The organism is Mycobacterium heckeshornense (assembly GCF_016592155.1).
Classification (GTDB): Bacteria; Actinomycetota; Actinomycetes; order Mycobacteriales; family Mycobacteriaceae; genus Mycobacterium; species Mycobacterium heckeshornense.
The window spans coordinates 3726000-3782413 of the sequence record NZ_AP024237.1 but is presented as its reverse complement, the minus strand read 5'-3'; the positions used below and the strand labels follow the sequence as shown (position 1 = coordinate 3782413).

50 protein-coding genes, 1 tRNA gene and 3 pseudogenes (1 of these 54 only partly in view) are annotated in these 56414 nt (G+C 67.2%); 32 read left to right on the top strand and 22 right to left on the bottom strand.

From position 1 onward, the window contains the following. Positions 1 to 3 precede the first annotated feature (3 nt). Positions 4 to 1503, top strand: coding sequence for a sensor histidine kinase (locus tag MHEC_RS18235; protein ID WP_048891229.1), 1500 nt, complete (start codon positions 4 to 6; stop codon positions 1501 to 1503). 59 nt (positions 1504 to 1562) lie between these two features. Here the strand turns inward: MHEC_RS18235 and whiB1 are convergent, their stop codons facing one another. Both whiB1 and MHEC_RS18225 read right to left on the bottom strand, forming a co-directional pair. Continuing rightward, positions 1563 to 1817 carry a transcriptional regulator WhiB1 gene (gene whiB1 / locus MHEC_RS18230; RefSeq protein WP_048891230.1) on the bottom strand — a complete coding sequence of 85 codons (255 nt, stop codon included), beginning with the start codon at positions 1815 to 1817 and terminating at the stop codon, positions 1563 to 1565. A 242-nt stretch (positions 1818 to 2059) separates the two neighbouring features. After that, positions 2060 to 3037, bottom strand: a complete 978-nt coding sequence (locus tag MHEC_RS18225) for a diacylglycerol/lipid kinase family protein (protein ID WP_048891231.1) — start codon at positions 3035 to 3037, stop codon at positions 2060 to 2062. A 35-nt stretch (positions 3038 to 3072) separates the two neighbouring features. On the opposite strand from MHEC_RS18225, the gene MHEC_RS18220 reads away from it, so the two are divergent. Continuing rightward, positions 3073 to 3501, top strand: a complete 429-nt coding sequence (locus tag MHEC_RS18220; RefSeq protein ID WP_048891232.1) for a hypothetical protein — start codon at positions 3073 to 3075, stop codon at positions 3499 to 3501. A gap of 61 nt (positions 3502 to 3562) precedes the next feature. Here the strand turns inward: MHEC_RS18220 and MHEC_RS18215 are convergent, their stop codons facing one another. Together MHEC_RS18215 and MHEC_RS18210 are read right to left on the bottom strand one after the other, a co-directional pair. Further along, the gene (locus MHEC_RS18215) at positions 3563 to 4660 is read right to left on the bottom strand and encodes an isochorismate synthase (protein WP_048891233.1); all 1098 of its coding nucleotides are present in this window, start codon (positions 4658 to 4660) and stop codon (positions 3563 to 3565) included. Positions 4661 to 4672: 12 nt separating this feature from the next. Further along, on the bottom strand, positions 4673 to 5251 hold the full coding sequence (locus tag MHEC_RS18210; protein WP_048891234.1) for an acid phosphatase: 579 nt from the start codon (positions 5249 to 5251) through the stop codon (positions 4673 to 4675). A gap of 73 nt (positions 5252 to 5324) precedes the next feature. Between MHEC_RS18210 and MHEC_RS18205 the strand changes: the two genes are divergently transcribed. Beyond that, positions 5325 to 6125, top strand: coding sequence for a ParA family protein (locus MHEC_RS18205; protein ID WP_048891235.1), 801 nt, complete (start codon positions 5325 to 5327; stop codon positions 6123 to 6125). A gap of 40 nt (positions 6126 to 6165) precedes the next feature. Here the strand turns inward: MHEC_RS18205 and MHEC_RS18200 are convergent, their stop codons facing one another. Beyond that, positions 6166 to 7389 carry an Rv3212 family protein gene (locus tag MHEC_RS18200; protein ID WP_048891236.1) on the bottom strand — a complete coding sequence of 408 codons (1224 nt, stop codon included), beginning with the start codon at positions 7387 to 7389 and terminating at the stop codon, positions 6166 to 6168. Positions 7390 to 7406: 17 nt separating this feature from the next. Continuing rightward, the gene (locus MHEC_RS18195; RefSeq protein ID WP_048891237.1) at positions 7407 to 8846 is read right to left on the bottom strand and encodes a DEAD/DEAH box helicase; all 1440 of its coding nucleotides are present in this window, start codon (positions 8844 to 8846) and stop codon (positions 7407 to 7409) included. Between the two features lie 247 nt (positions 8847 to 9093). Between MHEC_RS18195 and MHEC_RS18190 the strand changes: the two genes are divergently transcribed. Continuing rightward, positions 9094 to 9789, top strand: coding sequence for a ferritin-like fold-containing protein (locus MHEC_RS18190; protein WP_048891238.1), 696 nt, complete (start codon positions 9094 to 9096; stop codon positions 9787 to 9789). A gap of 100 nt (positions 9790 to 9889) precedes the next feature. On the opposite strand, the gene MHEC_RS18185 is transcribed toward MHEC_RS18190, so the two are convergent. Further along, positions 9890 to 10735 carry an MmpS family transport accessory protein gene (locus MHEC_RS18185; RefSeq protein WP_235434783.1) on the bottom strand — a complete coding sequence of 282 codons (846 nt, stop codon included), beginning with the start codon at positions 10733 to 10735 and terminating at the stop codon, positions 9890 to 9892. On the opposite strand from MHEC_RS18185, the gene MHEC_RS18180 reads away from it, so the two are divergent. Beyond that, on the top strand, positions 10725 to 10973 hold the full coding sequence (locus MHEC_RS18180) for a DUF3107 domain-containing protein (protein ID WP_048891239.1): 249 nt from the start codon (positions 10725 to 10727) through the stop codon (positions 10971 to 10973). The genes MHEC_RS18185 and MHEC_RS18180 overlap by 11 nt on opposite strands. Here the strand turns inward: MHEC_RS18180 and MHEC_RS18175 are convergent. After that, positions 10960 to 11643 (bottom strand): TetR/AcrR family transcriptional regulator, encoded by a 684-nt coding sequence (locus MHEC_RS18175; RefSeq protein WP_048891303.1) that lies wholly within the window; start codon positions 11641 to 11643, stop codon positions 10960 to 10962. The genes MHEC_RS18180 and MHEC_RS18175 overlap by 14 nt on opposite strands. 202 nt (positions 11644 to 11845) lie before the next feature. Between MHEC_RS18175 and MHEC_RS18170 the strand changes: the two genes are divergently transcribed. From MHEC_RS18170 to MHEC_RS18160, 3 genes and pseudogenes are all read left to right on the top strand, one after another. Then, the gene (locus tag MHEC_RS18170; protein WP_048891304.1) at positions 11846 to 12871 is read left to right on the top strand and encodes a DUF3152 domain-containing protein; all 1026 of its coding nucleotides are present in this window, start codon (positions 11846 to 11848) and stop codon (positions 12869 to 12871) included. Positions 12872 to 12992: 121 nt separating this feature from the next. After that, on the top strand, positions 12993 to 14171 hold the full coding sequence (gene moeZ, locus MHEC_RS18165) for an adenylyltransferase/sulfurtransferase MoeZ (RefSeq protein ID WP_048891240.1): 1179 nt from the start codon (positions 12993 to 12995) through the stop codon (positions 14169 to 14171). A gap of 36 nt (positions 14172 to 14207) precedes the next feature. Beyond that, positions 14208 to 15064, top strand: a pseudogene (locus tag MHEC_RS18160) (TIGR02569 family protein). Here the strand turns inward: MHEC_RS18160 and MHEC_RS18155 are convergent. Further along, entirely contained in the window at positions 15061 to 15357 is a 297-nt protein-coding gene (locus MHEC_RS18155) for an MGMT family protein (protein WP_048891242.1), read from the bottom strand. The pseudogene MHEC_RS18160 and the gene MHEC_RS18155 overlap by 4 nt on opposite strands. Further along, a complete protein-coding gene (locus MHEC_RS18150; protein WP_048891243.1) occupies positions 15354 to 16142 on the bottom strand; it encodes an alpha/beta fold hydrolase in 789 nt (262 codons plus the stop codon). The genes MHEC_RS18155 and MHEC_RS18150 overlap by 4 nt, the downstream gene beginning before the upstream one ends. A 173-nt stretch (positions 16143 to 16315) precedes the next feature. Here MHEC_RS18150 and MHEC_RS18145 point away from each other — a divergent pair, with 173 nt between their 5' ends. Further along, positions 16316 to 16636, top strand: coding sequence for an ANTAR domain-containing protein (locus MHEC_RS18145; RefSeq protein WP_048891244.1), 321 nt, complete (start codon positions 16316 to 16318; stop codon positions 16634 to 16636). A gap of 16 nt (positions 16637 to 16652) precedes the next feature. Here the strand turns inward: MHEC_RS18145 and MHEC_RS18140 are convergent, their stop codons facing one another. Beyond that, positions 16653 to 16862 (bottom strand): hypothetical protein, encoded by a 210-nt coding sequence (locus tag MHEC_RS18140; RefSeq protein ID WP_048891245.1) that lies wholly within the window; start codon positions 16860 to 16862, stop codon positions 16653 to 16655. After that, positions 16819 to 17229, bottom strand: a complete 411-nt coding sequence (locus tag MHEC_RS18135; RefSeq protein WP_071700053.1) for a MerR family transcriptional regulator — start codon at positions 17227 to 17229, stop codon at positions 16819 to 16821. The genes MHEC_RS18140 and MHEC_RS18135 overlap by 44 nt, the downstream gene beginning before the upstream one ends. A gap of 114 nt (positions 17230 to 17343) precedes the next feature. Between MHEC_RS18135 and MHEC_RS18130 the strand changes: the two genes are divergently transcribed. The 6 genes and pseudogenes from MHEC_RS18130 (at position 17344) to nudC (ending at position 26789) form a co-directional block, all read left to right on the top strand. After that, the gene (locus MHEC_RS18130; RefSeq protein WP_048891246.1) at positions 17344 to 17766 is read left to right on the top strand and encodes an Hsp20/alpha crystallin family protein; all 423 of its coding nucleotides are present in this window, start codon (positions 17344 to 17346) and stop codon (positions 17764 to 17766) included. A gap of 168 nt (positions 17767 to 17934) precedes the next feature. Further along, entirely contained in the window at positions 17935 to 18297 is a 363-nt protein-coding gene (locus tag MHEC_RS18125) for a J domain-containing protein (protein ID WP_048891247.1), read from the top strand. Between the two features lie 58 nt (positions 18298 to 18355). Then, entirely contained in the window at positions 18356 to 21490 is a 3135-nt protein-coding gene (locus tag MHEC_RS18120) for an ATP-dependent helicase (RefSeq protein ID WP_099869279.1), read from the top strand. Continuing rightward, positions 21487 to 24755 (top strand): annotated as a pseudogene (locus MHEC_RS18115) (ATP-dependent helicase). The gene MHEC_RS18120 and the pseudogene MHEC_RS18115 overlap by 4 nt, the downstream one beginning before the upstream one ends. Positions 24756 to 24795: 40 nt before the next feature. Continuing rightward, positions 24796 to 25863: a potassium channel family protein gene (locus MHEC_RS18110; protein ID WP_048891248.1), complete on the top strand. Its 1068-nt coding sequence runs from the start codon at positions 24796 to 24798 to the stop codon at positions 25861 to 25863. After that, positions 25863 to 26789, top strand: a complete 927-nt coding sequence (nudC, locus tag MHEC_RS18105; RefSeq protein WP_048891249.1) for an NAD(+) diphosphatase — start codon at positions 25863 to 25865, stop codon at positions 26787 to 26789. The genes MHEC_RS18110 and nudC overlap by 1 nt, the downstream gene beginning before the upstream one ends. Before the next feature lie 12 nt (positions 26790 to 26801). Here nudC and mrx1 read toward each other — a convergent pair whose 3' ends face one another. Next, a complete protein-coding gene (gene mrx1, locus MHEC_RS18100) occupies positions 26802 to 27065 on the bottom strand; it encodes a mycoredoxin Mrx1 (protein WP_048891250.1) in 264 nt (87 codons plus the stop codon). 101 nt (positions 27066 to 27166) lie between these two features. On the opposite strand from mrx1, the gene MHEC_RS18095 reads away from it, so the two are divergent. Further along, entirely contained in the window at positions 27167 to 29269 is a 2103-nt protein-coding gene (locus MHEC_RS18095) for an ATP-dependent DNA helicase UvrD2 (RefSeq protein ID WP_162490221.1), read from the top strand. A gap of 379 nt (positions 29270 to 29648) precedes the next feature. Beyond that, complete coding sequence (locus tag MHEC_RS18090) at positions 29649 to 29915, top strand: WhiB family transcriptional regulator (protein ID WP_048891251.1); 267 nt, start codon at positions 29649 to 29651, stop codon at positions 29913 to 29915. Between the two features lie 20 nt (positions 29916 to 29935). Here MHEC_RS18090 and MHEC_RS18085 read toward each other — a convergent pair whose 3' ends face one another. Genes MHEC_RS18085 through MHEC_RS18075 form a run of 3 tightly spaced genes read right to left on the bottom strand, consistent with a single transcriptional unit; the run spans position 29936 to position 33612 of the window. Then, positions 29936 to 31279: a macrolide-binding ATPase MABP-1 gene (locus MHEC_RS18085; RefSeq protein WP_048891252.1), complete on the bottom strand. Its 1344-nt coding sequence runs from the start codon at positions 31277 to 31279 to the stop codon at positions 29936 to 29938. 43 nt (positions 31280 to 31322) lie between these two features. Further along, a complete protein-coding gene (locus MHEC_RS18080) occupies positions 31323 to 32189 on the bottom strand; it encodes a cyclodehydratase (RefSeq protein ID WP_372507333.1) in 867 nt (288 codons plus the stop codon). A gap of 37 nt (positions 32190 to 32226) precedes the next feature. Beyond that, entirely contained in the window at positions 32227 to 33612 is a 1386-nt protein-coding gene (locus MHEC_RS18075; protein WP_071700044.1) for a zinc-dependent metalloprotease, read from the bottom strand. An 86-nt stretch (positions 33613 to 33698) separates the two neighbouring features. Between MHEC_RS18075 and MHEC_RS18070 the strand changes: the two genes are divergently transcribed. The 4 genes from MHEC_RS18070 (at position 33699) to MHEC_RS18055 (ending at position 39688) form a co-directional block, all read left to right on the top strand. Further along, the gene (locus tag MHEC_RS18070; protein WP_048891308.1) at positions 33699 to 34724 is read left to right on the top strand and encodes a YlbL family protein; all 1026 of its coding nucleotides are present in this window, start codon (positions 33699 to 33701) and stop codon (positions 34722 to 34724) included. A 68-nt stretch (positions 34725 to 34792) separates the two neighbouring features. Further along, positions 34793 to 37783, top strand: a complete 2991-nt coding sequence (locus MHEC_RS18065; RefSeq protein WP_048891255.1) for a UPF0182 family protein — start codon at positions 34793 to 34795, stop codon at positions 37781 to 37783. A 132-nt stretch (positions 37784 to 37915) separates the two neighbouring features. Beyond that, positions 37916 to 37989: transfer RNA gene (locus tag MHEC_RS18060), tRNA-Met, on the top strand. 727 nt (positions 37990 to 38716) lie between these two features. Further along, positions 38717 to 39688, top strand: coding sequence for an alpha/beta fold hydrolase (locus MHEC_RS18055; RefSeq protein ID WP_048891256.1), 972 nt, complete (start codon positions 38717 to 38719; stop codon positions 39686 to 39688). On the opposite strand, the gene MHEC_RS18050 is transcribed toward MHEC_RS18055, so the two are convergent. After that, complete coding sequence (locus MHEC_RS18050; protein ID WP_048891257.1) at positions 39683 to 41023, bottom strand: flavin monoamine oxidase family protein; 1341 nt, start codon at positions 41021 to 41023, stop codon at positions 39683 to 39685. The two genes, MHEC_RS18055 and MHEC_RS18050, sit on opposite strands and share 6 nt — an antisense overlap. Positions 41024 to 41052: 29 nt before the next feature. Continuing rightward, a complete protein-coding gene (locus tag MHEC_RS18045; RefSeq protein WP_048891258.1) occupies positions 41053 to 42027 on the bottom strand; it encodes an NADPH:quinone oxidoreductase family protein in 975 nt (324 codons plus the stop codon). A 68-nt stretch (positions 42028 to 42095) separates the two neighbouring features. On the opposite strand from MHEC_RS18045, the gene MHEC_RS18040 reads away from it, so the two are divergent. Beyond that, entirely contained in the window at positions 42096 to 43583 is a 1488-nt protein-coding gene (locus MHEC_RS18040; protein WP_048891259.1) for a flavin-containing monooxygenase, read from the top strand. 119 nt (positions 43584 to 43702) lie between these two features. Here the strand turns inward: MHEC_RS18040 and MHEC_RS18035 are convergent, their stop codons facing one another. Both MHEC_RS18035 and MHEC_RS18030 read right to left on the bottom strand, forming a co-directional pair. Continuing rightward, positions 43703 to 44818 carry a hypothetical protein gene (locus tag MHEC_RS18035; protein ID WP_048891260.1) on the bottom strand — a complete coding sequence of 372 codons (1116 nt, stop codon included), beginning with the start codon at positions 44816 to 44818 and terminating at the stop codon, positions 43703 to 43705. Further along, entirely contained in the window at positions 44818 to 45954 is a 1137-nt protein-coding gene (locus MHEC_RS18030) for a phosphotransferase family protein (protein WP_048891261.1), read from the bottom strand. Before MHEC_RS18030 ends, MHEC_RS18035 begins: the two co-directional genes overlap by 1 nt. A gap of 44 nt (positions 45955 to 45998) precedes the next feature. Here MHEC_RS18030 and MHEC_RS18025 point away from each other — a divergent pair, with 44 nt between their 5' ends. Both MHEC_RS18025 and MHEC_RS18020 read left to right on the top strand, forming a co-directional pair. Continuing rightward, complete coding sequence (locus MHEC_RS18025; RefSeq protein ID WP_048891262.1) at positions 45999 to 46613, top strand: TetR/AcrR family transcriptional regulator; 615 nt, start codon at positions 45999 to 46001, stop codon at positions 46611 to 46613. Beyond that, complete coding sequence (locus MHEC_RS18020) at positions 46610 to 47548, top strand: SDR family NAD(P)-dependent oxidoreductase (protein ID WP_082169847.1); 939 nt, start codon at positions 46610 to 46612, stop codon at positions 47546 to 47548. The genes MHEC_RS18025 and MHEC_RS18020 overlap by 4 nt, the downstream gene beginning before the upstream one ends. Here the strand turns inward: MHEC_RS18020 and MHEC_RS18015 are convergent. After that, complete coding sequence (locus MHEC_RS18015; protein WP_048891263.1) at positions 47481 to 48860, bottom strand: HNH endonuclease signature motif containing protein; 1380 nt, start codon at positions 48858 to 48860, stop codon at positions 47481 to 47483. The two genes, MHEC_RS18020 and MHEC_RS18015, sit on opposite strands and share 68 nt — an antisense overlap. Before the next feature lie 141 nt (positions 48861 to 49001). On the opposite strand from MHEC_RS18015, the pseudogene MHEC_RS18010 reads away from it, so the two are divergent. The 6 genes and pseudogenes from MHEC_RS18010 to MHEC_RS17985 all read left to right on the top strand — a co-directional run. Next, a pseudogene (locus MHEC_RS18010) lies at positions 49002 to 49238 on the top strand (SRPBCC family protein); the annotation flags it as partial. 336 nt (positions 49239 to 49574) lie between these two features. Further along, complete coding sequence (locus tag MHEC_RS18005; protein ID WP_048891264.1) at positions 49575 to 50513, top strand: DUF4129 domain-containing protein; 939 nt, start codon at positions 49575 to 49577, stop codon at positions 50511 to 50513. Then, positions 50510 to 50995 (top strand): hypothetical protein, encoded by a 486-nt coding sequence (locus MHEC_RS18000; protein ID WP_048891265.1) that lies wholly within the window; start codon positions 50510 to 50512, stop codon positions 50993 to 50995. Before MHEC_RS18005 ends, MHEC_RS18000 begins: the two co-directional genes overlap by 4 nt. After that, complete coding sequence (locus MHEC_RS17995; protein ID WP_048891266.1) at positions 50992 to 51960, top strand: AAA family ATPase; 969 nt, start codon at positions 50992 to 50994, stop codon at positions 51958 to 51960. The genes MHEC_RS18000 and MHEC_RS17995 overlap by 4 nt, the downstream gene beginning before the upstream one ends. Beyond that, the gene (locus MHEC_RS17990; protein WP_048891267.1) at positions 51957 to 53219 is read left to right on the top strand and encodes a DUF58 domain-containing protein; all 1263 of its coding nucleotides are present in this window, start codon (positions 51957 to 51959) and stop codon (positions 53217 to 53219) included. The genes MHEC_RS17995 and MHEC_RS17990 overlap by 4 nt, the downstream gene beginning before the upstream one ends. A 5-nt stretch (positions 53220 to 53224) precedes the next feature. Further along, complete coding sequence (locus MHEC_RS17985; RefSeq protein ID WP_236591538.1) at positions 53225 to 53656, top strand: hypothetical protein; 432 nt, start codon at positions 53225 to 53227, stop codon at positions 53654 to 53656. Positions 53657 to 53680: 24 nt separating this feature from the next. Here the strand turns inward: MHEC_RS17985 and MHEC_RS17980 are convergent, their stop codons facing one another. Further along, a complete protein-coding gene (locus MHEC_RS17980; protein ID WP_048891269.1) occupies positions 53681 to 54784 on the bottom strand; it encodes an NAD(P)H-dependent amine dehydrogenase family protein in 1104 nt (367 codons plus the stop codon). A gap of 202 nt (positions 54785 to 54986) precedes the next feature. On the opposite strand from MHEC_RS17980, the gene MHEC_RS17975 reads away from it, so the two are divergent. Beyond that, positions 54987 to 55967 (top strand): LLM class flavin-dependent oxidoreductase, encoded by a 981-nt coding sequence (locus MHEC_RS17975; protein WP_048891270.1) that lies wholly within the window; start codon positions 54987 to 54989, stop codon positions 55965 to 55967. Positions 55968 to 55994: 27 nt separating this feature from the next. Further along, positions 55995 to 56414 carry the beginning of an NAD(P)H-dependent amine dehydrogenase family protein gene (locus MHEC_RS17970; protein WP_048891271.1) on the top strand. The gene runs 663 nt beyond the window's last position, so the window shows 420 of its 1083 coding nt (coding positions 1-420); it begins with the start codon at positions 55995 to 55997; its stop codon lies off the right edge, out of view.

The window sequence follows — 56414 nt, the reverse complement described above, 5'->3', positions numbered from 1 at the left end:
TCGATGTCGACTCTCGGTGACCTGCTTGCCGAACACACCGTCCTGCCGGGCAGCGCTGTCGACCACCTGCACGCGGTAGTGGGCGAGTGGCAGCTGCTGGCCGACCTGTCGTTTGCCGACTACTTGATGTGGGTGCGTCGTGATGACGGCGCGCTGGTGTGCGTCGCGCAATGTCGGCCCAACACCGCACCGACGGTCTTGCTGGCCGACGCGGTAGGCACGGTGGTTTCCGCCGACCAGTTGCCGTTGGTTGCCGCGGCGTTCACGTCCGGCACCATCGGACGGGAACGCGATGCGGGACAACATTTTTCGTGGCAGCAGCGGGGCTTAAACATTGAAGCTGTGCCGGTGCGGTACGGCGAGAAAGTGGTGGCGGTGCTCACGCACCAAACAGCTCTGGCGGCCAACCGCCAGTCCAGCCCGCTGGAAACCGCGTACTTAGACTGCGCCGCTCATCTCGTCCACATGCTGTCGGAGGGCACATTTCCCAACGTGGGCGACGTCGCGATGGCGCGCTCGAGCCCGCGAGCCGGTGACGGCTTCATCCGTCTCGACAACGACGGCGTCGTCTCCTATGCCAGCCCCAACGCGTTGTCGGCCTACCACCGGATGGGGTTGACGTCAGAGTTGGAGGGCCACAACCTCATCGAGATCACCCGCCCCCTGATTTCCGATCCGTTCGAGGCGCACGAATTGGCCGAGCATGTGCGTGATTCGTTGGCCGGCGGTGCGAGCATGCGGATTGAGGTCGACGCCGGCGGCGCCACTGTGCTGCTGCGGACCCTGCCGCTGGTGGTGCACGGCTCGGCCGCCGGCGCCGTGGTGCTGATCCGCGACGTCACCGAGGTCAAGCGCCGCGACCGCGCGCTGATGTCCAAGGACGCCACGATCCGCGAGATCCACCACCGGGTCAAGAACAACCTGCAAACCGTGGCCGCACTGCTGCGGCTGCAGGCACGCCGCACCACCAACCCGGAGGGCCGCGAAGCGCTGCTCGAGTCGGTGCGGCGGGTCTCGTCGATCGCGCTGGTGCACGACGCGCTGTCGATGTCGGTCGACGAGCAGGTCAACCTCGACGAGGTGATCGACCGGATACTGCCCATCATCAACGATGTTGCCAGCGTCGACATCCCGATCCGGGTCAACCGGGTGGGCACACTGGGGGTGCTGGATTCTGATCGTGCCACCGCGCTGATCATGGTCATCACCGAACTGGTGCAAAACGCGATCGAGCACGCCTTCGATCCCGAGGCCGCTCAGGGATGTGTGACGATCCATGCCGAACGTTCGGCGCGCTGGCTGGACGTGGTGGTCCACGACAACGGCCGGGGCCTGCCGGATGGGTTCACCCCGGAGGCGTCGGATCGGCTGGGCCTGCAGATTGTGCGGACGCTGGTGTCGGCGGAGCTCGACGGCTCACTGCACATGCAGGCCGCGGCATCCGGCGGCACCGAGGTGGTCTTGCGGGTTCCGGTCGGTCGGCGCGCCCGGCCTGCGCAGTAAATCCGCACGCAGTATTGCGGCCCCGACAAAACGTCGAGGCCGCAATACCGGAAACTCCCTCAGACTCCGGTGCGTGCTTTCGTCCGGGCGTTGCGGCGCTTGAGTGCGCGCCGCTCGTCTTCACTCATTCCGCCCCACACGCCAGAGTCCTGGCCGGTTTCCAGCGCCCAGGTGAGGCACTCTGTGGTCACCGGGCACCGGTTACAGACCAGTTTCGCGTCAGCGATCTGCGCGAGTGCCGGTCCGCTGTTCCCCACCGGAAAGAACAGCTCCGGATCCTCGTCGCGACAGACCGCCTTGTGGCGCCAATCCATACGTTGTTACTCCTCACTATGTGCGCAGCACTGCGCACAGGTGTTTTTCTTCGGCTGTTAACGCGGGCACAAGAATGTTTCCGTACCGTTGCACGCGATCGTTTGATCGTTTCATAGGCTCAACAGATGTCAATAGTGCACGTCAGCACGTGGGCAATCTCACTTTGGCGATCTGCTAGCCCAAGTCACACCCATTTGTACTACACTACCGCCGCATTTGCGCCTTCCGTCCGTCCGCCAGCTTATTTCCGCAGCTCAGAGTGGATTTTGGCGGGTGGGGCGACAACCGCCAGCGCGTCGGGGACGGAACGGAATGTCATGTGCTCCCGCAACCCGAGGTAGTCCCCGTCGAACTGGCTGGCGATCGGGGCGCCGGTGCAGGTGACCTCCAGGCATGGGGCGTCGTCGTCGCGGATGAGCTGTTTGGCCTGCAACTTCGGTTGTTTCGACAGCATCTGACGCAGGAGTCGTAGCGTGGGGATCACCTTCATGCTGGTGAGGCCGAAAACCCCGAGGCCGGATTCGAAGGTGCAGCCCGGGTTGGTCCACAGCGGGCGGTTGTTGCTATAGGTCCACGGATTGGTGTTGGTGACCCAGACGAAGTGCACGCCGGAAATGGGGTCACGGCCGGGTAACCGCAGCGTCAGGGTCGGCTCACGCCGCGCGTAAGCGATCGTGGTCGGCACCGCCACGCGCCAATACCGCAGCGGTGTGACCTTGACCCCCTTTTCGCGTTGGGCCTCCACCGCGGCCACCACCTCGGCGTCGACGCCCATCCCGGCGTTGAGCACGGCCCACCGCTCGCCGCAGTCGATTACCCCGATCCGGCGCCAGCTTTGCTGGTGTTCATACTCGTCGAGGAGCCCGATGAGCTGGTTGGTGGCAGTGATCGGGTCCGGTGAAATTCCCAGTGACCGGGCCGCCACGTTCGCCGACCCGCCCGGAACCACCGCCAGCGCCGGGACGTGGCCGGTCGGCAACCGGCCCGGGCGGCCGAGCAAGCCGTTGACCACGTTGCTCACCGTTCCGTCACCACCGTGCACCACCACCACATCGACCCCGGCTTCGGCGGCGGCCTGCGCGAGCTCGCCGCCATGACCGCGGTGAGTGGTGTGCTCGATGGTCAACTGAAGACGGCTCCGCAGCGCGTGCGCCAGTAAGTCACGCCCCGCAGGGGTGGTCGAGGTGGCCGTCGGATTGACTATCAGCACCGCGCGCATGGGGAGTCAGCCTACTGGCTGGCTACGCTGACGCTGTGACACCACGCACCCCGCGCCCCGTGCGTGGCGCGGGCCTGATCGCCGCCCTACAAGGCGCCGCGGGCGTGGCCGTGGCTGCGGTTTTGGTGGTGCGGGCCCTCGCCGGAGCAGACCAGCACGTCGTCAACGGTGTTGGCACCGCGGCGTGGTTCCTTCTCCTTGGTGGTGGCGTACTGGCCGCAGGATGGGCGCTGCTGCGCGGCAAGCGTTGGGGCCGCGGCTTCACGGTGTTCATTCAGCTGTTGCTCCTGCCGGTTGCCTGGTATGTCGGGGTGGGCTCGCACCGGCCACTGTTCGGCATCCCGGTCGCGGTCATCGCGGTGACGGCGTTGGTGTTGTTGTTCAGCCCTGCCGCGCTGCGGTGGGCCAGCGGCAGTCGGCGTGGTTTGGCCGACACCGCGGACTCCGGGCCTGGCGCGCGGTAGCGGAGGGTATCGATGGGCGCGGGATCGTGGCGGCGGTGTCGTCTGCTGCCGGGTCGGCGGGTCAATGCTGGACGCCCAGCGCGGCCAATATAGTCGCGAATTTCGTTGTGGTTTCGTCGACTTCGTCGTCGGGGTCGGATTCGGCGACGATGCCTCCGCCGGCGTGGGCGAGGGCGCTGCGCCGATCGGCGGACAGCTGCGCGCCGCGAATCGACACTACCCAGCGCCCGTCGCCGCGGGCGTCACACCAGCCCACGGCGCCGGCATAGAAACCGCGGTCTCCCTCCAGCGCCGTGATCAGCTCGCATGCCTGCGTGGTCGGCACCCCGCCGACCGCAGGCGTGGGATGCAATGCCAACGCCAAATCTATTGCGGTGGTTGATCTATCGCGCAACCGTCCACTGATCGGGGTACTCAGATGCCATACCGTCGGGGTGCGCCGAAGCTGAGGGGACTGCGCGATTGTCAGGTCGTCGCACAACGGGTGCAGCGCGGCGCGCATGGCCTCGACCACCAGCTGGTGTTCGTGACGGTTCTTGGCCGAGTTGGCTAACGCGGTGCCGACTGCTTCATCCAGCCGGGGATCGGCGGCCCGCGGTGCGGATCCCGCGAACGGGCAGCAGGTTATCCGCTCGCCGTCACGGGCGACCAGCAATTCCGGGCTGGCACCCACGATCGTCGCACCCGAATATCGACCGCCGGCCGGTGTCAGGTCCACCAGGTAGCCGAAGGTGGCCGGGTCGGCAGCGACCAGCCGGCGCAGGATCGCCCGGGCATCCAGCGGCGCGTCGGCGGCCAGTTGCAACGCGCGCGCCAGCACCACCTTGCTCAGGGTGCTGTCCGGTGCGGTGATCCGGCTTCGCGCCTGCTGCACGCGGACGCGGTGCTGCTCGGGGGACGGGATGGCGGCGGCGACGCGTACCGCCGGCAGCGGACCGCTCGGCCAGTCGGGCAGCATCTCGGTGTGCCGCACCGCCCGGGGCACTATCAACGCGGCCGGCTGGCTGATGTCAAATGGCAACGCGCCCAGCATTATTGGTGCGTGGCCGGCGTGCAGTGCGGCCTGTGCGGCCGACACCTCCGAGAAGCGGCGTTCGATCCCGTCGGCGATGAGCACTCCGCTCGGCCCGCTCAGCACGAACGGCGGTTGGCTGTCCATCCGGGTTGCTGCTCAGCCCAAGCGCGCCAGCTGGCGCGCTCCGTGTTCGAAACCGCACACCGCGACGGAGCCGGCGGCCATGGCAAATCGGAGGCCCTCACCCACCGGCAGCTCGAGCCATCGGGCGATCACCGCGCGTGAGAAGTGGCCGTGGCCGACGAACACCACATCTCGAGATGCCATGTGCCGCAACGCTAATGCGACGGCCTCATCAGCTCGGTCGCTGACCTGTGCGACGCTTTCGCCGTCTTGCGCGCCATGTGTCCAGATTAGCCAGTCGGGATGCGACGTCCGGATCTGCGCCGTCGTCAGACCCTCGTAGGCGCCGTAGTCCCATTCGGCGAGCAATTCGGTCGTGTGGTCGACCGTCAGACCGGCCAACTCGGCGGTGACCAGGGCGCGCCGGCGTGGGCTGCTGAAAACCATCGCGTCGTCGAGGCCAAGGTGGCCCAGGGTCTCGCTAAGGGTCTGCGCCCGTTTGCGGCCGGCGTCGGTCAGCTCGAGGTCGGTGCGGCCGGTGTGCTGGCCGGACTTCGACCATTCGGTCTCGCCGTGACGCATTAGCACCAGTCGATGGTCCTCGACGCCCATGCAGACCGATTGTGCCTGAGAGTCGTTGCGATCGCCGCGCGGGCATGGCGGGGAAGGTGCCAGGATGGCGGCTATGACTGACACCCGGGTGCTAGCGGTCGCGAATCAGAAGGGCGGGGTTGCCAAGACGACGACGGTGGCCTCGCTGGGGGCCGCGATGGTCGACGAAGACCGGCGAGTGCTTCTCGTCGATCTCGATCCCCAGGGCTGCCTGACGTTTTCGCTTGGCCACGATCCCGACAAGTTGCCGGTATCCGTGCATGAGGTGCTGCTCGGCGAGGTGGAGCCCGAAGCGGTGCTGGTGAGCACCGCGGAGGGAATGACGTTGTTGCCGTCCAATATCGACCTCGCCGGCGCCGAGGCGATGCTGCTAATGCGGGCTGGCCGGGAGTATGCCCTGAAACGCGCGCTGGACAAGCTCAGCGGGCGCTTCGACGTGGTCATCGTCGACTGCCCGCCGTCGCTGGGCGTGCTCACGCTCAACGGCCTCACCGCGGCCGACGAGGCGATCGTGCCGCTGCAGTGCGAGACGCTGGCGCATCGCGGTGTCGGGCAGTTTCTGCGTACCGTTGCCGACGTCCAACAGATCACGAATCCCCGGCTGCGTCTGCTGGGGGTGTTGCCGACGCTGTATGACTCGCGCACCACCCACACCCGCGACGTGCTGCTCGACGTCGCCGACCGCTACGACCTGCCGGTGCTGGCTCCGCCGATCCCGCGAACAGTGCGCTTCGCCGAGGCCAGCGCCTCGGGGTCATCGGTGATGGCCGCCCGCAAGAATAAAGGGGCGTCGGCCTACCGGGAGTTGGCCCATGCCCTGCTCAAGCACTGGAAGTCCGGCAAACCGTTGCCGACGTTTGCCCCGGAGCCGTAGCGCGAGCAGCCGAAATCGGATCAGGGCTTTGTGCGTCTGCTCAGCTGGCCGGGCCCAGCGCTGCGACGGTGTCGCCGCGTTGCTCGATTACCTGCGACCCGCAGACGGCCGGCATCACCGCCGACGTGCCCGCAGGCCGGTTCACCGGCAGGTAGCGCTCGTTGGCACCGGTAAGCGGATCATAGACGCCGATGCCGCCGGTCACCGGGACGAGTAGCCGGCCGGCCATCATTGTCGCCGGTCCCAGCGGAACCGCTTGGCCGACAGCGGGAATGGTGTAGCGGTAGGTGAGATCCGCCGCATCGAAAACCATGACGGCATCGCCCGTCCACCAGGTCACCAGGTTGCCTGGCCGCGACACCGCATTCGACCGCGACGGCGGCCCGGACAGCAGCGTGCTCGCCACCGTGACGCCGGTTTCGTCGACGACCTCAACCCTGGGTTGCGGTGACGGCAGATACACCGCCGTGCTGGTGTCCGACAGCGTCAGCACCCGCGCACCGGAGTCCGGGCCGATGCCGGGCTCGGGCACGTAGCGCTGCTCAGGCTCGTCCTCCTCCTTGGCCGGGCGCAGCAGGGTAAGCCGCAGGTCGGCGGCATTGGGGCAGGCCTCGAGCACCGACACCGCCGACGAGCTGGCCGCCGCCGACGTCAGCGTGCATCCGGTGTGCAGCCCATGCGACGACGGTTTCACGCGGGCGTCGATCTCACCGTAGGAGAGCATCCGGACCATGTCGGAGCGCCACAGCTCCAGCCGGGTGTTGCCGACCGACAGCACGGTTGTCCCATCGGAGGTGACGGTGACGTGCTTGTCGGCGTAGCTGCTGCGGGCCGGCCCGCGCCGACCGGTGGACCCGTCGATGGTGCTGACCTGCCCGCAGCCGCGATCGTCGCGGTAGACCGCCACGGCGTAGCGGTAGACCCACGACACCGCGCACAGATCGCTGCCGCGCGAGTAGCTCCAGCGTGACTCGCCGGTGGCCGGGTCACGCCCGTGCACCGTGCGCTTGTCGCCGGTTACGACGGTGCCGCCGACCACGACGGGCCGCCCGGTGGCGGCGCTGGCCGCGGTCCAGAGCTCGCGCAGCGCGGCCGGGACCGCACGGGCAGGCGTCGGGGTGGGCGCCGGCACCACGGCGGGACGGCTGAGGGTGGCCCGGGCGTCGCTGGTCCACCAGATCAGCGCCACAGCGACGGCGACGACCACCGCGATGGCCGCGGCAGCCGCCATGTCGGCCCTGGTGCGGCGTTCGGGTCGGACCATCGCCCGGCGAGGGCCGCTCAGTTGACGGGCACGGCGACGCTGGCCGCCCTGCGGGGCCGGCGACGGCGGCCGCTGTGTGTGCCGTCACCACCGGGCAGTTCGGTCGCCGACTCCGCGTTGGTGCTCGGGTGGCCGCTCACCGGCTTGCCGGCGCGGGTGCGCCGTCGTGACCTGGGGGTGTTGCGTTGCGCGGACCGGTCACGTTTGGCCCGCGCGGTGCGGGGCGCGCCGACCGTGCCGCTGGCCTCGGGCGGGATGCCCAGCTCGGTGTAGAGGTGCGACGAGCTGGAGTAGGTCTCCGGCGGTTCCGGGCACCCCAGCCCCAGCGCCTTATCGATCATCGCCCAGCGGGGCAGCTCATCCCAGTCCACCAGTGTGACAGCGACGCCGGTGCGCCCAGCGCGGCCGGTGCGCCCGATGCGATGCACGTAGGTCTTTTCGTCCTCGGGGCACTGGTAGTTGATGACGTGGGTGACGTCGTCGATGTCGATACCGCGGGCAGCCACGTCGGTGGCCACCAGCACGTCGATCTCGCCGCTGCGGAAGGCTTTGAGCGCCTTTTCCCGCGCGACCTGGCCCAGGTCGCCGTGCACGGCGCCGACCGCAAAGCCGCGCTCGGCCAGCTCATCGGCCACCTTCTGGGCCGTGCGCTTGGTGCGCGTGAAGATCATGGTGGCGCCACGGTCGCGGGCCTGCAGCACCCGACTGACCAGCTCCACCTTGTCGAGCGCGTGTGCGCGGTAGACGAACTGGTCGGTGGCGTCGTGTACCGCCGACGCGTGCGGCGCCTCGGCCCGGATGTGGGTGGGTTGGTGCATGAAGGTGCGGGCCAGCCGGATGATGGGGGTCGGCATGGTCGCCGAGAACAACATCGATTGACGGTCGTCGGGGATCTGGCGCAAGATGCGTTCGACGTCGGGCAGGAAACCCAAGTCGAGCATTTCGTCGGCCTCATCGAGCACCAGCACCGACAGCCCGCCCAGCCGCAGGTGCCCCTGCTGGGCCAGGTCGAGCAGCCGGCCGGGCGTGCCGACGACCACGTCGGCGCCGGCGCGCAGCGCTTGGACCTGCGGCTCGTAGGGGCGTCCACCGTAGATGGACACCACCGACAGCCCCCGCCCGCGATCAGCGGTCAGATACCTGGCCGCCGCGGCCAAGTCCTCGGAGACCTGCAGGCACAATTCGCGGGTGGGCACCACGACCAGTGCCCGCGGCGTGCCGCTGAGTCGGGCCTCGGTGGCGATGCGCTGCAGCAGTGGCACGCCGAACGCCAGCGTCTTGCCCATGCCGGTGCGGGCCTGGCCGATGACGTCTTCGCCGGCCAGGGCCAGCGGCAGGGTGAGTTCTTGGATGGCGAAAGGGCGTTCGATGCCCTGATCGGTCAGGGCTCGGACGATTTCGTCGCGAACCCCCAATTTGGCAAAAGTTAAGGGCGATGCGGTGACAAGGGGAGTCATGCGGGGGCGATAAGCCTTTCGGTGTCGGATTCGGTCAATCTCGTCGCGTGTCGTCGGGTTTCGGGCGCGCACGAGGGTCTGACTTCGAATACGTTGCCGATTCGCGGGCCCTGCGCTGCACAAGGCGGGCCGACTGCGTGCACGCACATAATCGTTCGATAGCCGTACAGCTGCTATCGGCTTCCATCATAGCTGGCCTGCGGCCGGACCCACCGGGAGCAGTCGCGCCGACGACTAGAGTGTTGCCATGGCTTCGCTTTCGCGCGCCGACCACGAGGCCGGTGCGGCTTCGCCGCGGCTGCCCGCGGATCATCCCGGCGTCAACAAGCTCTTCGCTGTGCTCGCCTACGGCGAGATCGCCGCGTTCTATCGGCTTGCCGAAGAGGCCAAGATGGCACCGGACTTGCGCGGCCGTATTTCGATGGCGAGCATGGCAGCCGCGGAAATGGGGCATTACGAGCTGCTGCGTGACGCGTTGGAAGGTCGCGGCGTCGACGTCGTCGCGGCGATGGCCGAGTTCGCCTCGGCCCTCGATAACTATCACCGGCTGACCACGCCCAGCACGTGGCTGGAGGCGCTGGTGAAAACGTATGTCGGCGATGCGCTGGCAGCCGATTTCTACCTGGAAATCGCTGACGGGCTGCCCGATGAGGTCGCCGATGTGGTGCGCGCGGCGCTGGCCGAAACGGAACACTCGCAATTCGTGGTCGCCGAGGTGCGCGCCGCGGTGACGCGCAGCAGCAAACAACGCAGCCGGCTCGCGCTGTGGTCTCGCCGCCTGCTCGGCGAAGCGATCACCCAGGCCCAATACGTACTCGCCGAGCATGACGAGCTGGTCGACCTGGTGGTGTCCGGCACCGACGGTCTGACCCAGCTCACCGGGTTCTTCGACCGCGTCCAGCGCACCCACGACAAGCGGATGCGCGAACTGGGCCTGATCTAGCCCGGCCGGGATGCGGCCCTGAGCGTCCGAGCAGCCGGCCAACCCCGACCGGCCTCCCGCAGCCGGGCGATACCTCGAGCGGCGCCGCATTGTCGGGACGCTAACGTGCGCAGGTCGCGATGATCGTGTTGGTTGCCGACGCGGCGACCAACTGGCCGTCGGCGGTGGTGATTGTGCAGTTGAGACGGCCGGCCAGGCTGGTGGCGATGACGGACTTGGTCTGGACGCCCGGGTTCAGCACGATGGTCTTGCTCCACGGCAACGACACGTTGAAATCGGTCTGCGGCAGCCCCTGTGCATCGGTGTAGATGACGCTGACGACGTCGAAGACCTGCTTTGTCCCGGTCACCGAATAGACCACGGTCCGCGGATCCACCGCCGGCGGCGGGGTAGGTTCCGGCGACGGGCCGGGTTCTGCGGTGGGACTCAACGACGCCGTCGTGGTCGGCGCGGCGGGTGGCGTCAACGTCGTCACCGTCTCCGGCGGCAGCGGCGCTGCCGTCGGGGTGCCCGGCCGTGGCGTGGCGATCACACGCCGCGTCGGAGGCGGCTCCACCGTGGCCGTGGTCGACGCGCTCTCCCCCCCGTAGACGATCAGCGCGGTGGCGATCACGGCCAGTATCAGCACCGCGGCGGCGATCGCGGCGACCGGACGCCACCGATGGTCTACCGCGCCGGCGTCGCGGTCGTCGACGTACGTCTCCTCGTCCGGGTAATCGTGGACGGCGGTATCAGAGTGATTGATGATGCTAATGATGCTGATCGTATCGGTGTGGACTCGGGCGATGGCGCTGCCCTGCGGGTGTGTCGGGTGAGATTGCCGCAGCTGGACGCGTGCCCGCTGAACGGCCAGTGGCTGGTGCGCACGGCCGCCGCCGAGTCCACTAGCCTGCTTGCGGGAACGCTTGTGAGTGACTGCGAAACGGAGGGCCGACGTGGAGGTCAAGATCGGTATCACGGACAGCCCGCGCGAGCTGGTCTTCACCAGTGCGCAGACGCCCGACGAAGTCCAGGAATTGGTCACCGCGGCACTGAGCAAGCAATCCGACGTATTGAGCCTGAGTGACGAGCGAGGCCGTCGGTTCGTGATCAACACCGCCAAGATCGCCTACGTCGAGATCGGCGTCGCCGAGGCGCGGCGTGTCGGTTTCGGGATCGGGCTGGAGTCGGCTACGAGCGGGTGAGCGGAACGTGCGACAGCCCGCCCCAGGCGAACTGTACGGTGCCTTCCACGGCGTCTTCTTTGGAGATCGGGCGGTCGGCGCCAAGCCAATAGCGGGCGCAGTCGACGCTGATACCCACCAGCCCCACCGCGATCATCCGGGCGCGGTGCGGATCTAGCCCGGAATCGGCGCTGATCAGGTCGAACACCGCGTCGGTGCATGACTCGGTCGCCACCCGTACCTGCGCGGCGACCTGAGGCTCGGTGACGTAGTCGTTCTCGAAGATCAGCCGGTAGCCCTGGTTCTCGTGTTCGATGAAGTCGAAGAACGCTTGCACCGCTGCGCGCAGCCGTTGCCGGTTGTCGGTGGTCGTCCGCAGCGCCTGACGCACGCTGGAGACCAGGTTGTCCACGTGCCGCTGGAGCACCGCCAAATACAACTCCAGCTTGCTCGAAAAATGTTGGTACAGAACAGGCTTACTTACTCCTGCCCGCTCTGCAATCTCATCCATGCCTGCCGCGTGGTAGCCCCGGTCGACGAAGATCTCGCTCGCGGCGACCAGCAATTGGCCCCGCCGCTCGTCGCGGGGGAGTCGATTGCCGCGGCGGTTGGCCATTGCGCTGTCCGCCGATCGGTCGTTGTCGACATGTTCGGCGGTGCTGCGTGCAGTCGCATTCGCGAGATCGCTCATCAAGTCCTCAATCTGGGTTGTCGGCCACATCACGTCGGCGTCGCCGCGCGCGGCTTGTCCGAATGACACTACTACCCCCGGGGCGTCGTCCCCGGAATTCCCGACGGCCGTGGAGGGCGACAGTGTCGGCGAATTGACGCGTTGTGACCGCTTCGGGCGCGCCAAGAGTCCCAGCTCGCGGCGGCTGTGCCATCCTGGGGCAGTGACCTATGACCCGGCGCAGCAGAGCGGAAGTCGGGTGCCCGTCCTCCGCGACGAATGGCGGGAACCGCTGCGCGCACAGCGTGACCCGCTTGCGTGGGGCTCTGGTCGACAGCGTTCCAACCGCGACAGGGAGCGCCGCTGGCGCAAGCAGACCCGGCTCGGTCGGTTCGTGTCCACCTATGGGTGGCGTGCCTATGCCCTGCCGGTGCTGAGCGCCCTTACCGCGGTAGTGGTGTATCAGACCGCCACCGGGACCGGGGCGCCGGCACCTGCGTCGCAGGATCCGGCGCAGGGGCCCCCCACGATCGGGGCGGTCGGCACGTCGATCATCGACGCGCCCCCTCGTGGGTTGACCGAGTTCGCCACCAACCTGCCGACCGGGCTGTTACCCGCCGGCGGACCGTTCACCGAGGCCGGCGATAAGACCTGGCACGTCCTTCCGGGTGCCGTGCCTCAGTTCGGGCAAGGCACCGCCAAGGTGTTCCGATACACCGTCGAGGTTGAAAACGGTGTGGATACCACGACGTTCGGCGGGGACGACGCGTTCGTGCGAATGGTCGACGAGACGCTGGCCAATCCCAAGAGCTGGACGCACAACCCGCAATTCGCGTTCGTCCGGATTGACAGCGGCAAACCCGATTTCCGGATTTCGTTGAGTTCCCCGGTGACGGTACGGGAGGGTTGCGGCTACGAGATTCCCCTGGAAACCTCCTGCTACAACCCTGTGTTCGGGCGCGATGCGCAGCCTCGAGTCCTTATCAACGAGGCTCGCTGGGTGCGCGGAGCGGTTCCGTTCGAGGGCGATGTCGGTTCCTACCGGCAGTATGTGATCAACCACGAGGTCGGCCATGCCATTGGTTACCAGCGTCATGAGCCGTGCGACAAGCAGGGTGCTTTAGCACCGGTGATGATGCAGCAGACGTTTTCCACGGCCAACAACGACGAAGCCAAGTTCGACCCTGAATGGGTCAAACCGGACGGCAAGACCTGCCGGTTCAACCCCTGGCCCTATCCGATCGCCTAGCCACGCGCGATCGCGGGAAGCAACGCGGGCCCCGCGCGGTTGATCTGTTTGCCGTCGACGGGGACAACTGCTGTGATGGTGGTGGCTGACGGACGTGAAAGTTAGACCGAGGAGATATCCGGTGTCGACATCGTTGCCGCCGCTGGTCGAGCCAGCAGCCGAGCTGACTCGGGAGGAGGTGGCGCGCTACAGCCGCCACCTCATCATCCCGGATTTGGGCGTCGAGGGGCAGAAGCGGCTGAAGAACGCCAGAGTACTGGTGATCGGGGCCGGCGGTCTGGGCGCTCCGGCGTTGCTGTATCTGGCCGCGGCCGGAGTGGGAACGCTGGGCATCGTCGACTATGACCTGGTCGACGAGTCGAACCTGCAGCGCCAGATCATCCACGGCGTGTCCGACGTCGGCCGGCCCAAGACCCAGTCCGCCCGCGACTCGATCGCCGAGGTGAACCCGCTGGTGCAGGTGCGGCTGCACGAGACTAAACTGGAGCCCGGCAATGCCGTCGAGCTGTTCGAGCAATATGACTTGATCCTCGATGGCACCGACAATTTCGCGACCAGGTATCTGGTCAACGACGCCGCGGTGCTGGCCAGAAAGCCGTACGTCTGGGGATCGATCTACCGTTTCGAAGGCCAGGTGTCGGTGTTCTGGGAGGACGCGCCGGACGGGCGCGGCTTGAACTACCGCGACCTGTACCCGGAGCCGCCGCCGCCGGGCATGGTGCCGTCCTGCGCCGAAGGCGGTGTGCTGGGCATCCTGTGCGCCTCCATCGCCTCGGTGATGGGCACCGAGGCGATCAAACTCATCACCGGCATCGGCGAACCGCTGCTCGGCCGGCTGATGGTGTACGACGCGCTGGAGATGAGTTACCGCACGATCAACATCCGCAAGGATCCGTCCACGCCGAAGATTGCCGAACTGGTCGACTACGACGAATTCTGCGGGGTCGTCTCGCAGGAAGCCGCCGATGCGGTCGCCGACTCGGCTATCACCCCGCAGGAGTTGCGCGAGCTCCTGGACTCGGGCAAGAAGGTCGCGCTGATCGATGTGCGCGAGCCGGTGGAGTGGGATATCAATCACATCGAGGGCGCGCAGCTGATCCCGCAGTCGTCGATCAACTCCGGCGAAGGTCTGGCCAAGCTGCCGCAGGACCGGATGCCGGTGCTGTACTGCAAGACTGGTGTGCGCTCGGCTGAGGCGCTGGCGGCGGTGAAGAAGGCCGGCTTCTCCGATGCCGTACACCTGCAGGGCGGAATCGTGGCGTGGGCCAAGCAGATGCAGCCCGACATGGTGATGTACTAAACCAATACCCGTCGCCGGCGTGGTTACCCTGACCGTGTGAGTGTCGAGCGGCCGCCCGAGCATGTGTTGGCGGCGTTCGGGCTAAGCGGTGTGCGACCGGCACCGCTGGGTGACAGCTGGGAGGGCGGCTGGCGCTGCGGTGAGGTGGTGTTGTCCACGGTGGCCGATCATGCGCGCGCCGCGTGGTCGGCCCGGGTGCGCGAGACGCTGTTCGTCGACGGGGTCCGACTGGCCCGCCCGGTCCGGTCGACCGATGGCCGATACGTCGTGTCGGGCTGGCGCGCCGACACATTCGTCGCCGGCAGACCCGAGCCCCGCCACGACGAGGTGGTCTCGGCGGCGGTGCGCCTGCACGAGGCGACCAGCAAACTGGAGCGACCGCGCTTTCTGACCCAGGGGCCCGACGGTGCCGTGGGACGACGTCGATGTCTTCATCGCCGCAGACCGCGCCGCCTGGGAGGAGCGCCCACTGCAGTCGGTGCCCCCCGCGGCGCGGGTAGCCCCCGCGACAGCGGACGCGCAGCGCTCGATCGACCTGATCAACCAGCTCGCACGGTTGCGCCGACCGACCAAGAGCCCCAACCAGCTGGTGCACGGGGACCTGTATGGGACCGTGCTTTTCGCCGGCACGGCTGCCCCTGGAATCACCGACATCACGCCATACTGGCGGCCCGCATCATGGGCGGCCGGCGTGGTCGTGGTCGACGCGCTGTCTTGGGGGGGAGGCCGACGACGGGCTCATCGAACGGTGGAACGCACTGCCGGAGTGGCCACAAATGTTGTTGCGCGCCTTGATGTTTCGACTGGCAGTGCATGCGCTGCATCCGCGGTCGACCGCGGCGGCTTTCCCGGGTCTGGCTCGTACCGCGGCGCTGGTACGGCTGGTGCTCTAGAAGCGGTGCCGGACTTCGCGCAACGGTACTTTGCCGTCGACCGCGAGCACCCCTTCGGCGCGCAACAGCTCCAGCTGGCGGGTGGCCAGATGCCGCGCCGGGCGACCCGAGGCGGTGATCACCCGGTGCCAGGGCAGATCGGCGGAGTCGGTACGCATGATCCAACCGACGATGCGGGGGCTGGAAAGCCCTGCGGCGACGGCGATATCGCCGTAGGTGGCGACCCGCCCGGCCGGGATCGCCGCGACCAGCGCCCGCACCCGTTCGACCTGCTCGCCGGTCACTGCTGTCACGGTCGGTCGAGCCTTTCGCGGATCGCCGCAGCCACCTCCGCGGGCTTGGCCAACGGCACCATGTGCTCACAGTCCAAGTCGAGCAGGCGGAAATCTGGCCCGAGCCGTTCTCGCAGCGCCGTGATGAGTTCTTCGCCGACGTACGCGGGTGAGGTCCACATCGCGCGCACCAGGGTCGTCGCAGTTCCTTTGGGCGGCAACACAATGTCGCGGGCCAGCTCGCTCCAGTAGGCCATCATCGCCGGAAGACTGATCCGCCAGGCATACCTGCCGCCCGGCAGCGCCACCAGATGCTCGTCGAGCTCGGCGTCGAGCAGTTCGGGGTCGACATCGACCCACGAGCCGGTCGCCTTTTCTGCGCGTGCCGCCGTGGCGTCGGGGTAGTCGGGTGAGGCCAGCATCGCGTCGGCGATCTCGCGCATCCACTGGCCGTCCAGCCCGATCGCGGGGTCGAGCAACACCAGCGCACGCACCTGGTCCCGGCGTGCGGCGGCCAGATGTAGCGCCACCGCAGCCCCGAATGAATGCCCCACCACCACCACCGGGCCATCGGCGTGCTCGTCGAGCACGGCCGACAGCGCCTTCACATTGGCCTCAATGGTCCACGGCGCAGCCCACGACGATCTACCGTGTCCGATCAAATCGGGTGCAGCAACAGTGATTTCGGACAGATACTGTGTGGCCAGCCGCCGCCAGCGCTGCCCGTGTCCGGTGAGGCCGTGGATGGCCAGCACTTGGACTGGTCCCGCCGGGCCGTACCGGTGCACGTAGAGGTCGTCGCTCACCCGTCGATGGTGCCAGCCGGGCGCCGGCGGCGTGAACCGGCCTGGGTGGTTCACACGCGCACCGCGGCGAAGCCTGAAATATGTGGCAGGAGACACAGGTTATATCTGCCGACAGCTGGCGCGCCAACGCCCGGCCGCCACCACGGATCCCGAAGCGAAGGAGGCGATAATCGATGAACGACTACCGCCGGCCCTCCGACGCTCGCCGGGCCGGCGCCCGGATTCTCGACACCGCTGAAGGCGTGCTCGTCGCGTTACGTCGGTGTCGGCTCGACCGGGCATTCGTGGAAATCATGCAGACGGCTAAGCAAAACAACGTCGACCCGGTCGGTCTGGCCGACGCATTGGTCGCCCTCGCCGAGGACCAGGTGGGCGTGGACGTCGATGACGCAGCCGCGGCCGTCGCGTTGAGCACATGGGGCTATTTGTTCAGCGCCGACCAACGGGTAGGGGCGGCAGCAGATCTGAACACCTTTGCCGGCGAGGACGCCTAGCTCGCATTGCGGGTTCTTACACCCGGTCCTCCAGGTCGTCGTCGGGCAGGGGGACGACCGTGGCTTGGTCGATCACGTCGGCCTCGTTGGCGTCCCGATCGCTGATGCCTGACACGTAGTCGGTGTCCAGCTCGACCTCGTCACCACCATCGACCGGGTGATGCTGGTCGATTGCATCGGCCTCAGGTGCCTCGTCGGCCGGCAGGATTTTCTCGACGTCCGCCATGATCGGAACTCCTCCCGTTCTTTCCCGCGGCGATGCGGGATGCCCGCTTTCGGCCGGCTTTTAGTTTCGCGTACTCCGACTGCAGCTGGGTGTGGTCAGACTCCAGCTGGGTGTTCCTATTTTCCAGGTCGAGTATGCGTGCGATGCCGGCCAGGTTTACGCCCTGGGAGACAAGTTCCGAAATCCGCTTCAGACGTCGCAGGTCGTCGTCGCTGTAGCGGCGCACTCCCCCGTGGGTGCGCGACGGCCTCAGCAGTCCCCGGCGCTCGTAGAGGCGCAACGTCTGCGGCGCAATGCCGGACAGTTCGGACGTCACCGAAATGCCGTACACCCCACGCGCTGATCGTGGCAGCGAGTCGTCGGTCAACCGCTCCTCCAACGGGACATCGAACCTATTACTACTTGAATAATCATATCATGCATGGTATCAAAAAGCTATGTCAGCAGACATAGATCATCTGCTGTAGCTGGGAGGTGAAATATGGTGTTAATGCGCACAGACCCGTTCCGGGACCTCGACCGCTGGACCCAGCAGATACTTGGGACGGCGGCCCGGCCCGCGGTCATGCCGATGGACGCCTGGCGCGAGGGCGACACGTTCATCGTCGAGTTCGATCTGCCTGGTGTGAAGGCGGATTCGCTTGACCTAGATGTCGAACGCAACGTGCTCACTGTCCGCGCCGAGCGGCCCGACCTCGACCAGAACCGCGAGATGGTGTCGGCTGAGCGGCCACGAGGGGTATTCAGCCGCCAGCTCTTCCTCGGCGAGAACCTCGACACCGACAAGATCGAGGCCAACTATCACGACGGGGTATTGCGTCTCACCATCCCGGTGGCCGAGCAGGCAAAGCCGCGTCGCATCGAGATCAGCCGCGACGCCGAGCGCACCGCGATCAAGGCCTGACCTCCTCGCCGCACACTCCATCAGCGGCCAGGCAGCGAGCGCCGTACGGTCTCGGCACTTGCGGGGACGCACCAGACGCCAGGGTGGGTGCGCATAAAATAGCACCCGAGGGCGTGCCCACCCTGCCACAACCTCCGTCGGGGCGGTGCAAAGACACGGTGGCCGAAGATGACCGATCCATACGCGGTGCTTGGCGTGTCGCCGACCGCTAGTCAGGACGAAATCACGCATGCCTACCGGCGGGAGCTGCGTGCCAATCATCCGGACTTGCGCCCGTCGGAATCGAATTCGGGTGCAGACGAGCGGCTGCGACAGATTCTTGCTGCCTACGCACTGCTGCGTGACCCGCGTCGGCGTTCCGACTACGACCGCACCTATCTCGCCCACAAAGGTGAGCCTTACGTCGCCCACAAAGTCAGCACCCGTGTGACACACGAAAGCGCCCCGCCCGTCGAGGTGCCCGTCGTGAATATCGGCTTCCCCGACCGACGCCCGCCGCTGCGCGTCGGACCGGTCCGCTGGCATCGATGACCGGTTAATTCGCCGGCCTGGGTGCTCAGCGCCGGATTTGTCAGACCCCCGTGGTCTCATGCGGGTCATGGATCGCTGGGATGCGCGGGCACGGGCCGTGCTCGATCCTGGCCTGCAGGGCCGGGTCCGTATTCTCGGTGGGCCGGGAACCGGCAAGACCACCCTGCTGGTCGATGCCGCGGCAGCTCATATCGCCGCCGGGGTTGACCCGGAATCGGTTCTGCTGCTTACCGGTTCGGGGCGGGTCGGGACGCGTGCGCGCAGCGCGTTGACGACCGCGCTGCTGCGCTCGCGCGCGGATGGCCCGTTGCCGGCAGTGGTGCGTGAACCGCTTGTGCGCACCGTGCACAGCTACGCGTTCGCGGTGCTGCGGCTCGCCGCCCAGCGGGCCGGCGACGCGCCGCCCCGGCTGGTCACCACTGCCGAACAAGACGCGATCATCCGCGAACTGCTGGCCGGTGACATCGCAGATGGGCCGGCCGCTGCGGTCAAGTGGCCCCAGCAGCTGCGTCCGGCACTGGGTACCGCCGGGTTCGCGGCCGAACTGCGCGATCTGCTGGCGCGCTGCGCCGAGCGGGGCGTCGATCCCCAGCAACTCCAGCGGCTGGGCCGGTTGCACGGCCACCCCGAATGGACCGCCGCCGGCCAATTCGCCCACCAGTACGAGCAGGTGGTGCTGCTGCGCGCCGCGGTCGGAACGGCGGCGCCGCAGGCCAGGATTCCCACGCTCGGTGCGGCCGAACTGGTCGGGGCGGCCCTGGACGCTTTCGCCGCCGACCCCCAGCTGTTGACCGCGCAGCGCGACCGGATCCGGCTGCTGCTCGTCGACGACGCCCAGCAGCTGGACCCGCAGGCGGCCCGGCTGGTTCGACTGCTGGCCGCAGGTGCCGATCTCGCTTTGATCGCGGGCGATCCCAGCCAGGCGGTGTTCGGTTTCCGCGGCGGCGATCCGGCCGCATTGCTGGCCGACGACTCGCCATCGGTGAGGTTGACCCTGTCGCGGCGGTGCGCCCCCGCCGTCGCCGCTGCCATCACCGGGATCGCGCGTCGGCTGCCAGGCGGTGGCGACGGCGCGATCACCGGTTCGGGTGCCGATCCGGGTTCGGTGACAGTACATTTGGCGGCCTCAGCGCACGCGGAAGCGGCGATCATCGCCGACACCCTGCGGCGCGCACACCTGATCGACGGCGTGCCGTGGTCGCAGATGGCAGTCCTCGTCCGGTCGCTGCGGCGGGCTCCTGCGATGTTGGCGCACGCACTGGCCCGGGCCGGTGTCCCGGTAACCATGCCGGCCGGCGGCTCGCTGGCCGAACAGCCCGCGGCCCGGGCTCTGCTCACGGTGCTGGCGGCGACGGCTACGGGGCTGGACGCGGCGCAGGCGCTGGACCTGCTGACCGGGCCGATCGGGCGGCTGGATCCGGTGTCGCTGCGCGCACTGCGGCGGGCGCTGCGTCGCGGCACTCCCGATTGTGGCGTGGGTGACCTGCTGGTCGCCGCGCTGACCGGCGCCGAACCGCCTGGCTTGGCGGCCGTGCAGGCGCGCCCGTTGCGCCGGGTGCGCGCCGTGCTGGACGCCGCCGCCCGCTGCCACCGGTCCGGCCGCGACCCCCGCTACACGCTGTGGGCGGCCTGGCAGCGCTCGGGTCTACAGCGTCGGTGGGTTTCGGCCAGCGAGCGCGGCGGCGCCGCCGGGGCTCTGGCCGCGCAGAACCTCGACGCGGTGACCGCGCTGTTCGAGGTCACCGACGACTACGTCTCGCGCACCGCCGGAGCGTCGCTGCGCGGACTTATCGCCCATGTCTCGGCTCTGCGGCTGCCCGACCTCCGTCGCGACCCGGTGGTCCCGGTCGAGCAGGTCACGCTGCTCAGCGCGCACGCCGCCCTGGGACACGAGTGGGATTTGGTGGTCATCGCCGGTCTGCAGGATGGCTTGTGGCCCAACACAATCCCGCGTGGGGGAGTGCTGGCCACCCAGCGGTTGCTCGACGTGTTGGACGGGGTTGACGAGCACGCGTCGATGCGGGCTCCGCTGCTGGCCGAGGAGCGCCGACTGCTGGTGGCGGCGATGGGGCGCGCCCGTCGGCGGCTGGTGGTGACCGCTGTCGACGGCGACGCCGCCGAAGCCGGTGCGTCCGCCGACACCGAGGTGCCCTCGCCGTTTTTCTTCGAGGTGGCCCGGTGTGCCACCGGTGGTGGCGATCGCGACCCCGCGCCGGTGGCAGCACCGCGGCTGCTGTCGGCACCGGCGGTGGTGGGCCGGCTGCGCAGCGTGGTCTGTGCACCCGAGGGCGAAGTCGACGACGCTGAGCGCGCCAGCGCCGCAACACAATTGGCGCGATTAGCCCGAGCCGGTGTACCCGGGGCCGACCCGGCCCAGTGGCAGGGCCTCATCCCGGTCAGCACCGCCGAGGCACTGTGGAGCGGCGACGATCATGTGATCGCCCTGACGCCGTCGAGCCTGCAGACGCTCACCGACTGCCCGCTGCGGTGGCTAGCCGAACGGCACGGCGGAACCGACCCGCGCGATCTGAGCGCCACCCTGGGGTCGTTGCTGCACGCGCTGATCGCCGAACCGTGCGGCAGCCGGGTGCAACTGCTGGCCGAGCTGGAGCGGGCGTGGCAACTTCTGCCGTTCGAGTCGCCGTGGTATGCGGCCAACGAGTTGGCCCGTCACCGCGCGATGATTGAGGCGTTCCTGGAGTGGCGAGCGCAGAGCCGCCGCGAGCTGACCGAGGTCGGCGTCGAGGCGGAGGTTGACGGCGTCGTTGAGACAGCGGGCGACGCTGGCGCTCGCGTCCGGTTACGCGGCCGTATCGACCGGATCGAGCGCGACGCGGCGGGCCGCCTGGTAGTCGTTGACGTCAAAACCGGGAAGACGCCAATCAGCAAGGACCAAGCGCAACGGCACGCTCAGCTGGCCCTCTATCAGCTGGCCGTTGCCGAGGGGTTGGTGCCGCACGGCGACGAGCCCGGTGGCGCCCGGTTGGTCTACCTGGGCAGGAGCGGCCCGTGTGGGCCGGCCGAACGCGAGCAGGATGCGCTGACGCCGGCGGCCCGCGACGCATGGCGCAAGCTGGTCGGCCAGGCCGCCGCGGCAATGGCCGGCCCGCGGTTCATCGCCCGGGTCAACGACGGCTGCCCGCACTGCCCGATGCGGCCTGGCTGTCCCGCCCACTCCGGGAGCCCGCGGTGACGGCGACGCTGCCGCGATACAGCCCAGCCGAATTGGCTGGTGCGCTTGGGCTTTTCGAGCCCACTGCGGAGCAGGCCGCGGTCATCGCCGCAGCGCCGGGGCCGCTGGTGGTCATCGCCGGGGCCGGGGCCGGCAAAACCGAGACCATGGCCGCGCGGGTGGTATGGCTGGTGGCCAACGGTTATGCCGCGCCCGATCAGGTGTTGGGGTTGACGTTCACCCGCAAGGCGGCCGGTCAGCTGCTGCGCCGGGTCCGGTCGCGGCTGGCCCGCCTGGCCGGCCTGGGCCTGACCGGTGAGACCGGCCCCGCCGCCGGGCCGACGGTCAGCACCTACCACGCCTTCGCCGGCACAGTGCTGCGCGAGCATGGCCTGTTGCTGGCGGTCGAACCCGACACCCGACTGCTGGGTGAGTCCGAGCTGTGGCAGCTGGCCTTCGACGTCGTCAGCAGCTATCGCGGCGAGTTGCGCACCGACAAGAGCCCCGCCGCGGTGACCGCAATGGTGCTGCGCCTGTGGAGCCAGCTCGCCGAACACCTTGTCGACACCGAACAGCTGCGCGACATCCACGAAGAGCTAGCGCACCTGGTCAACACCCTGCCGGCCGGCCCGTACCAGCATAAACGCGGGCCCAGCCAGTGGTTGCTGCGGCTGCTGGCCACGCAGAGCGAGCGGGCCGAGTTGGTGCCCCTGGTCGATGCGCTGCACCGGCGGATGCTCACCGACAAGGTGATGGACTTCGGGTTGCAGATGGCCTCGGCTGCGCGGCTGGCCTGCGACTTCCCCCCAGGTCGGCGCGCACCTGCGGGACCGCTACCGGGTGGTGCTGCTCGACGAATACCAGGACACCGGGCACGCCCAGCGTGTCGCGTTGTCGGCGTTGTTCGGTCGCGGGGTCGACGACGCACTGGCGCTGACGGCCGTCGGCGACCCGATTCAGTCGATCTACGGCTGGCGCGGTGCCTCGGCGACCAACTTGCCGCGGTTCGCCACCGACTTCCCCCGATCCGACGGCACGCCCGCGCCGATCCTGGAATTGCGCACCAGCTGGCGCAATCCGCCGCGGATCCTGCAGGTGGCCAACGCCGTGTCCGCGGAGGCGCGGCGCCGATCGGTGGCGGTCCGGGCCCTGCGGGCCCGGGCTGGCGCCCCCCTCGGGCACGGTCCGGGTGGCGTTGCTCTCCGATGTCCAGGCCGAACGCGAGTGGATCGCCGACCATTTGCACCGCCGCTACCAGCGGTGCCGCGCCGAGGGCATCGCGCCGCCAACCGCCGCGGTACTCGTGCGGCGAAACGCCGACGCCGCGCCGATGGCCGAGGCCCTGAGAGTCCGCGGCATCCCGGTGGAGGTAGTAGGCCTGGCGGGTCTGCTGTCGGTTCCGGAGGTAGCCGACCTGGTGGCGATGCTGCGATTGGTCGCTGATCCAACCGCGGGGACCGCGGCGATGCGGGTGCTCACCGGTCCACGGTGGCGGCTGGGGGCACGCGATATCGCCGCACTGTGGCGGCGCGCCCGGGAACTGGCCGGCGACGGGCACGGCCGTCGAGCGTTGTCGGCCGAGCAGATCGCCGCGGGGTCAGGTCCGGACAGCGACACGGCGTGCCTGGCGGACGCGATCAGTGATCCCGGGCCGGCCAGCCGGTATTCGCCGGCGGGCTATCGGCGCATCGTCGCGTTGGCCAACGAATTGACCGCGCTGCGCGCCCACCTCGCCCACCCGTTGCCCGACCTCGTCGCGGAGGTGCGCCGGACACTGGGCGTCGACTGCGAGGCCCGGGCGGCGCAGCCGGTGCACGGCGGGTGGGCCGAGGCCGAGCACCTTGACGCATTCGCCGATGTGGTCACCGGCTACGCGGACCGGGCCACCGCATCGCCGGCCCTCTGCCCGCCGTCGGTGGCCGGTCTGCTGGCCTACCTGGATACGGCGGCGGTCGTCGAAAACGGGTTACCGCCTCCGCAGCTCGCCGTCGTGCCCGACCGGGTCCAAGTGCTTACCGTGCACGCGGCAAAGGGGTTGGAGTGGCAGGTGGTGGCGGTACCGCACCTGTCGACCGGGGTGTTCCCGTCCACCGCGTCGACCCGCACCTGGCTTACCGACGCCGCGGACCTGCCGCCGCTGCTGCGTGGCGACCGCGCGTCGGCTGGCTTACCCGGTGTCCCCGTCTTGGACACCTCCGGGGTCGCCAACCGAAAACAGCTGTCCGACAAGATCTCCGCTCACCGCCGCCTGCTCGACCAACGCCGCGCCGACGAGGAGCGCCGACTGCTGTATGTGGCGATCACCCGGGCCGAGGACACCTTGCTGCTGTCCGGCCATCACTGGGGGGCCACCGGAGCCAAACCGCGGGGGCCGTCGGATTTCCTCTGCGAACTCAAGGACGTGATCGACCGATCCGCCGCTGGCGGCGAGCCCTGCGGAGTGGTGGAGCAGTGGGCGCCTGCGCCCGCGGCAGGGGAACCAAACCCGCTGCGCGACAAGACTATCGAAGCAATATGGCCCGCCGATCCGCTCGGTGAGCGCCGCGACGACGTCGAGCGCGGGGCCGCGCTGGTGGCCGCGGCGATGTCGGGTGATCCACCAGCGGACGCCCGCGACGGCTGGGTGGCCGACGTCGATGCGCTGTTGGCCGAGCGGACACGCGAGTCGCGGCAACGCCCGCCGGCTTTGCCCAATCAGTTGTCGGTCAGCGACGTAGTCGAGCTGGGCCGCGACCCAGCCGCGGCCCGGCGTCGGCTGACCTGCCGGCTACCGGCGCGGCCTGACCCGCATGCCGTGCTCGGCAACGCTTTTCATGATTGGGTTCAGCGGTTTTATGGTGCCGAGCGGCTCTTCGACCTCGATGATCTCCCTGGCGCCGACACCGGTGTCGCCCAGGCTGATGCCGAGGAACTCGCCGCGCTGCAGGCTGCGTTCACCCGGTCAGCATGGGCGGCCCGCACACCGGTGGCGGTGGAGGTGCCCTTCGAGATGGCTATCGGCGACACCGTGGTGCGCGGCCGGATCGACGCGGTGTTCGCCGACCCGGACGGCGGCGCGATCGTCGTGGACTGGAAGACCGGTGAACCACCAGAGGGGTCGCGGGCCATCAGCCATGCCGCGGTGCAACTGGCCGTCTACCGGCTGGCGTGGGCGGCGTTGCAGGGCTGCCCGGAATCCGCGGTGCGCGCCGCATTCCATTACGTGCGCAGCGGAGTCACGATCGTGCCGGATAAGTTCCCGGGGCCCGATGAGCTGGCCGCGCTGCTGGGCGATACCCGGCCGTAGCGGTCGTGGTTACATTGTGTCGTGCGCCAGGTGATGACGGATGGCCGCGGCGAAGGCTAGGTTGGCCGGTCTCGACGACACGCTGACCGCCCGACCCGGCCACGCACTGGTCGGCGTGTTGCGAATCCCGGAAAGCCATGTCAGCCCGGTTCGTATCATCGTGCGCCGGGTGGCCATCGCCGTGGTGGTGTTGCTGGCTGCGGCCCTGGTGGTTTACGTCGGACGCGGCGGCTACCGCGACCTGAAGGGCGGGCCCCTGACCTTCCTGGATTGCGTGTACTACGCGACCGTGTCGTTGTCGACGACCGGTTACGGCGACATCACGCCGTATACCGAATACACCCGTCTGGTCAACGTCGTCGTCATGACACCGTTGCGCATCGCGTTCTTGGCCGTGTTGGTCGGCACGACGCTCGAGGTCCTCTCCGAGCGGTCCCGGCAGGGGTGGAAGATCCAGCGTTGGAGGAGCAGAGTGCGTAACCACACCGTCGTCATCGGCTACGGCACTAAAGGCAAAACAGCGGTCGCGGCCATGCTCAGCGACGAATCGGCGCCGACCGACATCGTCGTCGTCGACACCGACCAAGCCGCGTTGGATCACGCGTCGGCGGCGGGTTTGGTCACCGTGCACGGCGACGCCACCAAATCTGACGTGTTACGCCTGGCGGGCGCACAGCATGCGGCGTCGATCGTGGTGGCCGCCAACCGGGACGACACCGCCGCGCTGGTCACCCTGACCGCCCGCGAGATCGCGCCCAAGGCCAAGATCATCGCCTCGATCCGCGAAGCCGAGAACCAGCACCTGCTGCGGCAGTCGGGCGCGGACTCAGTGGTGGTTTCCTCCGAAACCGCCGGCCGGTTGCTCGGGATTGCCACCACCACGCCCCGCGTCGTGGAGATGATCGAGGATCTGTTGACGCCGCAGGCGGGGTTCGCGATCGCGGAACGCCAGGTGGAGCAGAGCGAGGTGGGCGGCTCGGCGCGGCATCTGCGTGACATCGTGCTCGGCGTGGTTCGTGACGGCCAGCTGCTGCGCGTCGACGCACCAGAGGTCGACGCCGTCGAGGCAACCGACCGCCTGCTGTATATCCGCAGCGTGGGCCACTAGTGGATTTCCAGCTGCGCAGCACCCCGTTGCTGTCCCGGGTAGGCGCTGACCGCGCTGATCACCTGCGAACCGACGTTGACGCTGCCGCCGCAGCATGGCCGAAAGCCGCTGTGCTGCGAGTGGATTCGCGCAACCAGGTGCTGCTTGCCAATGGCCGGGTGGTGCTGGCGGCGGCAACGGCGTTGGGCGACAAGCCGCCGCCGGAAGCGGTGTTCCTCGGCCGCATCGAGGGCGACCGACACGTATGGGCTATCCGCGCTCCGCTGGAAGCCCCCGACAACCCCGACGGCGTCGACGTGCGCGTGGCGGACCTGCGGCGTGCGGGCCAGCTTTTCGACGACCTCAGCGCGCAGCTGGTGTCGTGTGCCGTCGCGCTGCTGAATTGGCATGACAGCGCTCGCTTTTCGTCGGTGGACGGTTCGCCGACGAGACCCGCCCGGGCCGGGTGGGCGCGGGTCAACCCGCTTACCGGTCACGAGGAGTTCCCGCGCATCGACCCGGCGGTGATCTGTTTGGTTCACGACGGCGGTGACCGCGCGGTCCTGGCTCGCCAGCGGGTGTGGCCGCAGCGGATGTTTTCGCTGCTGGCCGGATTCGTCGAAGTCGGCGAGTCATTCGAGCGGTGCGTGGTGCGGGAAGTCCATGAGGAGATCGGGTTGACCGTGCGCGACGTTCGCTACCTGGGCAGCCAGCCGTGGCCGTTTCCACGCTCGCTGATGGTGGGCTTCCACGCGATAGGCGACCCCGATCAAGAGTTTTCGTTCAACGACGGCGAAATCGCCGAGGCGGCGTGGTTCACCCGCGACGAGATTCGCAGAGCACTCGACGCCGGTGACTGGACCCGTGCCACGGACTCCGAACTCCTTCTGCCCGGCTCGGTTTCGATCGCCCGCGAAATTATCGAATCGTGGGCCGCGCTGGACTGACTTCCCGCCTGGTCAAACCGCAAGATCGGCGAGCTTCGCCTTGACCGCACCCACACCGGGATTGGTCAGCGTCGACCCGTCGGCGAACTTGACTGTGGGAACGGTGCGATTGCCGCCGTTGACCGAACCGACGAACTCCGCGGCTGCGGCGTCTTGTTCGATGTCGACCTCGTGGTAGGTGATCCCTGAGGCCCTCAGCACTGTCTTGAGTCGATGGCAATAGCCACACCACGGTGTGGTGTAGATGGTGAGCGGAGCCTGAAAAGCATCGGTCATAGCTGCTTCAACATAGACGGTGTCGCCGCTATTGCACGAACCGATGTCGGCGGCGTGCCGCTACCGCCGGTTTGTCGGTGGCCGCTGCCAAGATGGACGCCATGCCGGTTGCCGCCGACCCCGTGATCGCCGGCCTCGACGACGAGCAGCGCGAGGCGGTGCTGGCTCCCCGCGGACCGGTCTGCGTGCTGGCCGGTGCGGGAACCGGCAAGACACGGACCATCACCCACCGGATCGCCCACCTGGTCGCCGACGGTCATGTGGCCGCCGGACAGGTGCTGGCGGTGACGTTCACCCAACGTGCGGCGGGCGAGATGCGTTCGCGGCTGCGCGCGCTGGACGCCGCCGCGCGTACAGGCGCCAATGTCGGCGCGGTGCAGGCGCTGACGTTCCACGCGGCCGCGCATCGCCAGCTGCGGTATTTCTGGCCGCGGGTGGTCGGCGACCGCGGTTGGCAGCTGCTGGAAAGCAAGTTCGCGGTGGTGGCGCGCGCCGCAAACCGCAGCGGGCTGCAGCCGAGCACCGACGATGTGCGTGACCTGGCCGGCGAAATCGAATGGGCCAAGGCGTCGCTGATCAGCCCCGAGCAATACCCGTCAGCGGTGGCGCAGGCCGGCCGCGATACGCCGCTGGCTGCCGCGCAGGTCGCCGCGGTATACGAGGCCTACGAAAGCCTCAAGACCCGCACCGACGGGCCGGCCCTGCTCGACTTCGACGACCTGCTGCTGCACGTTGCGGCCGCGATCGAAAACGACATTGGCGTCGCCGAAGAATTCCGCGACCGCTACCGCTGCTTCGTGGTCGACGAATACCAGGACGTCACGCCGCTGCAGCAGCGGGTGCTCTCGGCGTGGCTGGGCGACCGCGACGACCTGACCGTCGTCGGCGACGCCAACCAGACCATTTACTCGTTCACCGGGGCCTCGCCGCGTTACCTGCTCGACTTCCCGCGACGGTTTCCCGGGGCCACCGTGGTGCGCCTGGAGCGCGACTACCGGTCCACCCCGCAGGTGGTGTCGCTGGCCAACCGGGTGATCGCGGCGGCGCGTGGCCGGATGGCCGGCAGCAGGCTGCAGCTGACCGGGCAGCGCAGCCCCGGCCCCGCCCCGTCGTTTCACGAACATCCCGACGAGGTCGCGGAAGCCGCCGCGGTGGCGGCGTCGATCTCGAAGCTCATCGAGTCCGGCACGCCGCACGCTGAGATCGCGGTGCTGTACCGGATCAACGCGCAGTCCGAGGTCTACGAGGAGGCGTTGACCGAGGCCGGCATTCCATACCAGGTCCACGGGGGCGAAGGGTTCTTCAGCCGCCAGGAGATCAGGCAGGCGCTGCTGGCATTGCAGCGAGCCGCTGGCCGCGGCGCGGACGGCGAGCTTCCCCAGTTGGTGCGCGGTGTCCTCGAACCGCTGGGACTGACCGCGCGACCACCGGCCGGCGCGCGGGCCCGGGAGCGCTGGGAGGCACTGGCCGCGCTGGCCGAACTGGTCGATGACGAGGTGGCCCAACGTCCACAGCTGGATCTGCCCGGCCTGGTTGCCGAGCTTCGTGTGCGCGCCGATGCTCGCCATCCGCCGGTGGTGCAGGGCGTCACATTGGCATCACTGCACGCGGCGAAGGGCCTGGAGTGGGATGCGGTGTTTTTGGTCGGCTTGACCGACGGCACGTTACCTATCTCGCATGCGCTGGCACACGGCACGACCAGCGAACCCGTCGAGGAGGAACGTCGACTGTTCTACGTCGGAATCACCAGGGCCCGTGTGCATTTGTCGCTCAGTTGGGCACGATCCCGCAACCCGGGAGGACGACAGAGCCGCAAGCCGTCGCGGTTTCTCGACGGGATCGCCCCGCAGGCCGGCGTCGACCCGGCGCCGGGTAAACGGCGACGCGCTCGCGGTCCCGCGCCGCGGTGCCGCATCTGCGCCGGTGTGCTGAGCACCCCGGCGGCGGTGCTGCTGCGCCGTTGCGAGACCTGCCCCGGTGACGTCGACGACGCATTGCTGCAGCGGCTCAAGGACTGGCGGTTGCGTACCTCCAGGGACATGAACGTGCCGGCCTACGTCGTCTTCACGGACAACACGTTGCTGGCAATCGCCGAAATGCGGCCTGCCGACGAGGCCGCGCTCGTCGCCATCCCTGGCATTGGCGCCCGCAAGCTGGAACAGTTCGGATCCGACGTGCTGGCGCTGGTGCGCACCTGCCGGTGAATCCATGTTGCGGGTCGCTGCCAAAAGCCCAGGTCAGAAAATCGGTTGTCGGTTGGGCTCGCGACCGTTTAGCCTCGAGGCTGCGTATTCGTGAGGCCGTGCGGGTCGAGCATGTCGGGAGGAGGGCGCCCACGATGGTCAACACCAGTGTGTTCGTCGCCGCGGCTGGGACCCTCCACGCCGCTCATCCCGCTGCGGCGGTCGCCGCTGCCGCGACCGAAAAGTCCGTGGATCGACGCTTTGGGTAAGCCCTAGCTGACCGGAACCGCCTGGCCACGGACCCAGATGAGATCCGTGGCCATTCGTTTTGCCCTACCCGCCACCTGGTCCGGATCTCCCGACATCACCGCCACACGACCAGGAAGCAGGTGAACACCACATGTCGACCCTGACAGTCCGCGACGGACCGCTGCCAGAGTTGCCGTGTAATCGCGACCCCGACTTGTGGTTCGCCGACCACCCAGCCGACCTGGAGCGCGCCAAGGCGCTGTGTGCGCAGTGCCCGATCCGTCGTCAATGCCTGGCCGAGGCGCTGGAACGCGGCGAGCCGTGGGGCGTGTGGGGCGGTGAAATCCTCGAACGCGGAACGATCGTAAGTCGCAAGCGGCCGCGTGGGCGCCCGCGCAAGGAGGTTGTCGCGGCCTAGCGCAGTGACACCGTCAGGGGCTAGACCACCGCCGTGTCGGGTTCGGCGAAGCCAGGGATCAGCTCCTCAGACAGCGCCTTCATCGGTACGTGCGCGTCCAGCTGACACAAAATCGCGCCCACCGACGCGATCACCCGCATCGGGATCGCCAGCTTGGCCGGCAAATCCAGCTGCCGCACCGTTCTGATCTGTGCCGCCGACCGGTCGATTCGACCTACCGTCATCCGTTGCAGCCACTTGCGGGTGTAGTGGAAGACCTCGACTTCGATGGGTTCGACGTACTGGCGCAGCATGTCGTCAATGTCGCGCACCGACACCTGCTGGCCCTTCTGGATCAAGCCGGCCTTCTCCATCGTCGGCAACAACAGGTCGTAGTTCTTCTCGCGGGCCAGCCGAATCGACATCCCCAGCTCGATGGGGAAGCCGCCGGGCAGCGGTGCTACGGCACCGAAGTCGATGACCCCCATCCGGCCGTCGGCAAGGAGCATGAAATTGCCGGGGTGGGCGTCGCCGTGGATCATCTCCAGCCGCCGCGGCGCGTCAAACGTGAGCTCCGCCAGCCGGGTACCCATCAGGTCCCGCTGTTCGGTGGTGCCGCGGCGGATTATCTCGGCCATCGGTATGCCGTCGATCCACTCCTGGATCACCACCTTCGGCGCGCTTGCAACGATGTGCGGCACCAGGAAGTGTGGGTGGTCCTGGTAGGCCCTGGCGAAGGCGCGCTGGTTGTCGGCTTCGAGCCGGTAGTCGAGTTCCATCTCGGTGCGTGAGATCAGCTCGTCGACGATGCCTTCCACGTCCGCGCCGGGTGCGAGTTGCTTGAGCACTCCGACCATGCGATGCATGGTTTTCAGGTCGGCGCGCAGCGCCTCGTCAGCACCCGGGTACTGGATCTTGACGGCGACCTCACGACCGTCGTGCCACATTGCTTTGTGAACCTGACCGATGCTCGCCGAGGCGATCGGGGTGTCGCCGAAGTCGAGGAAGCGCTGCCGCCACTTGGTGCCCAGCTGCGCGTCGAGCACCCGGTGCACCTTGTGGGCCGGCAGCGGCGGGGCATCCTTTTGCAGCTTGGTGAGCGCTTCGCGGTAGGGCTCGCCGAACTCCTCGGGAATCGCGGCCTCCATCACAGACAGCGCCTGCCCAACCTTCATCGCACCGCCCTTGAGCTCACCGAGCACGGTGAACAACTGATTGGCGGCCTTCTGCATCAGCTCGGCGTTGACCTCATCCCAGGACTTGCCGGTCAGCCTTTTGCCGAACCCCAGCGCTGCCCGGCCCGCGAAGCCAACCGGGATGCTGGCCAGCTTCGCGTTGCGCGCCGCGCGGCCCCGTTTGATGTCTGTCACAGATCCATCATCCATGACGGGTGTCCAGGCGACCGCATCGATCCAGCAACAACCGATGTCAACACGAACACAAGGGGTGCCTGGGCCAGTGCCGCGCCACAATAGAGCCCGCATGCAGATCGAATTCCAGGGTGGCGTTCAACGCCGCGGGCGGTCGGGGTCCGGGTGCTTCCGTCCCGCGTACGGCTGCGATCACCCGATTGACCTGGCTCAGCGCTAACGCAGCGGTGGCCATCAAAGTGGCCCGATCGGCAACGCCGACGGTGTCGCGCAACTGAGCGGCGACCGCCGGCCAGGCGGCGTCGCGGTCACAGCGGTGCAAATCTGCGCAGCCCAGGCAACTGGTCAACCCGGGGATCACCAGCGGCCCGACCAGCCCGACGCGGTCGCGCACCCGGACGGGCAGGTGCGGAACGCCCTCGCTATGCAGGTCGCGCAGCATCCGCGGGTCGGCAACCAGATAGTCGGAAAGCAGCACTAGGTGGGTGCCGAGGGGTGTCGGCGTGGCGTGGGACTGGCTGGTGCGCCGAATTCGGCAGCCCGAGCAGCGCAGGGCTTCGGCCAGCAGGTCCGACAGCGGGCCGCGGCCGTGCACCTGGATCGTCGGCGACCGCCAGCGGCGGCGCTGTGGATGACCCCTGGTGGCGACGCCTGCATCGACTAGTTGGGCGATGAGGTCGGCCAGCTCGCCGGCATCGACCGGACCGTGGTCGGCCGCTTGGCGGTGCAGCTCGGCCAGGGATGTGCGCGATTGCATCGCTCGCAGCAGCGCGGCTAAGCCCCCGGTGGTCAGCCCGCGCGGTGGACGCACCAGCACGGCCCGCCGCGGATCCCACCCAACTTGGACTGCGCCGTCGGGACGCACCAGCACGGGCATTGCCGGGTCTAGCGCATACACCGCCGTCGGCGTTCGAGCGTGCGGCACAATTCGGCACTGTGCCATGCCGGGCGCTTTGTGCTGCTCAGTTATCCACAGGGCCGTCCGGGCCGTCCTGGCCCCGGTCGATGCCGCGTTCGAATTCGGCAAGCATCTCGTCGATGCCGCTTGTGTCGCCACCGATGACCCGGTCGATGAACGCGGCCGGCTCATCCAGATCCGCTGGCTCTGGCAGCAAATCGGGGTGCTGCCATACCCCGTCGCGCGCATCCATGCCGACGGCCTGGGTCAGGCGCTCCCAGAGCACCGCGGCCTCCCGCAATTTGCGCGGCCGCAGCTCCAGACCGACCAGCGTGGCGAACGTCTGCTCGGCGGGTCCGCCCGTGGCGCGGCGCCGACGCAGCGTCTCGCTGATCGCGGCGGCACCGGGAATCCGGTCGCCCAGTGCTGCGGTCACCACTGTCTGCACCCAGCCGTCGATCAATGCCAGCAGTGTCTCCAGCCGCTCAAGCGCTTGCGTCTGTTCCGGCGTTGCCCGAGGTTCGAAAACACCCTCATTGAGTAGCTGCTCGACGGCGGACGGATCTGTCAGCGACGCCGGGTTGAAGTCGCGGGCCAACTCCTCGATCCCGGCCATGTCGATATTCATGCCCTTGGCATAGGCCTCGACCGCGCCGAGCAGCTGACTGGCCAGCCACGGCACATGGCTGAACAACCGGTGGTGCGCGGCCTCACGGGCCGCCAGGAAGGTCAGGATCTCGCTGCGCGGTCGTTCGAGCCCGGCAGCAAACGACTCGATGGCCTCGGGCAGCAGCGCGGCGACGCCCTTCGGGCCCAGCGGCAGGCCGATGTCGGTAGACGTCAGCACTTCGCGGGACAACCGGCCCAACGCCTGGCCCAGCTGGGAGCCGAAGGCCATGCCGCCCATCTGCGACATCACCGACAGCAGCGGACCGGCCATGTTCTTGGCCTCTTCTGGCAGCGCAGCGGCCCACACCGTGGAAATCTGCTGGGCCATCGGATCGCATAGCCGCTTCCAGGTTTCCAGGGTGTTGTCGACCCAGTCGTTGGGGGTCCAGGCGACGGCCTTGGTGGTGCCCGCAGGGATCGCGGTTACCCCGTCCAGCCAGGTTTCGGCGAGATGCACCGCATCGGCGACGGCCGAGTTAGTGCCGGCAGGTATCGGCGCCACGGACCCGATGGAGCTGTTGGCCAGCTGCCGGGCCACCTCGTAGTTCACCGGGCCGGAGGACTTGCCGGTGGCTATGACAGTGCCGGCGCCGCTGAACATCTGACCCAGGCGGGTGAAGAGCTGGCCCAGGTCGGCCATGTCGAAGTCGCCGCCGAAACCGAACGGGTCCGACGGCCCCGAACCCGATTCGGGGTCGTTTTTCCCGCGCTTATCGCGATCCGGGTCGTCGCCGGCGGAGAACCCGAACGGCAGGTCAGCCATAACCCCAACGGTACTCATCAGCGACGGTTGGCGCGCGGCCCGCTGTCACGCCGTGAGTGAACCGGCTCAAGTCAGAGCAGTCGGCCGCGCTTAGTCTTGGCGACGTGAACAGGCGGATTCTGACGCTGATGGTGGCGCTGGTGCCGATCGTCGTGTTCGGCGTTCTGCTCGCCGTGGTGACGGTGCCCTACGTGTCACTGGGCCCGGGTCCGACCTTCGACACCCTCGGCGAAGTCGACGGCAAGCAGGTGGTCGACATCCAGGGAGCGCAGACGCACCCCACGTCGGGCCACCTGAACATGACGACGGTGTCCCAGCGTGACGAGCTGACCCTGGGGGAGGCGCTGACGCTGTGGTTGTCGGGTCGCGAACAGCTGGTGCCGCGGGATCTGGTGTATCCGCCCGGCAAGTCGCGGGACGAAATCGACAAGGCCAACAACGCAGATTTCAAGCGGTCCGAGGACAGCGCCGAGTACGCCGCGCTGGGCTACCTGAAGTACCCGCGGGCCGTCACCGTCGCCACCGTCAACGATCCCGGGCCGTCGGCGGGCAAACTGCAGGCCGGTGACGCCATCGACGCATTGGACGGCATCCCGGTGACCAACGTCGACCAGTTCACGTCGATGCTGAAGAACACCAAGCCCGGTCAATCCGTGCTGATCGACTACCGCCGCAAGAACGCACCCGCCGGTATTGCGCGAATCACGTTGGGCTCCAAGCCCGATCGCAGTTACGGGTTTTTGGGTGTTGCGGTGCTCGACGCGCCGTGGGCGCCATTCGTCATCGACTTCAACCTGGCCAACGTCGGCGGCCCTTCAGCGGGTCTGATGTTCAGCCTGGCTGTCATCGACAAGCTCACGACCGGGGACCTGGTCGACTCGAAATTCGTTGCGGGTACCGGCACTATCACCGCCGAGGGCAAGGTGGGCCCGATCGGCGGCATCATGCACAAGATGGTGGCCGCCCGCGCGGCCGGGGCGACCGTGTTTCTGGTTCCGGCGAAGAACTGTTATGAGGCCAACGCCGACAGCGTGCCCGGCCTGCAGTTGGTGAAGGTCGACACCCTGGACCAGGCAGTGGACGCGCTGCACACACTGACCTCGGGTGGTCGACCCCCGAGCTGTAACTGATGCGTACAGTTGGGACCATCCACCAAACCGCCGACGACCACCGTCAAACTGAGCAGGGGGCGTAGCTCGTGGCGATGCGGCCCGCCGCAAGGATGCCGAAGCTGACCCGGCGCAGCCGGACACTGATCGCGATCGCGCTCGTGGTCATCGCGCTGCTGTTGATCGGCCCGCGGCTGATAGACGGCTACGTGGACTGGCTGTGGTTCGGTGAGCTGGGCTATCGCTCCGTGTTTACCACCGTGCTGATCACTCGCCTGCTCGTGTTTCTGGTGATCGGACTGCTGGTGGGCGGCATCGTGTTCGGCGGGCTGGCGCTTGCGTACCGGACCAGGCCGGTGTTCGTACCCAGTGACGGAAATGATCCGGTGGCGCGCTATCGCGCGGTTGTGTTGTCGCGGCTGCGGGTGGTCGGATTCGGCATCCCCGGGGTGATAGGACTGCTGGCAGGCATCATCGCCCAGACCTATTGGGTGCGGATTCAGCTGTTCTTGCACGGCGGCGACTTCGGCATCAAGGATCCACAGTTCGGCAAGGATCTCGGCTTCTACGCATTCGAGCTGCCGTTCTACCGGCTGGTGCTCAGTTATTTGTTCGTTGCCGTGTTTCTGGCGTTGGCGGCAAACCTTGTCGCGCACTACGTGTTCGGCGGTATCCGGCTCGCCGGACGCACCGGCGCGCTGAGCCGCTCGGCCCGGATTCAGCTGGTCAGTTTGGTCGGAACGCTGGTGCTGCTCAAGGCGGTCGCCTACTGGCTAGACCGCTACGAGCTGCTCTCGCACACTCGCGGGGGCAAACCGTTCACCGGCGCGGGCTATACCGACATCAACGCTGTGCTCCCGGCCAAGCTGATCATGGTCGCGATCGCGTTGATCTGCGCTGGTTCGGTGTTCTCGGCGATCACGTTGCGCGACTTACGGATTCCGGCAATCGGGCTGGGACTGCTGCTGCTGTCGTCGCTGATCGTTGGGGCCGGCTGGCCGTTGATCGTCGAGCAGATCAGCGTCAAACCCAATGCCGCACAGAAGGAAAGCGAATACATCAGCCGCAGTATCAGTGCCACCCGGCACGCCTACGGGCTGACCGACGACGTGGTGAGCTACCGCAATTACAGCGGCGACTCCCAGGCGACCGCCCAGCAGGTCGCCGCCGATCGCGCCACCACCTCCAACATCCGGCTGCTCGACCCGACGATCGTCAGCCCCGCGTTCACCCAGTTCCAGCAGGGCAAAAACTTCTATTACTTTCCCGACCAGCTGTCCATCGACCGGTACCTCGACCGCGACGGCAACCTGCGCGACTATGTCGTCGCCGCCCGCGAACTCAACCCGGACCGGCTGATCGATAACCAGCGCGACTGGATCAACCGCCACACCGTCTACACCCACGGCAACGGCTTCATCGCCTCGCCCGCCAACACCGTGCGCGGGATCGCCAACGATCCCAACCAAAACGGCGGATACCCGGAGTTCTTGGTCAACGTCGTCGGCGCCAACGGCACCGTGATCTCCGACGGTCCGGCTCGTCTCGACCAGCCGCGTATCTATTTCGGGCCGGTGATTTCCAACACCGCCGCCGACTACGCCATCGTCGGAAAGAACGGCAAAGACCGCGAATACGACTACGAGACCAACACCGAAACCAAGAACTACACATATACCGGCAGCGGCGGAGTGCCGATCGGCAGTTGGTTGTCGCGCACCGTGTTCGCGGCCAAGTTCGCCGAGCGAAACTTTCTGTTCTCCAACGTGATCGGCTCCAACAGTAAAATCTTGTTCAACCGCGACCCGGCGCAGCGGGTGGAAGCGGTGGCGCCGTGGCTGACCACCGACAGCGCGGTGTACCCGGCGATCGTCAACAGGCGGCTGGTGTGGATCATCGACGGCTACACCACGCTGGACAACTACCCGTACTCCGAACTGACCTCGCTGTCGACGGCGACCGCGGACTCCAACGAGGTGGCGTTCAACCGGCTTGCCCCGGAGAAGCAGGTGTCCTACATCCGTAACTCGGTAAAGGCCACCGTCGACGCCTACGACGGCACCGTCACGCTGTATGCCCAGGATGAGAGCGATCCGGTGCTCAAGGCGTGGATGAAGGTGTTCCCCGGCACCGTCAAGCCCAAGAGCGAGATCACCCCCGAGCTTGCCGAGCATCTGCGCTATCCGGAGGACCTGTTCAAGGTGCAGCGGATGCTGCTGGCGAAATACCATGTCAACGACCCGGTGACGTTCTTTTCCACGTCCGATTTCTGGGACGTGCCCCTAGACCCGAACCCGACCGCCAGCAGCTATCAGCCGCCCTATTACATCGTCGCGAAAAATCTTGCCAAGGGCGACAATTCGGCGTCCTACCAGTTGACCAGCGCGATGAACCGCTTCAAGCGCGACTACCTCGCCGCCTATATCAGCGCCAGCTCCGATCCCGCCACCTACGGCAAGATCACCGTGCTGACCATTCCGGGACAGGTCAACGGGCCGAAACTGGCCAACAACGCGATCACCACCGACACCGCGGTGAGCCAAGACCTCGGGGTGATTGGGCGCGACAATCAGAACCGCATCCGGTGGGGCAATCTGCTCACCTTGCCGGTGGCCCAGGGCGGGCTGCTCTACGTCGAGCCCGTCTACGCTTCCCCGGGCGCCAGCGATGCCGCCTCGTCCTATCCGCGGTTGATCCGGGTCGCAATGATGTACAACGACAAGGTCGGCTACGGTCCGACGGTCAGCGACGCGCTCACGGAGATATTCGGCCCGGGTGCGGGCGCCACCGCGACCGGGATCGCGCCCGCCGACGCGGGTGCGCCGCCCGGCCCGCCGGCGGGCGCCCGGGCACCCGCCGATTCGCTGCCAGCGGCCACACCGCCGCCGCCCGGCGCGGCCGTCCCTCCGGCACCCAGTGGGGGCAGTACGTTGTCCCCGGCCAAAGCCGCCGCGCTCAAAGAGATCCAGTCCGCCATCAGTGCGGCGCGCGACGCGCAGAAAAAGGGCGACTTCGCCGCCTATGGCGCCGCGCTGCAGCGTCTCGACGACGCCATCAATAAGTTCAACAACGCCAAATAGGGCTCGGTCCGCCATGCGCGGGCGCGTTTGTCCGCCGGCACGCCGGCCAACTGTGGCAGCTTGCGCCCGCTCGCCCAGCTAGCTTGCGATTTGGCCGCTGTGGCACGTCTTCGGTAACCTTGAGTTCACCGGCGCGGGGTGGAGCAGCTCGGTAGCTCGCTGGGCTCATAACCCAGAGGTCGCAGGTTCGAATCCTGTCCCCGCTACTACAGAAGATGGCCTTGACCAGGCCGAACGGCCGCCAGCACAGGGCTGGCGGCTTTTGGCTGTGTGAACACCGGGGCAGGGACGTGGCCCCCCGGCGAGCGCGGGATCTGCGACTGCTCAGCCTCCTCCATATGTGGGGCCGGGCACGCCATCGCGGTATGTGGTGCACTGTCCCGCTGCACCGCCGGTACAGCATGTCTCGATAAGAACTGGTTCAGCGCCCCAATGGGGTTGCACTACTTGCGACGAGTATTGACCACCGGAACTGCGGCAGTTGTTTTCGACGTCGGTTTGCGCGTCGGCCAAAGGCGCGGCCGCAATCATTGCCGCAAACGCGATCGTGAAAGTGCCCACCGGCATGGCGCTGAAGACAAGGCGTCGGTTCATGTTCCTCCAGATCATTTCACGCGGGAATTTTATCGGCGGTCATGCGGGTGAAGTCGGTGGGTGTCGGTTCGCGAGTACCGCTGGCACCGCGGCGGCCACGACGCCAACCAGCTCGCGCACCACGTGCTCGATCTCGCATGCCGCCACGAAGAATTCCAGGCGGTGCCCTGCTGAGCGGCCTTCGCCCCGGTGCCGCAGGCGGCCGCGGCGTTTGACCGCCGCTCACACCGGGCAATCTCATCCGCGGAGAGTTCGTCGTGGTGACCACGATCCGCACCGTCCCCGGCTACACTGACCGCACCCGAACGACGGCAACGGTGCCGTACCCGAGGAGCGGCGATGAGTGCTCGACGATTGCCGTGGGGCAGCAGTCCCCGTGTGCGGTCCGCGGCATTGCCGCCCAGCAGCACGGTCAACGTGCGGGCGGCAGACGGCACTTTTTTGCACACTCGAGTTTTCGGGCCCCAGGACGGCTACCCGATCGTGCTGTCGCACGGCTTCACGTGTGCGATCCGTGTGTGGGACTACCAAATCGCCGACCTGACCGCCGATTATCGGGTCATCGCGTTCGACCACCGCGGCCACGGGCGCAGCGGCCTGCCCCCGCGCGGCGGCTACAGCCTCAGCCACCTGGCCTCCGACCTGGATGCGGTGCTGGAGGCCACGCTTAGGCCCGGAGAGCGCGCCGTGCTTGCCGGCCACTCGATGGGGGGCATCGCGATCGCCGCCTGGTCCGACCGCTACCGCCACAAGGTCGCGCACCGCGCCGATGCGGTCGCGTTGATCAACACCACCACCGGCGACCTGGTACGCAAGATGAAGCTGGCGCCGGTGCCGCCGCCGTTCGCGGCAGCGCGTGTCCTGGCGGCCCGGCAGCTGATCGCCGCGTTCGGGGGGGTTAGGCCGCCGAGTGTGATGCGGGGACCGATCCGCGAGTTCATCGCGATGATGGCGGTCGGAACCGACGCCGATCCTGCGGTCGCGGCGTTGATCTATGACCTGTTCGCGGCCACTTCGCCGGCCGCGCGCGGTGGCTGCGCCAAAATGCTGGCCGACACGTTGGGACGGCGGCACATCAATCTGACCGGACTGACCGTGCCGACGCTGGTAATCGGCAGTGAGCGGGACAGGCTGACCCCGATCAGCCAGTCCCGCAGGATCGCTCGCGCGGCGCCCAATCTGGCCGGGCTCGTCGAGCTACCCGGCGGCCACTGCGCGATGCTCGAACACCCCGCCGAAGTCAACCGGCAGCTGCGCGCCCTCGCCGGGGCGGCCGCCAAAGCCCCCGGCGCGGGGCGGATCAGCTCATAGCCGCTCTGCCACCTCGGCGGCGGCCCGCCGCCCGGAGCGCACGGCGCCGTCCAAAAAACCGGTCCACTCGTCGGCGGTCTCGGCGCCGGCCCAGTGGATGCGTCCGAGCGGGCGGCGCAGCCACGGCCCGTAGCGGGTCCACGACCCCGGCGGCACGGCCGCGGTCGGACCGCCGGCGGCGAAATCCTCTGTGCCCCAGCGGAAATCGATATAGTCAGCAGGCTCAAGAGCCGCGTCGCCAAACAGTGAGGCAAAGCTTGCCAGCGCCTGGCGCCGGCGCTCGTCGGCCGGTAGCAGGTCGAAGCGGCGGGCATCGGCGAACCCCAGCAGGACACCCGGCCCGTCGGGCCGCGGACTGACGTCGAAGGTGATGAACACCGGGCCCTCATCGGACAACGCCTGCCCGGACAAGCCGTTGGCCCGCCAAAACGGTGTCGGGTAAGCGGCGTAGGCCTTACTCAGCCGGCCCTGCGGCCAACACGCCGGCAGCCGGCGGTATTCGGCCGGCAGCGCGGGCACGAACTCGATGGCCGCCCGGTGGGCCGGCGGGATCGCGACAATGACGAATCGTGCCTCCGCTCGACCCTTTGCACAGCTGATCGTCACACCGCCACGGTGCTGGTCGATGCGGAATACTACGGCGCCCAGCACCACGCGCTCGCCCAGCTCGGCCGCCGACTTCTCAGCGATCTGCTGGGTGCCAGCCGCGAACCGGTCCTGCTGGGCGCCGTCTTCGACGTCGAGCAGCCGGTCCAATCCGCCGGCCGCGCGCACATACCTGGCCGCGTGCAGCATCGACACCTCGTCGGGCTCACAGCCCCAGGTGACCCGGGCCATGATGGCCAGCAGGTCGCGCGTGGTGGCGCCGGCGCGCACCGAGCGCAGCCAGCCGCCCAGCGACTGGGCGTCCAACGCCCGCGCGCGTCGGGCGGTCCACGGCTCGGCCAGCGGCACCGCACGGGCAATGCGTTCGAATTGCCAACGCACCCGGCCGATGTCAAGCAACCCAGGCAGCGACAACTTCGGGATGGTGCCGTGATAAGACCGGACCCGCCCGCGCCACCGGATCTGGTTGGCGCCGTCGTGATACGTCGGAACGGTCGGGATTCCGAGTTCTGCGGCCAGGCCCAGCACCGCGTCCTGGGTGGGTCCGACGAAAGTCCCGCCCAAATCGACGGGCACACCTGCGACCGTACCGGTGTGGGAACGTCCACCCACCCGGCCGCGTCCTTCGAGCACCACCACGTCGTGACCGCGCCCGGCCAGTTCCCGCGCCGCGACGAGCCCGGCGAAACCGGCGCCCACCACGGCGACGTCGGCATTCCACTGCGGCATGCCCGACAGTCAACCGCATCCGGGCGCGGTTAGTCGCGCGTCTTGAGCACGACCTTGCCCTTGGCGGTGCGGTTTTCCAGCGCCGCGATCGCCTCGCCCGCCCGCTGCAGCGGATAGACCTCCGGCTGCGGCGGGGCCACCGTGCCCGACGCCAGCAGCCGATGCAGCTGCGACCACTGCCGGGCCAGATAACCCGGATGCGACGTGGCCCACGCACCCCAGCCCACCCCGACCGCGTCGATGTTGTTGAGCAGCAAGCGATTTAGCTTGACTGTCGGAATCTCGCCGGCGGTAAAGCCGATCACCAGCAGCCGGCCACCGGGTGCCAGCGACCGCAGCGAGTCGGTGACCCGATCGCCGCCGACCGGATCGACCACGATGTCGACTCCGCGTCCGCCGGTCAGATCCCGCGCCGCGTCCTTGAACCCGTCGGCCATCACCACATCGGTGGCGCCGGCCGCCCTGGCAATGTCGGCCTTATCCTGCGTGCTGACCACCGCGATGGTCCGGGCCGCGCCAAGGGCCGACGCCAGCCGCAGCGTCGAGGTGCCGATACCCCCGGCCGCGCCGTGCACCAGTACGGTCTCCCCGGTCGTCAACCTGCCGCGTTCGGTCAGGGCGAAATGCACGGTGAGGTCGTTGAACAACAGTCCTGCGCCGGATTCGAACGACACCGTGTCCGGCAAGGGAAACACCTGTTCGGGTGGCAACGCAATGACTTGGGCCATGCCGCCGCTCAACATGGTCAGCGCCGCCACGCGATCGCCCGCCTTGACCTGCGCATCGGCGGGAGCGCTGCGGACGACGCCGGCAGCCTCGGCACCGGGCACAAACGGCAGGTCCGGTTTGTGCTGGTAGAGGCCGCGGGTCAACAGCGCGTCGGGAAACGCGACCCCCGCGGCGTATACATCGACGACCACGACGCCGTCGCCGCCCGGCTCGTCCAGTTCGACCACCTGCACCGCTTCCGGGCCGTCGAGCCGAGATACCTGTACTGCACGCATCGCGCCCCTTCCTGTCGCCAGTGAACTTAGTCTGGTGGGGTGGGGCCGACGACAAAGGGAGTTCTTCGATGACCGATGATCCGTTCTTTGACGTGGTGATCATTGGTGCCGGTATCTCGGGAATCGGCGCAGCCTACCGCATCCGGGAGCGCAACCCGCAGCTTCGCTTTGTGATCCTGGAGCGACGGGAGCGCCTGGGCGGGACATGGGACCTGTTCCGCTATCCGGGTGTGCGATCCGACAGCGATATCTACACGCTGTGCTTCCCGTGGGAGCCGTGGACCCGCCCGCAGATGATCGTCGACGGCGAACATATCTGGCAGTACCTGTCCGACACCGCTCGCAAGCACCACATTGACGAGCACATCCGTTTCAACACCTACGTGCGTTCCGCCGACTGGGATTCGACCACCGATGCCTGGACCCTTCGAGCCGAACAAAACGGTCCGGGAGACAAGGAAGATAAGACTTACCGATGCCGGTTCGTGTTTTTCGGTACCGGTTACTACGACTACGACAACCCCTACACCCCAACGTTTCCCGGAATCGAAAACTTCACCGGCGAAGTGGTGCATCCGCAGCACTGGCCGGAGTCACTGGACTGCACCGGCAAGCGCTGTGTCGTGATCGGCAGTGGTGCCACCGCGGTCAGCCTGATCCCTACGCTGGCCCAGCAGGCAGCCCACGTGACCATGCTGCAACGCACGCCCTCCTACATGATTTCCGCGCCGCAAATCGAGCCGACGGCCATAGCGATCCGAAAGTTGTTGCCGCTCAAGGTAGCTCATTGGCTCGTTCGGTGGCGTAATGCCATCGTCGGCGTGCTGCTGTGGGAGGTGTCGCGGCGGGCACCGGAATTCATGAAGCGCCGGCTGCGGCGAATCGCTGAATATAACCTGCCGGAAGGTTACGACATCGACACCCATTTCAAGCCGCCGTACAACCCCTGGGATCAGCGCTTGTGTTTCCTGGTCGACGCCGACCTGTACAAGGCGATCAGCGACGGCAGTGTCGACGTCGTCACCGACCACATCGACCACATGGATGCCTCCGGCATAGTGCTGAAGTCCGGGCGGCACCTCGACGCCGATGTGATCATCACTGCAACCGGACTCCAGCTACAGGCACTCGGCGGAATCACGGTCAGCCTCGACGGCGAAAAAATCAACCCGCACGACCGGTTCGTCTACAAGCGACACATGCTCGAGGACGTCCCGAACGCAGCCTGGTGCGTGGGCTACACCAACGCGTCCTGGACGTTGGGAGCCGACCTGACCGCGCGGTCGGTGGCAAAGCTGTTGGAGTACATGAACTCGCACGGCTACACCCACGCCTACCCGCACCTCGGCGACACCGACATGCCCGAGCAACCAGCGTTCAACCTACAGTCCGGGTACGTGCTGCGCGCCCTGGATGTGCTGCCCAAGTCGGGCACCCGCCGCCCCTGGATGGTCAGCCACGACTTCCTGCGCGACGTCATCGACCACCGGTTGCGACCAATCGACGACCAGATGGTCTTCGGCCGCGTGCCAGCTGCCGAAGCGCAGCCGGCATAAGTTGGATTGCCCGGCTCCTCCTCATCGCGCTGCGCGCTCTGCATCGTCGCCGGGCGATAAGTTGGATTGCCCGGCTCCTCCTCATCGCGCTGCGCGCTCTGCATCGTCGCCGGGCGAGGTCAGGGCGCCACCGTCAGCCAGTCCTTGAAACCCGACGGGTCGTGGCGGCCCAGCACGCCGTGCTCGTAAAGCCCCCAGCCCTCCACCGGATCACCGTCGCCGTCGCGGCACATCGCCCGGCCGACGTGGTCGATCACCCCGAACCCGGATCGCGCGATGATCGCCGGATCGGTCATGTCGTAGGTGAGCCGCTCGGTGAACTTCTCGCCCTTCCACATACCGTGCAGCCAATCCGAGTCTCCGCCGTAGCCGCCGCCGACGTGGATGGGTACTGGCAGCTTGGATTCGACGTCGAAGCGCACCCGGGTGCCGTCGGCGGTGGCGGCCTCGATCGTCGCCCCGGTCGGGATGCGGGTACCGGAACGGTACTGCGTGCTCACCCGAGGCCACCCCAGCTGCTCAACACGGCCGTCGCGCCAGACCCGGGTGCAGTCGTTGAGGGAACGAAATCCGTTGGGTGCCTCCTGGATAATCAGCACGACGCAGAAGTCATCGAAGGCCATCGGCATATACAGCCACCACATGCCCTCGAACGGCGGGTCGGCCGGCCGGCCCGCCGGCTCGGGTTCGCCGATCGGTCGGATGCCCCAGGAGCGGTCGCGGCTACCGATCCAGGCGGCGGGGTCGACAACGATCTCCTCACCGTCGATCGCGATCCGGCCACTCCAGCTGCCCAACTGGGCGAACCGTTGCGCGTCGAGCGTGATCCGGTTGCCGGAGCGCAACACGTGTGGCTGTTCCTGGACCACGTCGAACAGTCCCTGCCAGGTCAAATCGACGGCGATGCCTTCGGTTTCCTCGAGGATCAGCCGCAGTTTGCGCAGCGGCTCGATAACTTCGATCCGGTAGCCGCCCACGTGCTGATTGAGCCGGTCCTGGTCGATGGCGTCGGACAGGTGGACCGCGGTCTGGATGTTGCCGCGACGGATGAGCACGAAGGCGTCCTTGACGCCGAGGTTGGGGTAGTAGCCGATGCCGGTGATCAGGAAGATATGGCCGGTGCGGTCGTGGGCGTTGAGGTAGGCGCGGTCGTAGAAGTTGCGATCGGAGGAGCCCGGCCACGCGATCGGCTGCGGAAGCTGGTGCACCGGGAACTCGTCAAGCGGTCCGAGCATCAATGATCCTCTCCAACAAGGCGTTTCAGCAAAGACGCGTGGTAGAACAGCGATTCGACATCGTGCGGTGCCTCGATCTCGCCGAAGTGCACGCGGCGCGCACCGGTGCGCATGAACACGCAAGCCCACATCACGCCCGAATACACGTAAAACCAGTGCAGGTCTCCGAGTTCGACACCGGTGAGCTGACGATAGGTCGCGCGGACGTCGTCTTCCCGCATCACATCCGGCAGACCGGGTAATCCTGCCAGACCAGCAAGCTCCTGGAATACCATGTGGGCGAAAATCATCCAGGCTACGTCCAGTTCGCGTGGGCCCAGCGTCACCATTTCCCAGTCGAGCACCGCCGCCGGGCGAAAATCGCGGTACAACACGTTGCCAATCCGGGCGTCACCCCACAGCAGCACGGTCTCACCCGAGGCCGCCTCCTCTGGCCAGTGGGCCTGCAACCAGTCGAAGGTGCGTTCCAGCAGCGGCGAGCGTCCGATGTCGGGGACCGCGAACTCATACCAGGAGCGCACCCAGCTGAAGTGGCGGCGCAGAGCGGTCTCGCCGGCCCGGCTTTCAGCCAGAAACGCAAATAGCCTCTCGGCGTTAGGAATCGAGTGCAACTTGGCCAACACTGCCACCGTTGACTCCTGTAATTCGCGCCGGCGCTCGGGGGGCGCATCGGCGAACCAGTTGTTGCCGAACGTGTAGGGCATCACGTCAGGCGGAACCTGACCCTCGACGTAATCCATCACGAAGAAAGGTGTTCCGAGCACGTCACCGGTCGCCTCGAGCCAGCGCACCGGTGGCACCGGGATATCGGTGAGTTCGCCGACTTTTCGCACCACGTCGAATTGGTGGTCCAGCCGATATGACGGGAACACCGGCACGTCGGCGGCGGTGGGCGCCACCCGCGCCACCAGCTTCTGGTCGATCGGCCGTCCGCCCTGCTGCCAGCGTGCGGTGAAGATTACGGTTTCCGAGGACATGCCCGTAGCGTCCACACCGCTTTCCACGGTGACGTCAGGCATCGCCCCGGCGGGCAGCACCGTCGACAGCCAGTGCGCCAGCACCGCCGGCAGAGTGGCAATGTCGCGGCTGGAGCGTTGGAGTCGGCTGACGTTGTCGATAGCCGGTTCGGTTGGCACAGTCGCCTCCTCGGCGAGGCAAATACGATACGGTGGGTAGCGTTATGAAAGCAGACCCGTCCACGGTTGACAAGGCCCCCGGCGCCGGACGCCCCCGGGATCCGCGTATCGACGCCGCCATCTTGTCGGCGACCGCGGAACTTCTTGTGCAGATCGGCTATTCGAACCTCACATTGGCTGCCGTCGCCGAACGCGCCGGAACCACCAAGACAGCGCTGTATCGGCGGTGGTCCAGCAAGGCCGAACTGGTGCACGAGGCCGCGTTCCCTACGGCGCCCACGGCCCTGGCCGCTCCGGCGGGCGACATGGCCGCCGATATCCGGGCGATGATCGCGGCGACGCGCGACGTGTTCATCAGCCCGGTGGTGCGGGCCGCACTGCCAGGGCTGGTCGCCGACATGACCGCAGATTCCGAGTTGAGCGCCCGGGTGACGTCGCGCTTCGCCGACCTGTTTGCCGCCGTGCGGCTGCGGGTGCGTGATGGTGTCGAGCGCGGCGAGGTTCACCCCGATGCGGACCCGGATCGGCTGATCGAGCTCATCGGGGGAGCGACGCTGTTGCGGTTATTGCTGCGGCCAGACGAACAGCTCGACGATGACTGGGTCGACCAGACAACCGCGATCCTGGTGCACGGCGTCAAAGTGGGGTCGGTCCGGTGACGGGGCGACTCGACGGCCGGTCCGCGATCGTCACCGGTGCCAGCCGCGGATTGGGCCGCGCCATCGCGTTGGCACTCGCAGCGGAGGGCGCGGCGGTCGCCGTGGTCGGGCGTACCGAACAGGTATGGGACCAACGGCTGCCCGGGACGATCGGCGAAACCGTTGCGGATATCGAGGCTGCGGGCGGGCGTGCAGTGGCCGTCCGGGCCGACCTGCTCAACCGCGACGACATCGCCAGCCTGGTGAGCGAGTCGCGGGAAGCCCTGGGGCCCATAACGATCCTGGTGAATAATGCCGCATTCACCGCGCCCGGCCGCCCGCTCAAACCGGGGGACGTAGCGCGCCACCAATCGGCGTCGCCCTCGGCCAAACCCGACTGGCCGCCGTTCCTGGGAACCCCGGTGGGTGCGTTTCGCCGACATTTCGAGATCGCGGTGTTCGCGGCCTACGAGCTGATGCAGCTGGTGTGTCCGGACATGCTGGCCGCCGGCCACGGCTCGATCATCAACATCACGTCTGTCGCGTCGCGCCTGCCGGGTGAGGGGCCTTACCCGGACCGCAGTGGCGGTGTGCTGCCCGGCTACGGCGGATCCAAGGCCGCGCTCGAACACCTGACCCAATGCGCGGCGTTCGAGCTGCAGGGTCGCCACATCGCGGTCAACGCGCTGTCGCCGTCGAAGCCGATACTCACACCGGGGCTGGCGTACTACGCCCGCGAGTTCGACGAGGTGGCCCCCGCCGAGGAATTCGCGCGAGCCGCGGTGCAATTGGCGCTGGTGAATCCCGACGAGGTCACCGGGCGCACAATCGGACATCTCCAAGTTCTCGACGGCAGCTTCCGCCCCTACCGGCACACGCGACCCGGGCTCACCCGCTCTCCTCGGGTGGGTCGGGATCCCCGCGCAGGAGTTCCTCAGGATGGTGGGCGTGGTTGATCTCGGGTGGCCCGGTACCGTCGGTCCAGCCAAGTCGCCCGTTTTCCATGACTTGGGTGCGCCGCTCGCCGCGGCTCTCCATGCCGTGGTGTGGCCCGCAGCCGAAGTACAGCTTGTCCGCGTCGGTGCGGCCGCCGCGAGCCCAACCGGGCGAATGATGTACCTCACAGCGGTAACCTGGTTCGAGACAGTTGGGGTGGGTGCAGCCGCGGTCGCGGGCATAGCAGATGAGCCGCTGGTCTGCGGTGGCAACGCGTTTTCTGCGGCCTAGGTACAGCGGGCGTTTGGTGTGATCGTCGAACACCGCCAAATAGTGAATCGCGTTGGCCGCCATGCGGATCAGATCTCGCATCGGCAACCGCGACCCGCCGCCGGTACGCGCGGGTGCCGGCATCGGGATCGATGAATCCACCACGGCGTGGGCTGCGCGGTCCAGCTCGGCCAGCGTGGTCGTCACGATCACGGAGACGGGATGACCGCGATGCATACCGAGCTTGCCGGAGGCGATCGCGGTTTCCAGGCCCAGTTTGAGCGCATCGTGGCAGCGCTGGGCGGGCGTGCGGGTATCGCGCTGATTGGGCTCGGTGTCAGGTTGGTGACGGCCGGGCCGCACCGCCGCTTCGATGGCTTCGAAGTACGCGCGGGCTTCCGGGTCGAGCAGACCGCTCAGTTGCGACATCCCGTCCGGGCCTTGGGGGCCCAGGCGCAGACCCCGGCGCCGGGCACGGTCGTCGTCGTCGAAGTGGCCGTCGGGGTTGAGGTAGTCGGCGATGCGCTGGCCCAACTTGGTGACGATGCCCGCGTCGAGTTTGCGCGCATGCCGGACCAGCGTGCGCTCGACGTTTGCTGCATCCGTCGGCGAAACGCGGCTGGGCAGTTCGTCGACCGCTCGGCATACCGCGCCGATATGGTCGTCGCCGACGGCACCCGCCTCGACAGCCGCGGCCAATTCGGGCAGCTCCGGCGGCACCGGCGGGCCCGTCAGCGAGCGGCGCGGCCGGATTCGGGCGGCCAGCTTGAACCGGCGGGTGATCTCTTTGGGGGTGATGCGCAGCCGCGCCCACAGCATGTCGCGCAACGCCGCCACGACACCGGTCTCGTCCGGCGGGTCCGCGATCTCGCCGAAAACCCGATACATCAGCCCCCGGTTGACGCGATGCTGGGTTTCCAACCGTTCGGCGACCTCGACCCGGAACTTGTTGCCGACGACATCCGAGGAGGTGTCCCGCAAGGCATTGTGGGCCGCATCGATGGCATCGAGAGCAGCACCGATCCGCTCGCGTGCCTGCTCGGCGCTCACCGGTGAACCCATGGCCCGACGCTATGCAGCACCGGTGACATGACCTGCGGCGGCAATGTCTTGAATCCGAAGGTTGTGGATGAAAACCGAACTGTGCATAACCCGAGAAGGCACAGCCGGCCACCCTAGAGACAAAGTGCTTGAATCCAGGTCATGGTCGATAACGCCGACGTTCCTCGCGTGGTAAGCGCAAGCCGCGAGATCGCGGCTTGCGCGGAACGAATCTTCGAATTGATCGCCGAGCCGTCACAACAGCCGGGCTGGGACGGCAACGACAACCTCGTCGAAGCCGCACCTGGACAGCGTGTCCGACGCGTCGGAGACGTATTCGCCATGAAACTCACCCTCGGCAGCATCCGCAACAACCACGTCGTGGAGTCTGAGGAGGGCCACCCGCGTCGATCGACCGGCTCGCCCAGCTCGCCGAAGGCAATTAGTCGATGAGTCAGCGGCCGCGGCATTAGCCAAGCGGCATTAGCCAAGCGGCATTAGCCAAGCGGCATTAGCCAAGAGGATGTCAGGGCTATCTCCGCCATCGGGGCCCGTGCTGTGCGCGGCAAACGAGCGGCCGGCAGATTGCCCCGCGGCCAGCCGGGTCGAAGGGCTGTCTGGCGGCTCCGCACCCGCGACTGCCGCTATTTGCTGGCGGTCCGGACGGCCGACGTGCAAGTATGGGGCAACGCCGATGCCGTAACGGCGTCAGGTAACCGGTTGAGTGGTGTACCAATGCGTGACAACGCGACAGGGCGCGCGGTCGCCGTGATCGTGCTGTTGGTAATCGTCGCCGCTTCGTTGCGCGGATATATCCCTGAGCATGGGCGCGCAGCGGCCCGCTCGGCGTCGAGCAGCCCGCTCAGCATGGTATTCGTCATAGCGCTTTTGACTGTGACCCTGGTGATCATCGCGATCGCACTCATAACCCGGTTGCAGGATCCACGCAAAATGGCAAGCAGCGTCGGCGCTCTGCCGGAGGCGCTCGGTGGTGGCAGAGGACGGCACAGCTGGCACGTGGTGCTGGTCGGGCTGGCGGCGCTGGTCGTGTGGCTTGTGACCGTGTGGGCGCTGACGCGACTGCTCGCCGGCCACGGCACCGTGCGGCTGGGGCCTCAGCCTCCGCAGCAGTCGAGCACGCCAAAGCCGCCCGCCGGCAACACCATCCCATCCGCACCGCAGCACGATGCTGCCGGTGACGCGGTGTTGGGTTACCTGGCCGCATCGGCGGGGACGCTTTTGGTGCTGCTTGCCGCGGTGACGACTGTCGGATTTCTCAGGCGGCGGCGGCCGGTGGCACCATCCACCGCGATCGACAGGTCGATCAAACCATCACCAAAAGGCTCCGAAAGTCTCGCTCGGGCAGCAGAAGTCGGCCTTACCGAGATTGGCGACCTCAGCCGCGAACCAAGGGAGGCCATCATCGCCTGCTATGCGGCGATGGAAGGCGAACTCGCGCGCGTTCCCGGTGCCGCCCCACAAACATTCGACACCCCAACAGAGGTGCTGGCCCGAGCCGTGGACCACCAAGCACTGCATGCTGACAACGCGGCCCGGCTCGTAGAACTGTTCGCCGAAGCGCGATTTAGCCCCCACGTGATGAACGAAAGCCACCGCCAGGCGGCTGTACGAGCGCTACAACTGGTGTTGACCGAGTTGCGGAGCGCCGCATGAAAAAGGTGGTGGCATCCGGTGTCCTCATCATTGTGGGGGTTGAAGTACTTGCCTTGCTGCTGCATGACCGACGGGTTGTGCTTTGGACATCGGGTGCCGCGGCCGCCATCGCCATGTTCCATGTCCGCTGGTTCATAGGCCGCGACATCGAACTATCACCAGCGGGGTCCGACTCCGATCTGTTCGGAGACTCGCTACGCAGCTGGCTGTCTCGAACTGAGACGATGATCCGGTGGTCGGAATCCACCCGATCGGACTGGGACCGCCACCTGCGTCCCGTTCTTGCCCGACGGTTTGAAATCGCCACCGGCCAACGGCAAGCCAGAGACGCCGCTGCATTCCACGCCACTGGCCGAATGCTTTTCGGCCCGGAACTGTGGGGTTGGGTGAACCCTGACAACATCGCACGTGCCGGGGCCCGGCAGCCCGGTCCGGGCCGGGCAACGCTAGAGGAAATTCTGCAACGCCTGGAGCAGATATGACGATGCCGGCCGCAACCACCACCGCGCACTGTGAAGCGGTGCTAGACGAAATCCAACGCGTTGTGGTGGGCAAGCGGGCCGCACTCACGCTCATCCTTACCACAGTCCTGGCGCGGGGGCACGTGCTCATCGAAGACCTTCCCGGCCTCGGCAAGACGCTGATTGCCCGATCCTTCGCCGCCGCACTCGGTCTGGCGTTCACGCGGGTACAGTTCACTCCCGACCTGCTGCCGGCCGACCTGCTCGGCTCGACGATCTACGACATGCAGTCCAGCCGCTTCGAGTTCCGACCTGGACCGATCTTCACCAATCTGCTGCTTGCCGATGAAATCAACCGAACCCCACCCAAAACACAGGCGGCGCTGCTGGAGGCAATGGCCGAGGGCCAAGTCAGCATCGACGGCGAAACCCACAAACTGCCAACACCATTCATCGTCTTGGCCACAGATAACCCCATCGAGTATGAAGGCACCTACCCGCTCCCTGAAGCGCAGCTGGACCGCTTCGCCATCCGCTTGGAGCTACGGTACCTTTCCGAATCCGACGAGGCGTCGATGCTGAGGCGCCGACTCGACCGCGGTTCGGCCGAGGCCACGGTGAATCAAGTTGTCGACGCGCACGACCTGATAGCAATGCGCGAATCCGTCGAACAGGTATCCGTGCATGACGACGTCCTCCACTATGTGGTGTCGCTAGCCAATGCCACCCGACACCATCCACAGGTCGCCGTCGGCGCCAGCCCGCGAGCCGAACTCGACCTGGTCCAGCTTTCTCGTGCCCGCGCACTGTTGTTAGGTCGCGACTTTGTGATACCTGAAGACGTCAAGGCGCTCGCAACTCCCGCCATGGCACACCGGATCACGCTGCGACCGGAAATGTGGGTGCGAAAGATACAAGGCTCCGACGTCATCGAAGAGCTGCTGCGACGGGTTCCGGTACCGCGCACGCGTGGGACGACGCAATGACCGCGCAAAACACGTGTGATGTCGAATTCCACTGGCGCGCATCGCCTCTGACGGTATCTATCGCCACTTGTAGTGCTGCGGCATTGGCGGCCGCAGTGATCGGCTCGCGCTGGCAGCTAATCGCGTTCGCCGCACCAATGCTGGGCGTGTTATGTTCCGTCACGTGGCAGACGCCGGTACCCAAGATAAGCGTACACGGCCAGCCCGGCAAACAGCGATGCTTCGAGTCCGAGCAGACCCAGCTAACCGTCTGGGTGACCGCTGAATCACCTTGTGAGACAGTGCAGCTCGATGTCTTGGCAATCGAAGGCATGCAACTTGAAGTTCTAGACAACACGTCCAGCCGACAAAAATCCGTTGCGGTGACAGCCAACCGCTGGGGCCGCTATCCGATCCGCGCATGCATTGACACGCTAGCGCGCGGTGGGTTGTTGACGGGCACGGCCACCGTTGACGCCGCCGAAGTAGTCGTCTTTCCGCTAGCGCCACCGCAATCGACCGCGATCCCACAGACGGAATTGCTTGATCGGCTGGGCACCCACCTGACACGTCACATCGGCTCCGGTGTCGAGTACGCCGACATCCGCGCTTATGTACCGGGCGATCAGCTGCGCACCATCAACTGGCCGGTGAGTGCGCGCCGCCGCAGATTGCATGTCACCCAACGCTTGACCGACCGGGCAGCGGATGTCGTTGTGTTGATCGACACGTATCCGCAGCCCGCGGGCGCGGCTACGGAGGCGACTGAGCGAATCGTGCGCGGCGCAGCTCAAGTGGTGCAGACGGCACTGCGCAGCGGTGACCGTGCCGGGATCGTCGCACTCGGCGGGCGCCAGCCACGATGGCTCGGTGCAGACATCGGGCAGCGGCAGTTCTATCGTGTGCTCGACACTGTGCTCGCCGCAGGTACTGGATTCGAAACGACCAGCGGCACCTTGGCACCGCGCGCGGCGATGCCTCCCGGCGCCATAGTCGTCGCATTTTCGACGATGCTCGACACGGAATTCGCGCTGGCGCTCATTGATTTGCGCAAACGTGGCCACGTCGTGGTCGCCGTCGATGTCTTGCAGGGAGCGCCGTTCCAGGATCTGAAAGACCCGCTGATCGCGCGTTTGTGGCAACTGCAGCGCTCCGCGATGTACCGCGACATGGCCACAGTCGGCGTTGACGTAGTGGCCTGGCGATCCGATCAGACTCTCGATCAATCGATGCGCGCGGTGCCCGACCACCGCCGCCCGGTCCAGGCGCGATGGCGATGATGATCATGGTGGACCGTGTCTTCTCAGCCGCGTTCGGACTGCTGATGGTGGCGGCAGCCGCTGCTGGAACCCAGGGGCCGGCTTTGGTGGTCGCGGTGGTCGCGGTGGTTGCGGTACTGGGCGGAACGGTTTTTCGGCCCGTAGCGACGCTTGCGGTGTTACTCACTGTGGTGGTTGCCGTTCTCACCGCGCCGTCATATGTGATGGTCGCGGTGTCCGGGCTGTCGGCGACGGCCTACCTACTGCTGCGATACGCAACTCGGCCGGCCACCGCTGCGATGATAGTGACGCCGCCGACAGTGATTGCTGCCCTGGGTTTTACGTTCGTGGGCTTGGCTGCAACGTCATTTCCCCTGCAGTTGCCGTGGCTGCCCGTTTTGGCGCCGCTGGCGGCGTTCGCCATCTATGTCTTGGCGACCCGGCCGTTCGTGCGATGACTCGCTGGCTGATAGGAAGATGTTTCACGCGGTCGCAAACGGATGCACCGGAAGCGTCAGCGGTAGATCCAGCGCACTGAGCAAGCCCGGCGCAGCATTGATGACATGCGGCACCGCATTCACAACCCGCATTGCCGTCGCCACCATCGCTCCCGCTCCCGCCTTCATCCCCGGGATTCCGACACGCTGCGAATCACGCAGCGAGACAGTGAGAGTACAGTCAATGTCCGGCTCACCCTCGACGACCACCCGGTAGGACAGGTCGCCCACACCCGTCGGCCAGTCCGGTGCGATGTCATGCGCTAGCCGGGTGACATGCTCGATGACGATGCGCTCGTGTCCGTCGATGACGCCGATCGCCTTCATCCGCACGGCCGCACAGGTTCCTGCCTCAACAGTTCCGAATGCGACATCCAACGTCCGATCCGTCGTTCTGCGATCGAAGTATTCACGGACCTCCTGCACCTCGGCGCCGAGCGCGTTTGCCACCCACCGGAGCTGACCCTGCCACTCTCCGGCGATAGCGCCCGGAAAACTCACGAACGGCCGAAAATCAAGCGGGCGGCCGAAGCCCAAGCCGTCCATCATGATGTCTGGCACTGCGTAGTCATCGTAGAGGCCGATCTCGTAGGCATGGATCGACTTGACCGAGTTGGACTGCGTCATGAGCACGAGTGGCAAATAGTCGGCTGCGAATCCGGGCTCGATTCCGGATGCGTATAGCGAAGCGCGCCCCTTTTCGGCGGCGACGGCAAGCTGGTCGCGCCATGTAGCTGGCTCGTAGGCAGCAGGATTGATCAGCCGCGTGGTGCTGGTGGTGACAACATTGATACCGGCCTCCAGGAGCCGGACGTAGTCGGGGATAGCTGCGGCGTCGCGCTCGGGTGCGCTGGCTGCGTAGACCACGCAATCCGGGTGCAGGCCGATCAGTGACTCGGCGTCATTTGTGGCGGTGACACCGACGGGTTGGCCGTCGGCGAGTTCACCGGCGTCCCTGCCTGCTTTGTCAGGTGAGTGGACCCAAACACCGACAAGTTCGAGGTCCGGCCGATGCCGAATCGCATGAATGGCGATAGAGCCGATTCCGCCCGTCGCCCACACGACCACCCGATAGGAACGTTGGGCCATACGATCCCCCTCGGATCGGGCACTCAATGAGCGTGACCCCGAAGCGTTAACCTAAACTTTGTTCCGCTGACCGTATCAGCAACTGATCTAGGTGGTCAATAGCCCATTGTGCCTTCAAACTGAACAAAAATTAGGTTAAAATTCCCGCATGGTTTCGCGGTAACCATGGCGTTGGGGCACCCTGACCAGAACGGCTACACCGATGTTCACGCTTAGGTTCGACATGCGGGCGCCAGAAAAAGGCGTTGAAGCCACTGACCTCTATGCAGCTGCTCTGGAGATGTGTGCCTGGGCCGAAAACCGCGGTGCAATAGCGGCTGTGCTCTCGGAGCATCACGGCACTGACGACAACCACCTGCCGTCACCGCTGATTCTTGCCTCGGCAATGGCGGCGCGGACCGAGCGGCTGGCGATAATTCTTGCCGCCGTGCCGATTCCGTTCTGGGATCCGGTGCGGCTCGCCGAAGAGATGGCAGTCTTGGACATCATCAGCAACGGGCGTGTCAGCTATGCCTTCGGAATCGGCCATCGCGTCGAGGAATACGAGCATTTTGGTGTGGACATGCGTCGGCGTGGCCGGCTTGCAGACGAGAAGCTGGCCTTGCTGCTCGAGCTGCTCAAGGGTGAGCCGGTGCGGCACAAGGGCCGCCGCATACGCGTCACACCACGTTGCGCCACCGAGGGCGGGCCATTGATCATGGTCGCCGGCGGCAGCGCAGCCGCCGTCGAGCGGGCGGCCAAGTACGGGCTCGGCTTCATTTCGCAGACAGACAGCCCTGCGCTACGCGAGCTTTACCAGGCCCGATGCCGGGTCTATGGACATGTTCCCGGATTTACGCAGTTTCCCGACAGTACCGCACCGACCACGGTGTTCGTCGCCGACGACGTGGATGATGCATGGAATGAGTTGGGGCCCTACCTACTGCATGATGCCCTGACCGCGGCAGCATATCGGCATGGCGACGATGGGGTGGCCAGTATTTCGCGCGCTCAGACTGTGCAGGAGTTGCGCGCCACCCAAGGGCCCTATCGCATTTACACCGTCGATGAAGCGACTGCGTATGTTCGTGGCGGTCGCAGCCTACCTTTGTTGCCGCTGTGCGGCGGGTTGCCGCCCGAGCTGGCTTGGCCATACCTCGAGCGAGCGGTGTCAGCAGTGGCGCGTGCACAAGGAAGCACCTGATAGTCAATCGCACGTCGAGGAGATGGCATGACCAACGATCCCATTCGCGTCGTTGTCTGGTCGACCGGGGGAGTCGGCTCGATCGCCATAGACGCGGTTTGGGGTCGACCCGACCTTCAGCTCGTCGGAGTATGGGTGCATACGCCGGAGAAGGTCGGGCGCGATGCCGGCGAGCTGGCTGGTGGCGCGGCGATCGGTGTCTTGGCGACCAATGATGCTGATGCGCTGATCGCGATGCAGCCAGACTGCGCGGTGTATGCGGCCAGCGGGCCGCAGCGCGACGCCGGCGCGATACCCGACTATCTGCGGCTGCTCGAGGCTGGAATCAACGTGGTGTCAACCACGTCAACAAGTCTCGTCTACCCGTCGGCATACTTCGCGCCCGAATGGCGGGACCAGCTCGAGCAAGCGGCGAAGTCCGGAAACGCCTCATTCTACGCATCCGGA

What these genes read in the sequence shown, in the direction of transcription:
- MHEC_RS18040 (WP_048891259.1), top strand. Translation starts at nt 42,096, where the DNA reads ATGACCGATGATCCGTTCTTTGACGTGGTGATCATTGGTGCCGGTATC.
- MHEC_RS17990 (WP_048891267.1), top strand. Translation starts at nt 51,957, where the DNA reads ATGACCGCGCAAAACACGTGTGATGTCGAATTCCACTGGCGCGCATCG.
- MHEC_RS18125 (WP_048891247.1), top strand. Translation starts at nt 17,935, where the DNA reads ATGACCGATCCATACGCGGTGCTTGGCGTGTCGCCGACCGCTAGTCAG.
- MHEC_RS18085 (WP_048891252.1), bottom strand. Translation starts at nt 31,279, where the DNA reads ATGGATGATGGATCTGTGACAGACATCAAACGGGGCCGCGCGGCGCGC.
- MHEC_RS18235 (WP_048891229.1), top strand. Translation starts at nt 4, where the DNA reads ATGTCGACTCTCGGTGACCTGCTTGCCGAACACACCGTCCTGCCGGGC.
- MHEC_RS18175 (WP_048891303.1), bottom strand. Translation starts at nt 11,643, where the DNA reads ATGAGCGATCTCGCGAATGCGACTGCACGCAGCACCGCCGAACATGTC.
- MHEC_RS18090 (WP_048891251.1), top strand. Translation starts at nt 29,649, where the DNA reads ATGTCGACCCTGACAGTCCGCGACGGACCGCTGCCAGAGTTGCCGTGT.
- MHEC_RS17985 (WP_236591538.1), top strand. Translation starts at nt 53,225, where the DNA reads ATGGTGGACCGTGTCTTCTCAGCCGCGTTCGGACTGCTGATGGTGGCG.
- MHEC_RS18145 (WP_048891244.1), top strand. Translation starts at nt 16,316, where the DNA reads ATGAACGACTACCGCCGGCCCTCCGACGCTCGCCGGGCCGGCGCCCGG.
- MHEC_RS17980 (WP_048891269.1), bottom strand. Translation starts at nt 54,784, where the DNA reads ATGGCCCAACGTTCCTATCGGGTGGTCGTGTGGGCGACGGGCGGAATC.
- MHEC_RS18035 (WP_048891260.1), bottom strand. Translation starts at nt 44,818, where the DNA reads ATGCTCGGACCGCTTGACGAGTTCCCGGTGCACCAGCTTCCGCAGCCG.
- MHEC_RS18225 (WP_048891231.1), bottom strand. Translation starts at nt 3,037, where the DNA reads ATGCGCGCGGTGCTGATAGTCAATCCGACGGCCACCTCGACCACCCCT.
- MHEC_RS18120 (WP_099869279.1), top strand. Translation starts at nt 18,356, where the DNA reads ATGCGGGTCATGGATCGCTGGGATGCGCGGGCACGGGCCGTGCTCGAT.
- MHEC_RS18200 (WP_048891236.1), bottom strand. Translation starts at nt 7,389, where the DNA reads ATGGTCCGACCCGAACGCCGCACCAGGGCCGACATGGCGGCTGCCGCG.
- mrx1 (WP_048891250.1), bottom strand. Translation starts at nt 27,065, where the DNA reads ATGACCGATGCTTTTCAGGCTCCGCTCACCATCTACACCACACCGTGG.
- MHEC_RS18075 (WP_071700044.1), bottom strand. Translation starts at nt 33,612, where the DNA reads ATGAGTACCGTTGGGGTTATGGCTGACCTGCCGTTCGGGTTCTCCGCC.
- MHEC_RS18015 (WP_048891263.1), bottom strand. Translation starts at nt 48,860, where the DNA reads ATGGGTTCACCGGTGAGCGCCGAGCAGGCACGCGAGCGGATCGGTGCT.
- MHEC_RS18025 (WP_048891262.1), top strand. Translation starts at nt 45,999, where the DNA reads ATGAAAGCAGACCCGTCCACGGTTGACAAGGCCCCCGGCGCCGGACGC.
- MHEC_RS18050 (WP_048891257.1), bottom strand. Translation starts at nt 41,023, where the DNA reads ATGCCGCAGTGGAATGCCGACGTCGCCGTGGTGGGCGCCGGTTTCGCC.
- whiB1 (WP_048891230.1), bottom strand. Translation starts at nt 1,817, where the DNA reads ATGGATTGGCGCCACAAGGCGGTCTGTCGCGACGAGGATCCGGAGCTG.
- MHEC_RS17995 (WP_048891266.1), top strand. Translation starts at nt 50,992, where the DNA reads ATGACGATGCCGGCCGCAACCACCACCGCGCACTGTGAAGCGGTGCTA.
- MHEC_RS18110 (WP_048891248.1), top strand. Translation starts at nt 24,796, where the DNA reads ATGGCCGCGGCGAAGGCTAGGTTGGCCGGTCTCGACGACACGCTGACC.
- MHEC_RS18055 (WP_048891256.1), top strand. Translation starts at nt 38,717, where the DNA reads ATGAGTGCTCGACGATTGCCGTGGGGCAGCAGTCCCCGTGTGCGGTCC.
- MHEC_RS17975 (WP_048891270.1), top strand. Translation starts at nt 54,987, where the DNA reads ATGTTCACGCTTAGGTTCGACATGCGGGCGCCAGAAAAAGGCGTTGAA.
- MHEC_RS18215 (WP_048891233.1), bottom strand. Translation starts at nt 4,660, where the DNA reads ATGGACAGCCAACCGCCGTTCGTGCTGAGCGGGCCGAGCGGAGTGCTC.
- MHEC_RS18210 (WP_048891234.1), bottom strand. Translation starts at nt 5,251, where the DNA reads ATGGGCGTCGAGGACCATCGACTGGTGCTAATGCGTCACGGCGAGACC.
- MHEC_RS18195 (WP_048891237.1), bottom strand. Translation starts at nt 8,846, where the DNA reads ATGACTCCCCTTGTCACCGCATCGCCCTTAACTTTTGCCAAATTGGGG.
- MHEC_RS18000 (WP_048891265.1), top strand. Translation starts at nt 50,510, where the DNA reads ATGAAAAAGGTGGTGGCATCCGGTGTCCTCATCATTGTGGGGGTTGAA.
- MHEC_RS18005 (WP_048891264.1), top strand. Translation starts at nt 49,575, where the DNA reads ATGCGTGACAACGCGACAGGGCGCGCGGTCGCCGTGATCGTGCTGTTG.
- MHEC_RS18140 (WP_048891245.1), bottom strand. Translation starts at nt 16,862, where the DNA reads ATGGCGGACGTCGAGAAAATCCTGCCGGCCGACGAGGCACCTGAGGCC.
- MHEC_RS18045 (WP_048891258.1), bottom strand. Translation starts at nt 42,027, where the DNA reads ATGCGTGCAGTACAGGTATCTCGGCTCGACGGCCCGGAAGCGGTGCAG.
- MHEC_RS18205 (WP_048891235.1), top strand. Translation starts at nt 5,325, where the DNA reads ATGACTGACACCCGGGTGCTAGCGGTCGCGAATCAGAAGGGCGGGGTT.
- MHEC_RS18095 (WP_162490221.1), top strand. Translation starts at nt 27,167, where the DNA reads ATGCCGGTTGCCGCCGACCCCGTGATCGCCGGCCTCGACGACGAGCAG.
- MHEC_RS18190 (WP_048891238.1), top strand. Translation starts at nt 9,094, where the DNA reads ATGGCTTCGCTTTCGCGCGCCGACCACGAGGCCGGTGCGGCTTCGCCG.
- MHEC_RS18130 (WP_048891246.1), top strand. Translation starts at nt 17,344, where the DNA reads ATGGTGTTAATGCGCACAGACCCGTTCCGGGACCTCGACCGCTGGACC.